Origin of the sequence: Nonomuraea sp. NPDC049695 (genome assembly GCF_040674955.1) — a bacterium.
GTDB classification, from domain to species: Bacteria; Actinomycetota; Actinomycetes; order Streptosporangiales; family Streptosporangiaceae; genus Nonomuraea; species Nonomuraea helvata.
This window is the reverse complement of record NZ_JBFANV010000073.1, coordinates 1-55,360: the sequence shown is the minus strand read 5'-3', so window position 1 is coordinate 55,360 and position 55,360 is coordinate 1. Positions and strand designations below refer to the sequence as shown.

The 55,360-nt window shown below is 70.2% G+C and carries 46 protein-coding genes; 29 read left to right on the top strand and 17 right to left on the bottom strand.

Annotated features, from left to right (window positions below):
* Nucleotides 1–156: 156 nt before the first annotated feature.
* The 3 genes from AB0J64_RS42365 to AB0J64_RS42355 form a co-directional block, all read right to left on the bottom strand.
* On the bottom strand, nucleotides 157–792 hold the full coding sequence (locus AB0J64_RS42365; RefSeq protein ID WP_364040893.1) for a hypothetical protein: 636 nt from the start codon (nucleotides 790–792) through the stop codon (nucleotides 157–159).
* 71 nt (nucleotides 793–863) lie between these two features.
* Nucleotides 864–6,065 (bottom strand): ThuA domain-containing protein, encoded by a 5,202-nt coding sequence (locus AB0J64_RS42360; protein ID WP_364040890.1) that lies wholly within the window; start codon nucleotides 6,063–6,065, stop codon nucleotides 864–866.
* 211 nt (nucleotides 6,066–6,276) lie between these two features.
* A complete protein-coding gene (locus tag AB0J64_RS42355) occupies nucleotides 6,277–7,551 on the bottom strand; it encodes an ROK family transcriptional regulator (RefSeq protein WP_364040887.1) in 1,275 nt (424 codons plus the stop codon).
* A gap of 243 nt (nucleotides 7,552–7,794) precedes the next feature.
* Between AB0J64_RS42355 and AB0J64_RS42350 the strand changes: the two genes are divergently transcribed.
* The 9 genes from AB0J64_RS42350 (at nucleotide 7,795) to AB0J64_RS42310 (ending at nucleotide 22,073) form a co-directional block, all read left to right on the top strand.
* Complete coding sequence (locus tag AB0J64_RS42350; protein ID WP_364040884.1) at nucleotides 7,795–9,117, top strand: ROK family transcriptional regulator; 1,323 nt, start codon at nucleotides 7,795–7,797, stop codon at nucleotides 9,115–9,117.
* A gap of 384 nt (nucleotides 9,118–9,501) precedes the next feature.
* Nucleotides 9,502–11,049 carry a sugar ABC transporter ATP-binding protein gene (locus AB0J64_RS42345; RefSeq protein WP_364040881.1) on the top strand — a complete coding sequence of 516 codons (1,548 nt, stop codon included), beginning with the start codon at nucleotides 9,502–9,504 and terminating at the stop codon, nucleotides 11,047–11,049.
* Nucleotides 11,042–12,049 (top strand): ABC transporter permease, encoded by a 1,008-nt coding sequence (locus AB0J64_RS42340; protein ID WP_364040878.1) that lies wholly within the window; start codon nucleotides 11,042–11,044, stop codon nucleotides 12,047–12,049. The genes AB0J64_RS42345 and AB0J64_RS42340 overlap by 8 nt, the downstream gene beginning before the upstream one ends.
* 48 nt (nucleotides 12,050–12,097) lie before the next feature.
* Complete coding sequence (locus AB0J64_RS42335; RefSeq protein ID WP_364040875.1) at nucleotides 12,098–13,159, top strand: ABC transporter substrate-binding protein; 1,062 nt, start codon at nucleotides 12,098–12,100, stop codon at nucleotides 13,157–13,159.
* Nucleotides 13,156–14,328 carry a Gfo/Idh/MocA family oxidoreductase gene (locus AB0J64_RS42330; RefSeq protein ID WP_364040872.1) on the top strand — a complete coding sequence of 391 codons (1,173 nt, stop codon included), beginning with the start codon at nucleotides 13,156–13,158 and terminating at the stop codon, nucleotides 14,326–14,328. Before AB0J64_RS42335 ends, AB0J64_RS42330 begins: the two co-directional genes overlap by 4 nt.
* The gene (locus AB0J64_RS42325) at nucleotides 14,325–15,332 is read left to right on the top strand and encodes a sugar phosphate isomerase/epimerase family protein (RefSeq protein ID WP_364040869.1); all 1,008 of its coding nucleotides are present in this window, start codon (nucleotides 14,325–14,327) and stop codon (nucleotides 15,330–15,332) included. The genes AB0J64_RS42330 and AB0J64_RS42325 overlap by 4 nt, the downstream gene beginning before the upstream one ends.
* Before the next feature lie 528 nt (nucleotides 15,333–15,860).
* On the top strand, nucleotides 15,861–18,866 hold the full coding sequence (locus tag AB0J64_RS42320) for a glycoside hydrolase family 2 TIM barrel-domain containing protein (protein ID WP_364040866.1): 3,006 nt from the start codon (nucleotides 15,861–15,863) through the stop codon (nucleotides 18,864–18,866).
* Nucleotides 18,867–19,032: 166 nt separating this feature from the next.
* Complete coding sequence (locus AB0J64_RS42315) at nucleotides 19,033–20,925, top strand: heparinase II/III family protein (protein ID WP_364040863.1); 1,893 nt, start codon at nucleotides 19,033–19,035, stop codon at nucleotides 20,923–20,925.
* Nucleotides 20,922–22,073: a substrate-binding domain-containing protein gene (locus AB0J64_RS42310; protein WP_364040860.1), complete on the top strand. Its 1,152-nt coding sequence runs from the start codon at nucleotides 20,922–20,924 to the stop codon at nucleotides 22,071–22,073. The genes AB0J64_RS42315 and AB0J64_RS42310 overlap by 4 nt, the downstream gene beginning before the upstream one ends.
* Nucleotides 22,074–22,138: 65 nt before the next feature.
* Here AB0J64_RS42310 and AB0J64_RS42305 read toward each other — a convergent pair whose 3' ends face one another.
* Nucleotides 22,139–24,112 (bottom strand): DUF2264 domain-containing protein, encoded by a 1,974-nt coding sequence (locus tag AB0J64_RS42305; RefSeq protein ID WP_364040857.1) that lies wholly within the window; start codon nucleotides 24,110–24,112, stop codon nucleotides 22,139–22,141.
* Between the two features lie 203 nt (nucleotides 24,113–24,315).
* On the opposite strand from AB0J64_RS42305, the gene AB0J64_RS42300 reads away from it, so the two are divergent.
* From AB0J64_RS42300 to AB0J64_RS42280, 5 genes are read left to right on the top strand one after another with little or no spacing between them, the layout of a single operon-like run.
* Nucleotides 24,316–25,329, top strand: a complete 1,014-nt coding sequence (locus AB0J64_RS42300) for a hydroxyacid dehydrogenase (protein ID WP_364040854.1) — start codon at nucleotides 24,316–24,318, stop codon at nucleotides 25,327–25,329.
* 37 nt (nucleotides 25,330–25,366) lie between these two features.
* Nucleotides 25,367–26,671 (top strand): sugar ABC transporter substrate-binding protein, encoded by a 1,305-nt coding sequence (locus AB0J64_RS42295; RefSeq protein WP_364040851.1) that lies wholly within the window; start codon nucleotides 25,367–25,369, stop codon nucleotides 26,669–26,671.
* A 55-nt stretch (nucleotides 26,672–26,726) separates the two neighbouring features.
* Nucleotides 26,727–27,647: a sugar ABC transporter permease gene (locus AB0J64_RS42290; protein ID WP_364040848.1), complete on the top strand. Its 921-nt coding sequence runs from the start codon at nucleotides 26,727–26,729 to the stop codon at nucleotides 27,645–27,647.
* Nucleotides 27,647–28,543, top strand: a complete 897-nt coding sequence (locus AB0J64_RS42285) for a carbohydrate ABC transporter permease (protein ID WP_364040845.1) — start codon at nucleotides 27,647–27,649, stop codon at nucleotides 28,541–28,543. Before AB0J64_RS42290 ends, AB0J64_RS42285 begins: the two co-directional genes overlap by 1 nt.
* Entirely contained in the window at nucleotides 28,540–29,232 is a 693-nt protein-coding gene (locus AB0J64_RS42280) for a hypothetical protein (protein ID WP_364040842.1), read from the top strand. The genes AB0J64_RS42285 and AB0J64_RS42280 overlap by 4 nt, the downstream gene beginning before the upstream one ends.
* Nucleotides 29,233–29,242: 10 nt before the next feature.
* On the opposite strand, the gene AB0J64_RS42275 is transcribed toward AB0J64_RS42280, so the two are convergent.
* A complete protein-coding gene (locus AB0J64_RS42275; protein WP_364040839.1) occupies nucleotides 29,243–32,410 on the bottom strand; it encodes a BTAD domain-containing putative transcriptional regulator in 3,168 nt (1,055 codons plus the stop codon).
* A gap of 100 nt (nucleotides 32,411–32,510) precedes the next feature.
* Here AB0J64_RS42275 and AB0J64_RS42270 point away from each other — a divergent pair, with 100 nt between their 5' ends.
* Nucleotides 32,511–33,608, top strand: a complete 1,098-nt coding sequence (locus tag AB0J64_RS42270) for a ThiF family adenylyltransferase (protein WP_364040836.1) — start codon at nucleotides 32,511–32,513, stop codon at nucleotides 33,606–33,608.
* Nucleotides 33,609–33,772: 164 nt separating this feature from the next.
* Entirely contained in the window at nucleotides 33,773–34,117 is a 345-nt protein-coding gene (locus AB0J64_RS42265) for a VOC family protein (protein WP_364040833.1), read from the top strand.
* A gap of 201 nt (nucleotides 34,118–34,318) precedes the next feature.
* Here AB0J64_RS42265 and AB0J64_RS42260 read toward each other — a convergent pair whose 3' ends face one another.
* From AB0J64_RS42260 to AB0J64_RS42250, 3 genes are all read right to left on the bottom strand, one after another.
* Nucleotides 34,319–35,218 (bottom strand): M23 family metallopeptidase, encoded by a 900-nt coding sequence (locus AB0J64_RS42260; protein ID WP_364040896.1) that lies wholly within the window; start codon nucleotides 35,216–35,218, stop codon nucleotides 34,319–34,321.
* A gap of 292 nt (nucleotides 35,219–35,510) precedes the next feature.
* Entirely contained in the window at nucleotides 35,511–36,632 is a 1,122-nt protein-coding gene (locus AB0J64_RS42255; protein ID WP_364040830.1) for a hypothetical protein, read from the bottom strand.
* A gap of 28 nt (nucleotides 36,633–36,660) precedes the next feature.
* Nucleotides 36,661–37,092 carry a hypothetical protein gene (locus AB0J64_RS42250; protein ID WP_364040827.1) on the bottom strand — a complete coding sequence of 144 codons (432 nt, stop codon included), beginning with the start codon at nucleotides 37,090–37,092 and terminating at the stop codon, nucleotides 36,661–36,663.
* A 132-nt stretch (nucleotides 37,093–37,224) separates the two neighbouring features.
* Here AB0J64_RS42250 and AB0J64_RS42245 point away from each other — a divergent pair, with 132 nt between their 5' ends.
* Both AB0J64_RS42245 and AB0J64_RS42240 read left to right on the top strand, forming a co-directional pair.
* Entirely contained in the window at nucleotides 37,225–37,902 is a 678-nt protein-coding gene (locus AB0J64_RS42245) for an SDR family NAD(P)-dependent oxidoreductase (RefSeq protein ID WP_364040824.1), read from the top strand.
* A 114-nt stretch (nucleotides 37,903–38,016) separates the two neighbouring features.
* Nucleotides 38,017–39,219: a family 16 glycosylhydrolase gene (locus AB0J64_RS42240; protein ID WP_364040821.1), complete on the top strand. Its 1,203-nt coding sequence runs from the start codon at nucleotides 38,017–38,019 to the stop codon at nucleotides 39,217–39,219.
* A 303-nt stretch (nucleotides 39,220–39,522) separates the two neighbouring features.
* On the opposite strand, the gene AB0J64_RS42235 is transcribed toward AB0J64_RS42240, so the two are convergent.
* Both AB0J64_RS42235 and AB0J64_RS42230 read right to left on the bottom strand, forming a co-directional pair.
* Complete coding sequence (locus AB0J64_RS42235) at nucleotides 39,523–40,392, bottom strand: hypothetical protein (protein ID WP_364040818.1); 870 nt, start codon at nucleotides 40,390–40,392, stop codon at nucleotides 39,523–39,525.
* A gap of 308 nt (nucleotides 40,393–40,700) precedes the next feature.
* Nucleotides 40,701–41,645, bottom strand: coding sequence for a pyridoxal-phosphate dependent enzyme (locus AB0J64_RS42230; protein WP_364040815.1), 945 nt, complete (start codon nucleotides 41,643–41,645; stop codon nucleotides 40,701–40,703).
* Between the two features lie 25 nt (nucleotides 41,646–41,670).
* Between AB0J64_RS42230 and AB0J64_RS42225 the strand changes: the two genes are divergently transcribed.
* Nucleotides 41,671–42,336, top strand: a complete 666-nt coding sequence (locus AB0J64_RS42225; protein WP_364040812.1) for a GntR family transcriptional regulator — start codon at nucleotides 41,671–41,673, stop codon at nucleotides 42,334–42,336.
* A 91-nt stretch (nucleotides 42,337–42,427) separates the two neighbouring features.
* Nucleotides 42,428–42,859: a protein-tyrosine phosphatase family protein gene (locus AB0J64_RS42220; protein ID WP_364040809.1), complete on the top strand. Its 432-nt coding sequence runs from the start codon at nucleotides 42,428–42,430 to the stop codon at nucleotides 42,857–42,859.
* Between the two features lie 10 nt (nucleotides 42,860–42,869).
* Here AB0J64_RS42220 and AB0J64_RS42215 read toward each other — a convergent pair whose 3' ends face one another.
* From AB0J64_RS42215 to AB0J64_RS42205, 3 genes are all read right to left on the bottom strand, one after another.
* Entirely contained in the window at nucleotides 42,870–44,207 is a 1,338-nt protein-coding gene (locus AB0J64_RS42215; RefSeq protein WP_364040806.1) for a hypothetical protein, read from the bottom strand.
* A gap of 83 nt (nucleotides 44,208–44,290) precedes the next feature.
* The gene (locus tag AB0J64_RS42210; RefSeq protein WP_364040803.1) at nucleotides 44,291–44,686 is read right to left on the bottom strand and encodes a hypothetical protein; all 396 of its coding nucleotides are present in this window, start codon (nucleotides 44,684–44,686) and stop codon (nucleotides 44,291–44,293) included.
* 2 nt (nucleotides 44,687–44,688) lie between these two features.
* A complete protein-coding gene (locus AB0J64_RS42205; protein ID WP_344999481.1) occupies nucleotides 44,689–45,075 on the bottom strand; it encodes a hypothetical protein in 387 nt (128 codons plus the stop codon).
* A gap of 83 nt (nucleotides 45,076–45,158) precedes the next feature.
* Between AB0J64_RS42205 and AB0J64_RS42200 the strand changes: the two genes are divergently transcribed.
* The 3 genes from AB0J64_RS42200 to AB0J64_RS42190 all read left to right on the top strand — a co-directional run bounded on the left by AB0J64_RS42200 (nucleotide 45,159) and on the right by AB0J64_RS42190 (nucleotide 47,794).
* The gene (locus AB0J64_RS42200; protein WP_364040799.1) at nucleotides 45,159–45,959 is read left to right on the top strand and encodes an alpha/beta hydrolase; all 801 of its coding nucleotides are present in this window, start codon (nucleotides 45,159–45,161) and stop codon (nucleotides 45,957–45,959) included.
* A 63-nt stretch (nucleotides 45,960–46,022) separates the two neighbouring features.
* The gene (locus tag AB0J64_RS42195; RefSeq protein WP_364040796.1) at nucleotides 46,023–47,165 is read left to right on the top strand and encodes a histidine kinase; all 1,143 of its coding nucleotides are present in this window, start codon (nucleotides 46,023–46,025) and stop codon (nucleotides 47,163–47,165) included.
* Entirely contained in the window at nucleotides 47,156–47,794 is a 639-nt protein-coding gene (locus AB0J64_RS42190; RefSeq protein WP_344999475.1) for a response regulator transcription factor, read from the top strand. Before AB0J64_RS42195 ends, AB0J64_RS42190 begins: the two co-directional genes overlap by 10 nt.
* Here AB0J64_RS42190 and AB0J64_RS42185 read toward each other — a convergent pair.
* Nucleotides 47,787–48,218, bottom strand: coding sequence for a VOC family protein (locus AB0J64_RS42185; protein ID WP_364040791.1), 432 nt, complete (start codon nucleotides 48,216–48,218; stop codon nucleotides 47,787–47,789). The two genes, AB0J64_RS42190 and AB0J64_RS42185, sit on opposite strands and share 8 nt — an antisense overlap.
* Before the next feature lie 30 nt (nucleotides 48,219–48,248).
* Here AB0J64_RS42185 and AB0J64_RS42180 point away from each other — a divergent pair, with 30 nt between their 5' ends.
* The 5 genes from AB0J64_RS42180 (at nucleotide 48,249) to AB0J64_RS42160 (ending at nucleotide 51,449) form a co-directional block, all read left to right on the top strand.
* Nucleotides 48,249–49,043, top strand: a complete 795-nt coding sequence (locus AB0J64_RS42180) for an MBL fold metallo-hydrolase (RefSeq protein WP_364040788.1) — start codon at nucleotides 48,249–48,251, stop codon at nucleotides 49,041–49,043.
* Between the two features lie 35 nt (nucleotides 49,044–49,078).
* Nucleotides 49,079–49,651, top strand: coding sequence for a PadR family transcriptional regulator (locus tag AB0J64_RS42175; protein ID WP_364040785.1), 573 nt, complete (start codon nucleotides 49,079–49,081; stop codon nucleotides 49,649–49,651).
* Nucleotides 49,652–49,763: 112 nt separating this feature from the next.
* Nucleotides 49,764–50,147 (top strand): SgcJ/EcaC family oxidoreductase, encoded by a 384-nt coding sequence (locus tag AB0J64_RS42170; protein ID WP_364040782.1) that lies wholly within the window; start codon nucleotides 49,764–49,766, stop codon nucleotides 50,145–50,147.
* Complete coding sequence (locus AB0J64_RS42165; protein ID WP_364040779.1) at nucleotides 50,144–50,479, top strand: hypothetical protein; 336 nt, start codon at nucleotides 50,144–50,146, stop codon at nucleotides 50,477–50,479. The genes AB0J64_RS42170 and AB0J64_RS42165 overlap by 4 nt, the downstream gene beginning before the upstream one ends.
* A gap of 10 nt (nucleotides 50,480–50,489) precedes the next feature.
* A complete protein-coding gene (locus AB0J64_RS42160) occupies nucleotides 50,490–51,449 on the top strand; it encodes a GNAT family N-acetyltransferase (protein ID WP_364040776.1) in 960 nt (319 codons plus the stop codon).
* Between the two features lie 115 nt (nucleotides 51,450–51,564).
* On the opposite strand, the gene AB0J64_RS42155 is transcribed toward AB0J64_RS42160, so the two are convergent.
* Complete coding sequence (locus AB0J64_RS42155; RefSeq protein WP_364040774.1) at nucleotides 51,565–52,884, bottom strand: ATP-binding protein; 1,320 nt, start codon at nucleotides 52,882–52,884, stop codon at nucleotides 51,565–51,567.
* Nucleotides 52,881–53,552 (bottom strand): response regulator transcription factor, encoded by a 672-nt coding sequence (locus AB0J64_RS42150; protein ID WP_364040772.1) that lies wholly within the window; start codon nucleotides 53,550–53,552, stop codon nucleotides 52,881–52,883. Before AB0J64_RS42150 ends, AB0J64_RS42155 begins: the two co-directional genes overlap by 4 nt.
* Before the next feature lie 123 nt (nucleotides 53,553–53,675).
* Between AB0J64_RS42150 and AB0J64_RS42145 the strand changes: the two genes are divergently transcribed.
* Nucleotides 53,676–54,185 carry a hypothetical protein gene (locus tag AB0J64_RS42145; RefSeq protein WP_364040770.1) on the top strand — a complete coding sequence of 170 codons (510 nt, stop codon included), beginning with the start codon at nucleotides 53,676–53,678 and terminating at the stop codon, nucleotides 54,183–54,185.
* Here the strand turns inward: AB0J64_RS42145 and AB0J64_RS42140 are convergent.
* Complete coding sequence (locus tag AB0J64_RS42140; protein WP_364040767.1) at nucleotides 54,175–55,251, bottom strand: hypothetical protein; 1,077 nt, start codon at nucleotides 55,249–55,251, stop codon at nucleotides 54,175–54,177. The two genes, AB0J64_RS42145 and AB0J64_RS42140, sit on opposite strands and share 11 nt — an antisense overlap.
* Between the last annotated feature and the right edge of the window lie 109 nt (nucleotides 55,252–55,360).

Here is a 55,360-nt window from a genome sequence, read left to right as displayed (position 1 = left end):
CTCGGGGGGTTGGGGGGGGGGGGGGGGGCGGGGGCCACGGTTATGGTTTTTTGTAATCTTTGGGTTTCCCTTTTCTGTGGGTGGGGCCCCGGCCCCGGGCCGGGGCGCCCCCCGCCCCGCCACGCCCGCAGCGGGCGATGGCGTCCTGCCTCCGGTTCAGGACTGGTTGAACAGGGAAAGCGTCAGAGTCGAGTGGTAATCGCCGGCGGCGACGTCGGCGGGAGTGCGCAGCGCGAGGTCGGCGTTGACCTGCCAGGTGCCGATCTCGTCGGCGGAGTTCGCCGTCGACACCAGCAGCTCCTGCCCCTGCAGGCCGACGGTGGGCGCTCCCGAGCCGTCGGAGATGACGCTGGAGACGGGCTCACCGGCCGCCACCGCCCCGGAGGAGGAGTCGCTCAGCAGGCGCGGCCGCCAGCCCAGGTACTGCGGGCCGATGGGCGGCGCCGAACCGCTCGTCGCGGTGAACTCGCCGGCCTGGCCGACGACCGCCCAGAAGTCACCGGCGGGGATGTCCTCGGGCCGGCGGGTGTCGGTCACCGTGACAGTCGGCAGGGAGCCGACGAACTGGCGGGCGGCGGCGTTGGAGCCGTTCTCCTGCAGGGCCACTCCGCCGTTGTCGGCGACGGTCATGGACACCTGACCGGGAGTGGTTTTCGGCTCGATCGTCACCGACACCTCGATGCCGTTGTCGGGGTCGTCGTCCGCCACCGCGGGACCGGCCATGCCGACGCCGGCGAGCGCGACACCGAGCATCGCCGCGGCGAGTATCTGGGTGGTCCTGTTCATTTTCATGTGTTCGCTCCATTGAGGGGGTGCGGCCGGCCGGCTGCTCGGCCGGCCGGCCCCGGTTCTGCTGCCGGCGGTCAGCGGCAACTGATCGCCGGGTAGGCGGCGTCGTACGACGAGGTGACCTGCTTGCCGCCGATCGTCGCGGTCCCCTTCACGGTCACCGTGCCCGCGTCGATCTGCCCGGCCCGGCTGTTGAAGGATTGGTACGCCTGCTTGCTCGGGGCCACGTCGGCCACGGTCTTCGAACCGAATGGGGTGGTCAGGCTCACCGTCGCCGGCGCGTCCGAGCCGTTGACGGCCGTGACCGCCACGTACGCCGAGGTGCCGATGCAGCGGGACGAGGCGGAGACCGTCAGCTTGACCTGCGGCGCGGGTGCCGAGATCCTCAGCGTCAGCGTCCTGGCCTCTTCGACGTTGCCGGCCTTGTCGGCCGAGCGGTACTTCAGCTCGTGCTGCCCGTCACCGGTCACAGTGACCGGTCCGGTGTAGGCGGTCCAGTCGCCGCCGTCGAGCTGGTACTCGGTCTTGCCGACCCCGCTGCCGCCGTCCTCGTCAGTGGCCTTCAGCGTGACCGACACCGGACCGGTGAACGTACCGCCGGCCGGTTGCTCCGGATCGGTCGTCGCCGTCGTCACGGGCGCGGTCCTGTCCTCGTGCGAGCCTGCCTTGACCAGGTGGAAGTGGTCGAACGTGACCGTCTTCGACGCCGACTGGCTGGTGCCGATGGTGTACACGCCGACCTTCGCACCGGTGGCCACCGCGGCGTTCTCCACCGTCGCGGAGAGATCCGTCCAGGTCTGGCCGTCGGAGGAGTAGGAGCCGGTGTAGGTGGTGCCCGCCTTCCTCAGCCGCAGCCACCACACGCCGCTGGTGAGGTTGTTCACCTGCGGCTGCGGGTTCTGCACGGTGCCGCCGACCTCGCTGCGCAGTTCGATGCTTCGCGCCACCGTCGAGCCTGCGGAGTTGGTGGTGAGGAAGTCGAGCTTCACGTAGTCGTCGTCGCCGGTGTACACCATCAGGCCGCCCTGCTGGTACTGCTCGTTGAGCGCCGAGGCGTCCAGCTTGGTCTCCAGCGTCCAGTCGCCGCTCGGCGCCGGCTGCAGGATGAAGTTCTTCGGGCCGCTGTTGCCGGTCCCGTAGATGTCACCGGTCGTGGTGTCGAGCTCCAGCCGGCCGTTGCCGACGCGCGCCGCCGTGGCGTCGGGGCGCACGACCGCGTTCCAGCGGCAGGCGTCGAGCGCGGTGCCGTCGAACTCGTCGTCCGGGTCCGGCGCCGTCGCCTTGTCGTCCGGCGTGATGTGGAACCAGTCGAAGGACGCGTCCACCACCGGATGGTTGGCCCCGGCCAGCGAGATCAGGCCGATCTTGGGGTTGGCGATCCCGGCGAGCGGCTTGGTCTGCGGCATCGCGGTGAACGTGGTGCCGTCCGAGGAGTAGTGGGCGGTGATGTTGGTGCCGTCGCTGACGAACCGCACGTACACCGTGTCGGGGTAGGAGTCCCCGAGGTTGGCCGAGTTGCTCTGCGACACCTCGTTCGGGCTGCCGTTCTCCTCCCGGATGAACTGGAAGATACGGCTGGCGTGGTCGGAACCCGAGGTCGACCGCGCCTCGAGCACCATCTTGGCGTAGTTGTCGTCGTCGCCGTAGATGAGCAGGCCCGCCTGCTGGTACGCGTCACGCGCGTCCAGCGTGAGCTTGGCGGTGGCGGTCCACGCACCCGCCGGCGCCGGCTGCACGACGATGTTCGGCGTGTTGCCGCCCGTGCTGTAGATGTCGGTGGTCGAGGTCGGGATCACGAGCTTGCCGTCCGCGACCTTGAGGTCCTGGTTCTCCCGGATGACCGACCAGCGGTCACGGTCGAGCCCGCTGCCCAGGAAGTCGTCGGAACGGCCGGTGAAGCAGACCGTGGCCGCCGCGTCCACCTTGACCGGGACCCGGGCGGTGGCCGACGCGCCCTTGTCGTCGGTCACGGTCACCGTGGCCGTGTAGCTGCCCGGCGCGGTGTAGGTGTAGCTCGCCTCGGCCGTGGTGGGCTCCGGCGCGCCGGTCACCCCGAAGTTCCACTTGTAGGTGACCGGGTCGCCTTCGGGGTCGGTGGCCGTCGCCTTGAAGTCGACCTTCAGCGGGGCGACGCCCGTCGCCGGGGTCGCCGTCGCGGTCACGGCCGGATGCTCGTTGTCCGTGGCTCCCTTGCCGACGAAGTCGACCCAGTTGAAGTTGGCCAGGTAGGCGTCGTCGGCCGCGCTCGCCGGCTTGCGCACGACGAAGTACAGCGGTCCGCTCTCGGTCGGTGGGCTGGTCAGGTCGAGTGTGACGTCGGTGAAGGTCTGCCAGCCGCCGGTGGGCGGCACGTCGACCGAGCCGACCAGGGCGCCGGTCTCGGGGTTGCCCGCCCGGACCTGCACGGTTCCGCCGGTTCCGCCCGAGGAGGCCCGGAACCGGATCGCGGTGACGTTCGACAGGTTCACCGGGTCGAACGACCACCAGTCGCCGTCCTGGACGAACGCGATGTGCTGGTTGCCGCCCTGGGTGTCGGTCGTGGCCTCCGCCTGGACGCCCGCGGCGTCGGTCCCCTTGCCGCCGGCCACCCGGCCGGTCCGCGCGAAGTGCTCGGCCTGCTTGCGCTTGGGCTCCAGGATGATCTGGCCCCGCCCGGTCAGCGGTCCGGCGCCATTGGCGCCGCCGTCGGTGTAGCTGGCCTCGATGGCGTAGAAGAGGTTGTCGTACTCGCCGTGGCCCGCCTGCTGGGTCTGCAGGGTGCCCTCACAGCCCTTGAGCTGGTCGAGCGGGTGGCCGTGGCTGTCGTGGCCGAGGATCGCCTGGATCTTGACCTTCTCGCAGTCGATCGTGCCGTCCTCGGCGTCGGTGACGGTGACCTTGAACTTCACCTGGTCGCCGAACTCGAAGAAGGCGCCGTTCGGCGGAACGTCCACCTTGACGGTGGGACGGGTGTTGCCCGCGCTGATCGACACGCTGGCGGTGGCGGTCTTGCCGTCGGGGGTCTTGACGGTCAGGACCACGCTGTAGTCGCCCCCCTTCTCGTAGGTGAAGGTGGGGTTGGGGTCGGTGGAGTCGGTGTCACCGTCACCGTCGAGGTCCCAGGCGTAGGTGAGCGTCTTGCCCTCCGGGTCCCGGCTGCCCTCGCTGGAGAACTTGACCGTCAGCGGCAGGGGCCCGTCGGTCTTGTCCGCCGTGGCACGGGCGATCGGCGGGCGGGTGCCCTTGGTGTACTCAATGCGGTAGATGCCGGAGTCGGCGTTGTCGCCGCCGAAGCCGGAGCCCCACTCGATCATGTACAGCGCGCCGTCGGGGCCGAACTTCATGTCCATCGGCTTCTTGAACGACAGGGAGCCGAGGATCGGGTTCATCTCGACGACCTTGCTACCGTTCTCGTCGAGCTGGAACGACCACACCTTGTCGTTGTTCCACTCACCGAAAATGGCCTTGCCGTCCCAGTACGCCGGCCACTTCACGTCCGACTGCAGGTTCGGGTCGGAGCGGTAGACCGGGCCGCCCATCGGCGCGCCACCGCTCAGCTCCGGGAAGTTCTGCGGATCGGCCGCGTAGTGGTACCAGATCGTCGCCGGGATCACCGGCGGCAGGCTGGTCAGGCCGTCGTTGTTCGGCGAGTCGTTGACCGGCGCGGCACAGTTGAACGGCGACCCCGACTGCTTGGTGGCGAAGTTGTAGTCGACGTACGGGGTGTTGTTGCCGATGCAGTACGGCCAGCCGAAATTGCCCGGCTTCGTGATGAGGTTCCACTCGACCGTGTTCTGCGGACCCCGGGTGGAACTCGCCGCGTTGGCGTCGGGACCGTACTCACCGAGCATGATGTTGCCCGTCTTCGGGTCGAGACCCATGCGGAACGGGTTGCGCAGGCCCATGCCGTAGATCTCCGGCTTGGTCTTCGCCGTGCCGGGCGCGAACAGGTTGCCGGACGGGATGGTGTAGGTGCCGTCGGCCTCGGGGTGGATCCGCAGCAGCTTGCCGCTCAGGCTGTTGGTGTTGCCCGCGGTGCGCTGGGAGTCCCAGTTGGCGCGGCCGGACTGTTCGTCGAGCGGCGCGTAGCCGTCGGAGGCGAACGGGTTGGTGTTGTCGCCCGTGCCCAGCCACAGATTGCCGGTCTTGGGGTCCATCACCATGCCGCCGCCGTGGTGGCAGCATTCGGCCCGCTGCACCGGTACGTCGAGGATCTTCTTCTCGCTCGTCAGGTCCACGGTGTCACCGGTGACGGTGAACCTGCTCAGCCGGTCGACGTTCGTCCCGGTAGGCGAGTAGTAGAGATAAACCCAGTGGTTGGAGTCGAAGCCGGGATCGAGCGTCAGCCCGAGCAGGCCGCTCTCGTTGGCGGTGAAGACGTTAAGCTTCGCCGCCGTCACCGTGCCGCCGGCCGGCTTGATGATCTTCACCTCGCCGAGCCGGTCGATGTAGAAGACCCGGCCGTCCTTGGCGACGTCCAGCATCATCGGGTTCGACGTGTTGTCGTCGAGCGTGACCTTCTCGAAGCTGCTGCTCTGCGAGGCCGAGCAGTCGGCCTTGACCGCGCCGGCGGCGGTCTGGATGCCGCCGAGAAGCAGCTTCAGGAAGTTGGGCTCGCTGTAGTTCTCCTTGAGATGGCCGAGCCCGGTGTACCACGAACGGCCGCCGTCGAAGTCCTGACACCACGTGTTCGGGTGGTCGGCGCCCATCGTGGCGCCGGTGTAGGACTTCTCGTCCATCGACGTCAGCACGTGGACCGTGCTCCGCGGGTTCGCCTGGTAGTCGTACCATTCGTCGGTACGGGTCCAGGTCGTCGGCAGGTCCTTGGTCGCCGGGTGCGCTGGGTCCTCGACCTTGACCGTGGCCTGCTGGATCGCCGGGTGCTGCTTGAAGTACGCCCCGACCAGCTTGCCGTACCAGGCCCAGTTGTACCCGCTGTCGGCGGCGGCGTGGACGCCCACGAAGCCGCCGCCGCCCTGGATGTAGCGCTGAAAGGCGTCCTTCTGCTCCTGCGTGCCCAGCGGGTCACCGGTCGTGGACATGAAGACCACGGCCTGGTACCGCGCCAGGTTCTGGTCCGTGAACAGGGCGCTGTCCTCGGTCGTGTCGACCGCGAAGTTGTTCTCCTGGCCGAGCTTCTGCACGGCCGCGATGCCCTCGGGGATCGAGTCGTGCCGGAAGCCGGTCGTCTTGGAGAAGACGAGCACTTTGAAAGCGGGCTCCGCGGCCGTGGCGGCCTTGGCGCTCACCGGCGCCGCGAGGAGCGTGAGGAAAGGGGCGACGAGGGCTAAGGCCATCGTGGCAGCGGTTCGACGTCTCGGGCGTCGTCCGCTTTCTGGCAGGACCGCGTTGAGCAGCCTGCCCCATATTCGAGGACGTGGTGACATGGAAACCCTTCCTGACCGGGGGACGTCAGGCAAGGCGCGCGCCGCCGCGCTTGTTGCCACTTGGTGGTAGCGGATGTTGCGGTTGCTGGAGGGTGCCGTCTCCAGGTCTGTGGGGCCGTCGCTAAGGTGCCGGCCTGGGCAGTGAATCCAAGATCGTCGGATCGTCGATGATGTGGTTGACCACCATGCTCGCGGCGCCCCGGGAGGCGGCGCCGAAGCCGAGTGTGGAGGCGACGAATCGGCACTGGGCGGCGGGATCGGCCACCACGAGTCGGCGCAGCTGATCTTGCGCGTGCGGCAGCAGCCACTCGGCCAGGGAGGCGAAGTAGCCGCCAATGACGATCACTCGCGGGTTGAACAGGTTGGCCAGGATCGAGCCGCCGAGCCCGAGCCACTCGCCTACCTGCGCCACCGCCGTCATCATCCGCCGGTCGCCCGAGGCCAGCCCTCTGGCGATCTCGGCCACCCGTTCGTCGGGGTCGGGCACCGGCATGCCGGGCAGCCCGTACGCCTGTTCGGGCATGGCCGCGCGTACGAGCGCGGCCAGGCCGACCTTGGTCTCCCAGCAGCCGATGCGGCCACAGCCGCATCGGTCGCCGTTGGGGTCGACCCGCAGATGTCCGACCTCGCCAGAGAATCCGTCCGCTCCGCGCAGAAGTTCGCCGCCTGAGATGATGCCGCCGCCCACGCCCACCTCTCCGGTGAGATAGACCAGGTGAGGCGTGCCGGCGGCGACGCCGGAGGTGTATTCGGCCAGGGCGGCGAGGTTCGCGTCGTTGTCCACCCGCACCGGCACTCTCCGCCGGCCGAGTATGGAGCTCAGCTGCTCGGCCAGAGGCAGGTTGCGCCAGTGGAGGTTCGGCGCGAGTGTCACGACGCCGCGGGTCACGTCCACGAGTCCCGGGACGGCCACCACGATGCCGGAGGGGACAGCTCCGGCCCGCCGCATCGCCTCCACGGCTTCCTTGGCCACGAGCCCGAGCCGGCGCACGGCGCTGTCCGGGTCGCTGCCCATCGCGTCGTGAACCAGCCGGCGCTCGACCAGGCTCCGGCCGCTGAGATCGGTGCCGTGGACCGCGATGTAGTCGACGTTGATCTCCATGCCCAGGGCGCCGACGTGCGCGCCGTGCAGTGCCACCGCCCGTCTGGGACGGCCGATCGCTCCCACGTGCTCGACGCCGACCTCCCGCACCAGCCGCCGTTCCAGGAGCTCGGCCATGAGGTTGGAGACGGTGGCCCGGTGCAGCCCGGTCGCCTGCGCGATCTCGGCACGGGACAGGGATGTGTGGTCGCGCAACTCGCGCAGCACCAGCGAGAGATTCGCCCGGCGCAGCGTGGCGGGACCCGTCGGCGCGGCGCCGCCCGGGGCGCGGGAGCGGGACGGTCTGTACGCCACCCGCACCACCTGCCCGTTTGTTTGTCTCCGCGATCAATTAATCAGGGTTGTAACACGGCGATGTCGGAGCACGCACCCCTCACATTCGTAACGAGTTGGCATCGCTCATCTCCGTGCACTTCAGCCCCGTTTCTCGCTTCAGTTATCGGAACGTTATGCAAGTTACGAACGATTTAATACTTGTGCCCGCAGGAAGTCGTGCCTTTAATTCGGCTAGCCATCTGAACTAATCGAGGAGGGGGCGTGGACCACATCCGGGCCGACGGCCACGCGACCGACTCGATGAGTCGCGGCGGGTCCGCGGGAGCTCCCGCGGACCAGGCCACCGTGCGCCGTTCCAACCTCGCTCTCGTGCTGCGTCACGTCAGCGCGTGCGGCCCGTGCACCAGATCGGCCGTCGCAGCCGCGACCGGGCTGAACAAGGCGACCGTCACCAGCCTGGTCAGCGAGTTGCAGGCGCGCGGACTGGTCAAGGAGATGGGGCCGCAGCACGCCGGCTCCGTCGGCCGCCCGGGTGTCGCGCTCACCCTGGACGGCTCCCGGGTCGGCGCCCTCGGCATGGAAGTCAACGTCGACTACATCGCCGCGATCGCCACCGACCTGGCCGGCAGGGTGATCATCGACCGGCGCATCGGCTTCGACGCCATGGGCTCCGGCCCGGAACGCTCGCTGGACGAGCTGGCCCGCATGGCCGAGAGGACCGTCGCCGACCTCGACCGGCTCGGGATCATGCCGGCCGGGATCATCGTGGCCGTCCCCGGCCTGATCGACACCACCACCGGCACCGTCGTCGTCGCCCCGAACCTCGGCTGGCGCGGGGTGGCGGTCGCGGAGCGGCTGTCCCGCGCGAACATCGCCGCGGACATCCCCGTCGCGGTGGAGAACGACGCCAACCTCGCCGCCCTCGCCGAGTACACCTCGGGCGTCGCGGCGGGCACCTCCGACCTGGTCTACCTCACAGGCGAGGTGGGCATCGGCGGCGGCGTCATCGCCGGCGGCCGGCTGCTGGGCGGAGCGGACGGATTCGCGGGGGAGGTCGGCCACGTCATGATCGATCCCTCCGGCGAGTCGTGCCGCTGCGGCCGGGTCGGCTGCTGGGAGACCAAAGTCGGGCTGGCCGCGCTGGTCCGCATGGCCACACCTGACCGCGCGTACGGTACCGGCCCGCAGGTCGTCCGCGACCCGGAAGAGCGGCTGGCCGAGATCGAGCAGCGGCGGGCCGAAGGAGATCCCCGCGTCGACGCCGCCGCCGCGGAGGTGGGCCGGTGGCTCGGAACCGGGGCGGCCATGCTGGTCAACCTCTTCAACCCACGGGTGATCGTGCTGGGCGGGTACTTCGCGCGACTCGCAGACCTGCTCATCCCCGCGGCGCACCAGACGTTGGCACGCGTGGGCATGAGCGACGCCGTCGAGCGCTGCCGGTTCGTCGCCTCCGACCTCGGCTTCGGCGCCGCCTCACGCGGAGCGGCCGGAGTCGTCGCCGAACGAGCACTGTCCGACCCCACAAGCATCTCGATCCGAACGTCTCCAACCATCGGGGTTGTCGAGGGACCCCCGATGGCCTGATCGCCACAGTCAGCCGACCCGCGTGTCCGCCACGCGGTCCCGATCTACCGCCCGCTACCTGAACCTCCCGTCCGCCTGACCGTCCTGTTCCGCACCGCCTCGGCATATCCCGCCCATCCCGCGTGCCGCGGCCATGAGGCATGCGGTCAGGCGGACGGGAACCCCCGTACCCCTTTTCCCCGTGCCCTGTCCCACCCAGAACGTCCCGCCCGCCTGATCGGTCATCCGGAGCCGCACCGGCACCGTTGACGCCGACCTCGGTGCCGTCGCGGCGGTGCCAACCGGCGCCGTCAGGCGGGCGGGGCCATCAGGCGGGCACCCACGCCGTAATCGAGGGAGGCCCTTGTGCCGCGGTCGCCATCCGACTCGTCATCGCTGCTCGTGATGCGAGGAATCGTCAAGCAGTTCCCGGGCGTGCGCGCCTTGGACGGTGTGAACCTCGAGGTCAGAGCCGGAGAGGTGCACTGCCTGCTCGGCCAGAACGGCGCCGGGAAGTCCACGCTCATCAAGATCCTGTCCGGTGCCCACGAACCCGACGAGGGCGAGGTGCTGCTCGACGGCTCGCCCGTACGGCTGGCGCCTCCGACCGCGGCGATGGGCCACGGGATCGCCACCATCTACCAGGAGCTCGACCTGGTGGCCGGATTGAGCGTGACGGAGAACATCTTCCTCGGCCACGAGCCGGCGACCTTCGGCTTCTCCCGCCGGGCCGAGGGCGACCGGGCGGCGGCCAAGCTGCTCGAGCGGCTGGGGCACGGCGAGATCCGCCCCCGCATCGAGGTGGGCTCGCTGTCGCCGGCGCACAAGCAGATCGTCAGCATGGCCAGGGCGCTGTCGCACTCGGCCCGGCTGATCATCATGGACGAGCCGTCGGCCGCGCTGGACCACGACGAGGTCGGCAACCTGTTCCGGGTGATCCGTGACCTCACCTCCCAGGGCGTGGCGGTGGTCTACATCTCCCACCGGCTGGAGGAGATCCGCGAGATCGGCGACCGGGTCACCGTGCTGAAGGACGGCCGCACGGTCGCGGTGGGGCTGGCAGCCAAGGACACCCCGACCTCGAAGATCGTGGCGCTGATGACCGGGCGCAACGTCGAGTACGTCTTCCCGCCCCGGACGGGCAGGGGAGTCCATGAGGGGCGGCGCGAGGTGCTGCGGGTGGAGAACCTGACGCTGCCCGGCCGGTTCGCGGACGTGTCGTTCAGCATCAGGGCCGGGGAGATCGTCGGCCTGGCCGGCCTGGTCGGCTCCGGTCGCAGCGAGATCATCGAGGCGATCTACGGCGCGCGGCGGGCCCGCGGCCGGGTCGTGCTCGACGGGCGGACGGTGCGGCCGGGCAGCACGACCCGCGCGGTGCGGATGGGCATGGGCCTGGCCCCCGAGGAGCGCAAGGCGCAGGCGTTGCTGCTGGACCACCCCGTCGCGCAGAACATCACGCTCGCGAGCCTGAGCCGCTACACCAGGCCGCGGTGGCTGGGCTGGCTCGACCGCCGGGCCGAGTTCGCCGAGGCAGAACGGCTGTCACAGGCGCTGGACATCCGCCCGCCCGATCCGCGCCGCCCGATCAGGACCTTGTCGGGCGGCAACCAGCAGAAGGCGGTGCTGGGACGCTGGCTGGCCGAGGACCGCAAGCTGCTGCTGCTGGACGAGCCCACACGGGGTGTGGACGTCGGCGCCCGGGCCGAGCTGTACGCGCTGGTGCGCAAGCTCGCCGGCGACGGCATCGGCGTGCTGCTGGTGTCCAGCGAGGTGCCCGAGGTGCTGGGCCTGGCCGACCGGGTGCTGGTCATCCGCGAGGGCCGGATCGTCCATGAGGCGCCCGCCGAGGACCTGGACGAGCACCGGGTGCTCGACCTGGTGATGGTCTCCGCAGGCCAGAGGCCCGGATCCGATGCGGCGAATCCCCCCACCGAAGGAGCATCGCATGACTGAGGTTGATCAGGCCGCGCCGACAGGTCCGCGATGGAAAGCGGGACCGGGCGGGCAGTTCGGCCGGCTGGGTGAGGTCCGGCATCTGGGGCTGGTCGCGGCGTTGGTACTGCTGGCGATCGTGGGATTGGTGACGAAGCCGGAGAACTTCGCCACCTCCTCCAACGTGGTGAGCATCCTGGCGCTGGCCTCGACCATCGGGGTGATCACTGTTGGCATGACGTTCGTGATCATCGGTGGTGGCATCGATCTGTCGGTGGGCGCGCTGATGGCGTTGGCGTCGGTGTGGGCGACCACGCTGGCGACCCAGTCCTACGGGCCGGTCGTGATGATCGTGTGTGCGGTGCTGGTGGGCACCGGCGCGGGAGTGCTGAACGGCATCTTGATCTCCTACGGCCGGATGGTGCCGTTCATCGCGACGCTGGCGATGATGGTGGCCGCACGCGGTCTGGCGCAGCGGATGTCCAACCAGCGCACACAGCTCGTGCAGCAGGACAACTCGATGATCGTGAGCCTGTCGACCACACGGGTGCTCGGGCTGCCGCTGCTGGTGTACGTGTTCGCGCTGGTGGTGCTGCTCGGCTGGCTGGTGCTCAACCGCACGACGTTCGGCCGGCGCACTTACGCGGTGGGCGGCAACCCCGAGGCCGCCCGCCTGGCCGGCATCGACGTGCGCAAGCACACGCTGCTGTTGTACGCACTGTCGGGGTTGTGCTGCGGGATCGCCGCGGTGCTGATCATGGCCAGGACCACGACCGGTTCGTCCACACACGGCGACCTGTACGAGCTGGACGCGATCGCCGCAGTGATCATCGGCGGGACGCTGCTGAGCGGCGGCCGGGGCACGATCATCGGATCGATCCTCGGTCTGCTGATCTTCACTGTGATCACCAACCTGTTCATCCTGAACGGCCTGAACACCGCCGACCAGCTCATCGCCAAGGGCGCGATCATCGTCGCCGCCGTGCTGCTGCAGCGGCGAAGCCTCAGAACACACACCTGACACCAGGGCCGGATCGCAAGCCCTCCGGCTTCAGCAAGGAGAGAAGACATGGATAAGAACGTCGCCCGGCGCGGCTTCCTCTTCAGCGGCGCCGCCCTCGGCGCGGGCGCCCTCATCAGCGCCTGCACCAGCAACGAGCCGGTCGCCACCCAGCAGGCGAGCGCGCCCGCCGCCGCTCCCGCGGCCAAGGAAGGCAACGACGCCCCTGGCGAGAAGGTCGTCATCGGCTTCTCGGCCCCGGCCGCCGACCACGGCTGGATCGCCGCCATCAGCAAGAACGCGGCGGACGCGGCCAAGCAGTACACCGACGTCGAATTCAAGCCGGTCGAGCCGACCAACGACATCAACCAGCAGATCTCGGCGGTGGAGTCGCTGATCCAGGCCAAGGTCAACGTGCTGGTGATCCTGCCGAACGACGGCCAGCAGCTCAACCAGGTCGCCCGGCAGGCCATGGACGCGGGCATCCCTGTGGTCAACGTGGACCGCGTCTTCCCGGACAAGCTGTCGTACCGGGCCTGGATCGGAGGGGACAACTACGGCATGGGTGTGGCCGCCGGACACCACATCGGCAAGACGCTGAAGGACAAGGGCATCTCCAACCCGGTCATCCTGGAGATCCAGGGCATCGCCACGCTGCCGCTGACCCAGGACCGCAGCAAGGGCTTCGCCGACGCGCTGAAGACGTACGGCTTCAAGGTGACCGCCCAACAGGACGCCAAGTTCACGGTGGAGTCCGGAACGCAGGTGGCCGCCAACCTGCTCCAGGCGCACAAGAAGATCGACGCGATCTGGAACCACGACGACGACCAGGGCATCGGCGTGCTGGCGGCGATCAAGGAGGCCGGTCGCAACGAGTTCTTCATGGTCGGCGGGGCGGGCTCGGCCAACGCGATGCGTGACATCCAGGCCGACAGCGGCGTGCTGAAGGCCACCGTCACCTATCCCCCCACCATGGCCGCCTCGGCGATCAAGATCGCCCGGCTGATCGCCCAGGGCAAGGGCATGAGCGACCTGCTGGAGCAGCAGGTGCCGCAGTCGATCACACTGGCTTCTGAGACCATCACCAAGGAGAACGCCGCCCAGTACCTGCCTCTCGGGTTCGAGTCATGAGGCCCGTCATCGGGATCGGCATGGTCGGCTACGCGTTCATGGGCCGTACCCACTCCCAGGCGTGGCGCAGCGTGGACGCGTTCTTCGACCTGCCGTTCAGGCCCTCGATGGTGGCGGTGGCCGGCAGATCCGCCGAGGCGACCGCGCAGGCCGCCGAGAAGCTGGGGTGGGCCGGCGCGGAGACCGACTGGAAGCGCCTGCTCGACCGCGACGACGTGCAGATCGTCGACATCTGCACGCCCGGCGACTCGCACGCCGAGATCGCCGTCGCGGCGCTGGCGGCAGGCAAGCACGTGATCTGCGAGAAGCCGCTCGCCAACACCGTGGCCGAGGCCGAGGCCATGGCCGTGGCGGCGAAGGAGGCGGCGGCGCGCGGCGTGCGCAGCATGGTCTCCTTCAACTACCGCCGCGTGCCCGCCGTCGCGCTGGCCAGGCGGTTCGTCGAAGAGGGCATGCTCGGCGAGATCCGGCACGTACGGGCGCAGTATCTGCAGGACTGGATCGTCGACCCGGAATTCCCCCTGGTCTGGCGGCTCCAGAAGGACAAGGCCGGCTCCGGAGCCCTCGGCGACATCGGCGCCCACATCATCGACGTCGCCGAGTTCATCACCGGCGAGTGGCTGACCGGGGTGGCGGCGCTGACCGAGACCTTCGTCAAGGAGCGTCCTTTGGCGGCCAGTTCGGCCGGGCTCTCGGCCGGCGGCGGAACCGGGAGGGGCGCGGTCACCGTGGACGACGCGGCGCTGTTCATCGGCCGGCTCAGCGGCGGCGGGCTGGCCTCCTTCGAGGCCACCCGCTTCGCGACCGGGCGCAAGAACGCGCTGCGCATCGAGATCAACGGCGCCCTCGGCAGCCTGGCCTACGACTTCGAGTCGATGAACGACCTGTGGTTCCACGACCACACCATCGACAGCGCAGAGCACGGATTCCGGCGGGTGCTGGTCACCGAGCCGGACCACCCGTACGCAGGGGCGTGGTGGCCGCCGGGTCACGGCCTCGGGTACGAGCACGCCTTCGTCCATGAGACGAAGGACTTCCTGGAGGCGATCGCCGCCGGCACCGACCCCACGCCGTCCTTCGAGGACGGCCTGCGGGTGCAGCGGGTGCTGGCGGCCGTCGAGCAGAGCGCGGCTGAGGACAGCCGCTTCATCACTGTGGAGGGTTCATGACGAGGCCGGTCACGTTGTTCACGGGGCAGTGGGCGGATCTGCCGTTCGAGGAGGTCTGCCGGCTGGCGTCGGAGTGGGGCTACGACGGCCTGGAGATCGCCTGCTGGGGCGACCACTTCGAGGTCGACAAGGCTCTCGCGGACGACTCCTACATCGAACGCAAGAAGGAGACCCTGGCCAAGTACAACCTCGGGGTGTGGACGATCTCCAACCACCTGGTCGGCCAGGCAGTCTGCGACCACCCCATCGACGAGCGCCACAAGGGCATCGTTCCCGCCCGCATCTGGGGTGATGGCGAACCCGAAGGCGTACGGCGGCGCGCCGCCGAAGAGATCAAGAACACCGCCCGCGCGGCGGCCGCGCTCGGCGTCACGACCGTCGTCGGCTTCACCGGCTCGTCGATCTGGCACACGCTGGCGATGTTCCCGCCGGTGCCCCCATCGATGATCGAGGCGGGCTACGCCGACTTCGCCGACCGGTGGAACCCGATCCTCGACGTCTTCGACGAAGTCGGGGTGCGCTTCGCCCATGAGGTGCACCCGAGCGAGATCGCCTACGACTACCACACCACGGTCCGGACGCTGGAGGCCATCGGGCACCGGCCTGCCTTCGGGCTGAACTGGGACCCCTCGCACATGGTGTGGCAGGACCTGGACCCGGCGAACTTCATCCTCGACTTCGCCGACCGGATCTACCACGTGGACTGCAAGGATGCCCGGGTGGCCACCCGCGACGGCCGGCGCGGCCGCCTGTCCTCCCACCTGGCCTGGGCCGACCCCCGGCGAGGCTGGGACTTCGTGTCCACCGGCCGGGGCGACGTGCCGTGGGAGGCGTGCTTCCGCGCGCTCAACCACATCGGCTACGACGGCCCCATCTCCATCGAGTGGGAGGACGCGGGCATGGACCGGCTGCACGGCGCGCCGGAATCCCTTGCCTACATCCGTTCCCTCAATGCCATCACCCCACCGGCCGCGGCGTTCGACGCCGCCTTCTCCTCTGAGTGACACATCACGCCGGGGCGGCGGCCGCAGGTGGCCGCCGCCCCGGCGTCGCACCGCCGAGACTCCACCGAAACGGCTCAGCTCCTCGGCGGTGCTGCGCTCTCGCGGATCGTCGCTCAGGGCCCGGGGGATGGACAACCCCAGCTCGCGAGCGGCCTGGTAGACGCCGAGCGCTTGCAGGTCGAGACGCCAGAGCGTCCGTTGAGCACTTTCGACACGGTGGGGATCGAGCCGGCCACCGGCTCGCCCGATCGGTTGCCCGTCACGTTCACCCTTGCTCATCCGCGGGGTCCTACTCAAGGAAACTAGTGAGCAAGGCCGCCCAAAACTTTCGGGTCGCGAGCCTGCCGGCCGAAGTCCGTCTCCACCGACAAGCCGGCTTTTCACCCAGGGGGCCGACGCAGGCGAGCGTAGACGGTCGGCTCGTGCAGCCGGGATATGGCTGTTATCGCAGGTGCAGCACGCCTTTCCGCAAGACACGTTCGATAGTACGGTTTCGCGAGAAACTTTCGCACTGCGCTCGGGAGAAGCATGCCTCCTCGCTACTTCGAAGACTTCTCACCTGGCTACGGCGGGCTGGCACCGCGCGCCGTTCTCGTTTCAGACGCCCCGCGGCTCGACCTGAACGGTGACTGGGCGTTCCGTTTCTCTCAGACGGGCCTCGACGAGCCGGACGGCTTCGAGCTGCCCACCTACGACGACAAGGAATGGGATCGGCTCCCCGTTCCCTCGCACTGGCAGCTCCATGGGTACGGCAAGCCCGCATACCTGAACATCCCTTACCCGATTCCGCTGGATCCCCCGTTCGTTCCGGACGAGAACCAGACCGGTGACTACCGCCGGGTCTTCGACCTGCCCGGGTCGTGGGAGGGAATCCCTGCCGTGATGCGCTTCGAGGGCGTGGACTCGTGCGCGCGGGTCTGGCTCAACGGGCTGGAACTGGGTGTGAGCCGGGGCAGCCGCCTGCCGGTGGAGTTCGATGCATCCGAGGCGCTGCGTCCCGGATGTAACGTCCTGACGGCCAGGGTTCACCAGTACTCCTCGGGCACCTACCTGGAGGACCAGGACACCTGGCGGTTGTCCGGCATCTTCCGCGACGTCGCACTGCTGGCCCGGCCCGTCGGCGGGATCCGGGACGTGTTCGTGCACGCCGACTATGACGCCTCGAGCGGCGGCGGGCAGGTCCGATTCGAGGTGGAAGCGGGGGCATCCGTTCAGGTCAGCATCCCTCTGCTCGGGGTGAGTGCCGCCTCCGCCGGGGAGACCTTGACGTTCGACCAGGTGCGGCCGTGGAGCGCGGAGGAACCGTTTCTGTACGAGGCCGTCCTCGCCACCCCGGCCGAACAGGTGCGCGTACGATTCGGCTTCCGCACCGTCGCCATCAACGACTCCGGCGTGCTGACCGTGAACGGACGGCGAGTGGTGCTGCGCGGCGTCAACCGGCACGAGTTCGACCCCGATCGCGGGCGCGTGATGAGCTTGGAGCTCATGCGCCGCGACGTGGAACTGATGAAGCAGCACAACATCAACGCCGTCCGCACCTCGCACTACCCGCCCCACCCCGCCTTCCTGGACCTCTGCGACGAGCTCGGCCTCTGGGTCATGCTGGAATGCGACCTGGAGACCCACGGCTTCGAACAGACGCGTCCCGAGCCCTGGCAGCGGAACCCCTCGGACGATCCGCAGTGGCGTGACGCCTATCTCGATCGCATCCAGCGAACCGTGGAACGCGACAAGAACCACCCCAGCGTCATCGCCTGGTCGCTCGGCAACGAGGCGGGCGACGGGCAGAACCTCGCGGCGATGGCCGCGTGGATCCACCAGCGAGACCCGTCCCGGCCGGTCCACTACGAAGGCGACCGGCTGGCCCGCTACGTCGACATCTACGGCGAGATGTACCGCACCCCGGCCGTCGTCCGCCGCATCGGTCAGGGACGGCTACGGCCAGGGGAGATGTTCTATCCGCCCCGCGACGGCGCGGGCGACCCGGCGGACGAACCCCGCAACAGCAAGCCCTTCGTCTACACCGAGTTCGCGCACGCGATGGGCAACGGCCCCGGTGGCCTGGCGGAATACATGCGGCTGTGCGAACAGCACCCGCGCGTCCAAGGCGGGTTCGTGTGGGAGTGGATGGACCAGGGCCTGCGCTCCACCGACGCCCTTGGCCGTGAGTTCTTCGCTTACGGCGGCGACTTCGGGGAGGACCTGCATGACGGGAACTTCATCTGCGACGGCCTCATGTTCCCGGACCGGACGCCGTCACCGGGCATGCTGGAGTACCAGAAGGTCAACGAGCCCGTCGTCATCGAGCCGGGCAGCCCCGGACACATCTCGGTCCGCAACCGCTACGCCTTCCTGGACCTGTCCCACCTGCGGTTCACCTGGTCGCTTTCCCGGGAAGGGATCCCGATCGCCGGCGGGCCGCTCGCGTTGCCGCACGTCGCCGCCGGGGAGCGCATTGAGATCCCCATCCCCGAGGCGTACGAGGAAGGCGAACGATGGTTGACCGTGCAGGCTGAGCTGGCGAACCCCACCGCGTGGGCGCCCGAGGGCCATGTGGTGGCATGGGGCCAGATTCCGCCTGCCGGGACCGGTGCCCGCGCTGCCCTGACCGATAGGCGGGTACCCGCCGAGACGGCCGGCGAGCACATCGTCCTCGGCCCGGCCCGTTTCGACCGGCGTACGGGGACGCTGGTCATCCTCGGCGACCACCGTTGTGACGGCCCGCAGCTGGCACTGTGGCGCGCGCCCACGGACAACGACGCCGCATGGGCGCAGGGCGACGCCCGCTACTGGAAGGGGCGCGGCCTGGACCGGCTGCGCCACCGCACCGTGTCCGTCGATCCGGGCGATACGGGCCTGGCCGTCGTGGTGCGCAGCTCGGCTGCCAACTCCGACTGCGGCTACCTCAGCACGTACCGCTGGGACACCGACGGGCAGCGCCTGCGGGTGCGGGTGCACACCGAGCCGTTCGGCCACTGGCCCGAACGGGCGGATGTCTTCGCCGAGGCGATGGTGGACCCCGACCTGCCGGACGAGGAGCGCACGGAGCTCCTGCGCCGGGACAAGGCCCCCTCCGTGGCGCGAATCGGCCTCGTCTGGCAGCTTCCCCAGGAATGGTCGCAGATCCAGTGGTTCGGCGCGGGACCCGGCGAAGCGTACCCCGACTCGCGGCAGGCGGCGCGGATCGGCCGCTTCCACGCCACGGTCGACGACCTGCAGACCCCGTACGTCCGCCCGCAGGACAACGGCACTCGCGCTGACGTGCGGTGGGCCGAGATCACCGACCCGGCGGGCGCGGGAATCCGCATCGAGGGCGAGCCTGCGTTCAGCCTTGCCGCCCGGCGCTGGAGCGACCGGCACCTCGCGGCGGCCCGGCACCAGACCGACCTGGTCCCCGAGCCGCTGATCTACCTGTACACCGACCATGTCGTACACGGCGTCGGATCCGGGGCGGTCGGTCCTGGCGTCCTTCCCCAGTACCGGCTCGACGTCAGGGCCGCAGACTTCGCCTTCATCCTGTCGACGACGTCCTGAACGAAGAGCCACCGCCCCGCGCCTGCGCGGGGCGGTGGTCCGCTGCAAGCTGTGCGCCCTCGACGGCGAACTCCTGAGGGCGTGGCAATGCTTCGATCACGAAGACTCCTTATTGACTCAACTTCGATCACCTTTGATCGGTACTATGAGTCCAGCAAGGAGGACTATGACGAACACAGCGATCGGCTCGGCGGTCAGAACGGCAGGGCCGCTGCTCACCGCCTGGGGCGCCGCGGCGTCGCCGGCAGGCCTGGCCGGCTTGTTGGTGTCGCCCGACCTGGCGCTGCCGGTGCCCGTCGCCGGGGCTGATGTCTGGGAGCGCGCCGCCGATCGCCTCGCCGCCGTCCGCGAGCAGGCGGAGGCGGAGCGGGACACGCCGTGGCCGCGACCGTTGGCGTCACGGTACGCGCGGTTCTTCCGCGACGGGAACCGCACGGAGTACGAGAGCCAGGTGCGAGAGCGCCAGGCCCGGCTCACCCGGGCAGTGCTCATGGCGGCGGTGAGCGGGCAGGACGCGTGGCTGGACGAGGCCGCCGACGGCATCGTCCTGCTGTGCGAGCAGAGCTCGTGGTGCTGGCCCGCGCACGAGGAGACCTGCCGGCCCCGTGGGACGGTGCTGCCCGACGTGACCTCGCCCTGCCTCGACCTGGGCGCCGCCGACGTGGCCGCACAGCTGGCCTGGGCGGATCACGTTCTGGGCGCGTGGCTGGACAGGCGCTTCCCCGGACTGCGGGAACGGGTGCGCCAGGAGACGCGCGTGCGGGTGCTCGACCCGTTCGTCCAGCGCGACGACTGGCATTGGCTGGGCCTCGACGGGGACGTGCACAACTGGTGTCCGTGGATCTGCGGCAACGTGCTCGTCGCCGCGCTGCGCCTTACGGAGCCGGGCGACCTGCGGGCTCTCCAGGTCTCCCTGGCGGTGGCGGGCGTCGATCGCTATCTCGCGGCCCTGCCGGACGACGGTTCCGTCGATGAGGGCTACGAGTACTGGTGGAACGGGGCGTGCCGCGCGCTCGAGGCGCTCGACGTCCTGGAGCACGCGACCTCGGGGGCACTGGACGCCGCGGTGGTCCCGGTGGTGCGCGAGACGGTCCGTTTCCCGCACCGCATGCATCTGGGCGGGCCCTGGTACCTCAACCTCGCCGACTCGCGGGCCCGCCCTCCCGGTGACCTGCCGTGGCATGTGCCGTACCGGTGGGCCAGGAGGCTCGGCGAGCACGACGCGGCACGGCATGCGGCCTCCCAGCGCCCGGCCACCGTTCCCGACGAGCTCGGGCGGGCGCTGCGGCAGCTCGCCGACACCGGACGGCAGGACGCCGCGCCGCCCCTGATCGCCGGCGTCTGGCTGCCGGGGACGCAGGTCGGCCTCGCCAGGACGACCGGTGGGACGGCGCACGGACTCGCGCTCGCGGTCAAGGGCGGGCACAACGGGGAGCACCACAACCACAACGATGTGGGCTCCGTCGTCGTCGCGCTGGACGGCGTGCCCGTGCTCGCCGACCCGGGCAGGCCGACGTACACGGCGCAGACCTTCGGTCCCGAGCGCTACTCGATCTGGACGATGCAGAGCGACTGGCACAACGTTCCCGAGGTGCGCGGCACGCCGCAGGGGCCGGGCGAGCGGTACGCGGCCAGGCACGCCGAGGTGGTGGACGGGCCTGACCGTTTCGAGGTACGGCTGGATCTGGCGGCCGCCTACCCGGTGCCCGAGCTGGAACGGTGGTGGCGCAGGGCCGCCCTCGACCGGGCAGGGGCGCGCGTGACGATCGAGGACGCCTGGAGCTTCACCGGCGACGGCGGCGCGAGCGTCCTGCACTTCGTGCTGGCCGGGCAGGTCGAGCAGCCGGCTCCTGGGCGGGTCGTGGTCCGGCCGCCGGACGGCGCACGGGCCGCGGTCGTCAGCTGGGACCCTGACGGCGCGACAGCCGCGCTGACCGTCCGTACGCTGGATGATCCCATGCTCACCGAGGTGTGGGGCGAGCGCCTGACCCGGCTGGAGCTGCGGCTGCCCGGCACGGCGCGCGGCGCGTTCGAAGTGCGGGTGGAGGTGGGGAAATGACGGTGTCAGACTCGCCGGGCCAGCTGCCGGACGAGCGCCGCGCCCAGATGGTGGAGCTGCTCCGCCGCCGCGGCGTCGTCCGCGTCCACGAGCTGGCGGCCGAGCTGGACGTCTCGGCCATCACCATCCGCCGCGACATCGCGTTGCTGTCCTCGCAGGGTGTCATCCGCCGGGTCCGCGGTGGCGCCGCGCTGCACGGCCGGCCGCTCGCCCAGACCCTCCCGAGCGTCGAGACGGAGGCGCGGACAGGGGAGGAGCCGCCGCCCCAGCCCGCATCCGCGGAGGAACGGCAGGTCACGATCGGGATGGTCGTGCCGTCGCTGACCTACTACTACCCTGACGTGATCAAGGGCGTCCGTGAGGCCGCGGCGGAGTACGGCGCGCGCATCGTGCTGCGCGGCGGCGGCTACCAGGCCGCCGACGAGCGCCGCCAGCTGTCCCGGATGCTGGAGACGGCGGGCGTGGACGGACTGCTGGTGACGCCGACCACCACGGGCGAGGAGGGAGAGGCGCTGGTGCGCTGGCTGCAGGACGCCGACGTGCCCGTGGTTCTCATCGAGCGGGCGGCCACCGTGGGCCCCTACCACGAGGCGATGGAGTCGGTGGTCAGCGACCACGCCTTCGGAGCCGCCATGGCCGTGCGGCATCTCGTCGCGCTCGGCCACCAGCGCGTCGGGCTGGTCACCACCCAGCAGAGCCCGACTGCCCCGCACGTGCGGCGCGGCTGGCGTCAGGCGTGCGAGGAGCTCGCACTCCGGCTCGACGGCACCCCGGACCTGAGCACGGTCGATCAGCTGCATCCCGAATGGCCGGCCACGCTCGATCGGGTTCTCGACGAGTGCCTCGCCTCGGGGACGACGGCGCTGCTCGTCCACTCGGACCCGGAGGCGATCAGCCTGGTCGAACGCTGCCAGGAACGCGGCCTCCAGGTGCCCCGCGACCTCGCCGTGGTGGCCTACGACGACGAGGTGGCCGAGCTGTGCGACCCGCCGCTGACCGCGGTCCGCCCGCCCAAGACGGCCATCGGGCAGGCGGCTTTCGCCCTGCTCGCGGCCCGTCTGGCGGACGAGGATCCGCAGCGCCCCGCCCACCGCGTCGTCATCGAGCCGCGCCTGATCGTCCGGGCGTCCTCGTCGAGCCGCGCCTGATCGGGCCGGCCTTGATCGGGCCGGGCTTGATGATCAGGCCCGGCCGGTCACGCTCGACGGTGTGATCAGGCCCGGCTAATCGTGCCGAGGTCGTCCTCCGTCCCGTCCGGCCAGGTCACGCGGGCGGCCGCCGCGCCGTACCAGGAGACGGAGGGCGGGCTGCCCGGTTCCTGCCCGCCGAGGTGGACCGCCACCTCGTACCAGGCGCCCGGCAGGGCGGGCGCGCTGGTCGCGCACCACGGGACGAGCGTCCACGGGCCCAGCGGCGAGGAGTCCGCGGCGGAGATCACGCCGGACAGGTCCAGCCCCGCTCCGGCGACGACGCTCGAGTACGCGGTGCCGTTCGACACGCTCGGCTCCTGTCCGCGGGCGGCTTCCGCGGCCGCCACGGGCCAGCCGCCGATGCGCAGCGCGCCTGGGGCGGGGCGCGGTCCGGCAGCACCGCCTGGCGAATCCGGGGCGGAAAGCGGTAGGCCGTCGGTCCGCACCAGGCGCAGCTCCCAGGCGCCCCGCACGGCCGAGACCACCTCGATCCACGGCCCCAGACGCACCGTCCCCGGCAGGCCGTAACCGTGGTCCTGGCCGTCGGTCTCGACGTCCACCCAGTGGGCCTGCCAGCGCGAGGCCCCCACCAGCGTCCCGGACGGAAGGCGGTCGAGCCGCAGCGTCTCGAACCCCGTCCGGTGGCTCGGCCGCCCGCCCGCGTCGAGGATGGTCACCGACTGGTCCAGCGGCTCGGCGGCGTGCTCCCCGGCCAGCACGGGAGAGGTCGCGGTCGAGTATCCCAGCCGCGCGTACAGGGGTGAGTCGGTACGGTTCGTCCCTGGAGTGGAGTGGTCAGTGCCGTGGTTGACCACGCGCACGACGCCGTCGGCGCGAGTGCCGCTGACCAGCCAGCCCGGCGCGGGCACCGCGAGATGGAAGTCGCCCGTCTCGACCGGCAGCGGCTCCTCGACGGCCGTCCACACCGGGTGGTCGGCGGGCAGGGAGAGCCCGAAGAAGCCCTTCGCCGCCCAGTACGGCGAGCCGGGCCCCGAATACGACTGGGCGATCGGCCGCCAGGCCCCGTGCCACCCGAGCGTCAGGACGCCGTCCTCGTCCGGAGCCCCGCGCTCGGTGAAATGGCGGACGATTCCCGAGGCGGCGCGGCGCAGCAGCCCCGGGCCCGGTGTCGCCGTGCCCGAGCGCGCGCCCACCCAGAACTGCGTGGCCGCGGCGAACCGGTAGGTGAGGCTGCGCCCCTGGATCAGGGGCGACCCGTCGGCGCCGACGAGGTGCACCGCGTCGTTGAGGTAGCGTTCGAGCCGCTCCAGGTACACCGGCCGCCGCGAGTCCGCCGCCGGGTCGCCCGCGGCCATCTCGCTCCACATCAGCGGGTAGAACTGCAACGCCCATCCCGAGTAGTGGTCATAGGAGCGCTCCGCGCCGTCGGCGTACCAGCCGTTCCGGCGGGCGAAGCCGTCGAGGAGCGCGAGCCCGTCCTCGATGTCCTTGCGCTCGTAGGGGCCGCCGACCGAGGCGAGGAACTGCTCGACGACGATCTGGAACCAGATCCAGTTGATCGGCGGATAGTCGGAGCCGACCGCGGGCGCGAGATAGTCGACGACCCGCTCCCGCACACCGGCGTCGAGCCGGTCCCACAGCCACGGCCGCGTCAGGTGGAGCACCAGGGCGATGGACGCGGCCTCGACCTTGGCCTGGCCGTGCTCGTCCAGCCGCACCCAGCGCTCCGGCGAGCGGGGATCGGTCCCGGCGGCGAGCCCCTCGGCGTACCACTCCATCAGCCCCAGCGGATCGCGCCCGCCCTCGCCCGCCACCCTGAACCCGGCGGCCAGGAACGTGCGCGCGAAGCCCTCCAGCCCGTCGACGTCGGGCCCGTACCCGCCCGGCGGGCCGGGGAACGAGACACGCGCGTGCGTTTCCGAGGCGTAACGCCGCGCCGACAGCAGCAGGTGATCGGCGAGGGTCGCCCAGTGGTCCCGCGTCCATCCCGTGTACGGAGACAACCGCAGGTCGTCGAAGTCCCTGAGCGAGCGCATCAGCCCTCCTGATCGGAAATGTGTGCCCCGGAGTCAACGCGAACGCTTCCTCCCACGTCAAGGGCGCTTGGCGACCACCGTACATTATCGATCAATATCGATCAGATTACGTGATCAACTAGCGGTAACAGAGTATTGACGTGATTGGAATGATCAGACATGATCGGCGGCACTGGTAAGCGCTTGCCGCCGAAAGGACCCAGGTGAGAGACGTACGACCGCAGGCCCTGCTGGTCATGGATCCTTCGAAGTTCGCCGTGCAGTTCCAGGAGCCGCAGCTGCGCCGGTTGCAGGACCTCGTCGAGCTCGCCGATCCGATCATGACCGGCGACCTGGACGCGGCGCACGTGCGGCGGCGGCTGCGCGAGGTCGAGGTACTGGTGACCTCGTGGGGCTGCCCCCCGCTGACGGCCGAGCGGCTCGCCGACGCGCCTCGGTTGCGGGCGATCTTCCACTGCGCCGGCACGGTGCGCACGTTCGTCACCGACGAGGTCTTTCGCCGGGGCATCCTCGTCACCAACGCCGCCGACGAGAACGCGATCCCGGTGGCCGAGTTCACCCTCGCCGCGATCATCTTCGCGGGCAAGAAGGCGCCGTTCCTCGCCCAGGACGCGCGCCGCCACCGCGATGACTGGTCCTACCTGTCACACCGGGGGGAGCTGACGAACCGCGGGCGCACGATCGGCGTCGTCGGCTTCTCCCGCACGGGGCGCCGGGTCGTCGAACGGCTGCGCAGCCTGGAGGCGGACGTCCTGATCGCCGACCCCTACGCCGATCCTGCCGAGGTGAGCGCGGCGGGCGGCCACCTGGTCGGGCTGGACGAGCTGCTGCGGCGCTGCGACATACTCACGCTGCACGTCCCGGCGCTGCCGTCCACCCGCCATCTCATCGGGGCGCGGGAACTGGCCCTGCTGCGCGACGGGGCGACCGTGATCAACACCGCGCGCGGTGCCGTGGTGGACACCGCCGCCCTGGAACGCGAGTGCGTCATGGGACGGCTCGACGCGATCCTCGACGTCACCGAGCCGGAGCCGCTGCCGGCCACCTCGCCACTGTACGACCTGCCCAACGTCATGATCACCCCCCACGTCGCCGGGTCTCTGGGATCGGAGACCCGGCGGATGAGTGAGAGCGCGCTCGACGAGCTCGAACGCTACCTGTCGGGCGAGCCGCCCCGCGCGGCCGTGACAGCCGACGACTTCTTGGTAAGCGCCTGAGCCCTGAGACCGGCTCAACGGAAAGGAGACCGGATCAATGATCCTTTCGTACGCGTCGGGAAGAGCCCGAGAGCGCCGTCATCTGATCAAGAGCATCGCCGTCGCGGCCGCGCTCACCCTCGCGGCCACCGCCTGCGGCTCCGGCGGCCAGGCGAGCGGCAGCGGGGACGGAGGCAACACGCTGACCGTCTCGGTCTGGAACATGGCCAAGACCCCCGAGTTCAAGGCGCTGTTCGACGCCTTCCAGGCGGCGAACCCCGGCGTCAAGATCCAGCCGGTGGACATCCTCGCCGACGACTACGCCGACAAGGTCACCACCATGCTCGCCGGCGGTGACTCGACCGACGTGATCACGATGAAGAACGTCACGGACTACTCGCGTTACTCCAGCCGCGGCCAGCTCACCGACATCACCGACCTGGTGAAGTCGGGCGACACCTCGAAGCTGGCCGGGCTCGACGCCTACAACGTCAAGAACGCGTACTTCGCGATCCCGTACCGGCAGGACTTCTGGCTCCTCTACTACAACAAGGCGTACTTCGACAAGGCGGGCGTCAAGATGCCCGAGAGCCTCACCTGGGACGAGTACGCCAAGCTCGCCCAGCAGCTCACCAAGGAGGAGGGCGGCAAGAAGGTCTACGGCACCTACCACCACACCTGGCGGTCGGTGGTGCAGGCCATCTCGGCGGCGCAGACCGGCGGCGACCAGCTGGGCGGCGACTACGGCTTCTTTACCGATCAGTACAACCTGGCGCTCGGGCTGCAGAAGTCCGGCGCCACCCTCGACTTCGGCACCGCCACCGCTCAGAAGTCGGACTACAAGACGATGTTCGAGACGGGCGCGACGGCCATGCTGCCCATGGGCACCTGGTACATCGCCTCGATCCTGGCGCAGAAGGAGAAGGGCGCCACCGACGTCGACTGGGCGCTGGCCCCGATGCCGCAGCGGCCTGGCGCCACAGGGGTGACGACGTTCGGCTCGCCGACCGCCTTCGCCGTCAACAAGCGCGCCAAGAACGCCGACCTCGCCAAGAAGTTCGTGCAGTTCGCCGCGGGCAAGGCGGGTGCCGACGCGATCGCCAAGATCGGCGTGGTGCCCGCGCTGCAGAGCCCGGAGATCACCAGTGCCTACTTCGGGATCAAGGGCATGCCGACGGACGAGTTGTCGAAGAAGGCGTTCCAGCCGGACAAGGTCGTCCTCGAGATGCCGGTCAGCGAGCACACCTCCGACGTCGACACGATCCTCAAGGAGGAGCACGAGCTGATCATGGTCGGCGACAAGACGGTGGCCGACGGCATCAAGTCGATGAACGAGCGCGTCAAGAACGAAGTCCTGAACTAGGGAACGGCGGCGGCCGCGGAGACCTCCGGGGCCGCCGCTTCCCTGGAGGAATCCCATGACTCACGTCATCACGCAACCGGCCCCGTCATCAGCAGGGCCCCGCTCCAAGCGCGCCTGGCGCCCCATCCTCGTCGGGTGGAGCTTCATCCTGCCGAACTTCGTCGGTTTCGCACTGTTCACGCTCATCCCGATGCTCGCGGCGTTCGCGCTGGCGTTCCTGGACTGGGACTCCTACAGCACGCCCGAGTGGGTCGGGCTGAAGAACTTCCAGCGCCTGCTCTCCGACGAGAACTTCCACGTCGCGCTCCGCAACACGCTGTTCTACGCCGCCGGCCACATCCCGCTGACGCTGATCGTCGCGCTCGGCCTGGCGATCGCGCTCAACAGGAAGATCCGCGGCGTGCAGTTCTTCCGCACCGCGGCGTTCTTCCCGTACATCACCTCGCTGGTCGCCGTCGCCGTCGTGTGGAACATGCTGTTCAACCCGACGGTGGGACCCATCAACCAGGCACTCGAAGCGATCGGCATCGCCCACCCGCCCCGGTGGGTGGCCAGCACCGACTGGGCGATGCCCGCGGTGATCGTCACCAGCGTGTGGCGGGACATGGGGTACTACATGGTGCTCTACCTGGCCGGCCTGCAGACGATCCCGAACGAGTACTACGAGGCCGCCCGGGTGGACGGGGCGAACGCCTGGCAGCGCTTCTGGGGCGTCACCCTGCCGTGCCTGCGGCCGACGACGTTCTTCGTCCTCGTCATGCTGACGATCCAGAGTTTCAAGGTCCTCGACCTCATCGTCGTCATGACCGACGGCGGCCCCGGGCGCAGCACGCTGGTCCTGGCCCAGCTCGTCTACCGGGAGGGCATCACCGAGGGGCACTTCGGCTACTCCTCGGCGATCGCTCTGGTGCTCTTCGTCATCGTGCTCACCGTGACCGTCGTCCAGTTCCGCCTCAACGAACGGAGGAGCGCCTGATGGCCACGCTGCATGATGCTCCACCGGCCACCGCCGGTCCGCCCCGCGACGTGCCCGCGGGCGCGGGCCGCCAGGGGCGCGGCCTCGTCCGCAAGGTGCTGGCCTACACCGTGCTCGTCGTCGTGGCGGCGCTGGTGCTGGTGCCGTTCGCGTGGATGCTCTCGTCCTCGCTGAAGCGCGACAACGAGGTCTTCACCATCCCCATCGAGTGGATCCCGCGCGAGTTCCGCTGGTCGAACTTCGTCGAGATCTGGGAACGCATCCCGCTGCTGACCTACCTGGGCAACTCGGCGTTCCTGTCCGTCACCATCACGCTGCTGCAGCTGCTCACCGGGAGTTTCGCGGCCTACGGGTTCTCCAAAGTGCGCTTCCCCGGGCGCGACGCGCTGTTCCTGGCCTACATCGGCACCATCGCCGTGCCGTGGCAGGCGTACATGGTGCCGCAGTACATCATGATGCAGCGCGCGGAGCTGACGAACACCTACTGGTCGATCATCCTGCTGCAGGCCTTCGGGGCCTTCGGCGTGTTCCTCATGCGCCAGTACTACATGTCGATCCCGGACGAGCTCTGCGAGGCCGCGCGGATCGACGGGCTGAGCGAGTACGGCATCTATCGGCGGATCATGCTCCCGCTGTCCAAGCCGGCGCTCGCCAGCCTGGCCCTGCTGACCTTCGTCAACACCTGGAACGACTACATGGGGCCGTTCATCTACCTGACCAGCAACGAGCTGTGGACCGTGCAGCTCGGCCTGCGCTCGTTCATCGGGCAGTACGACGCCGAGTACGCCATGATGATGACCGGCGCGGCGCTGTCGATCCTGCCGATCCTGGCCATCTTCCTGTTCGGGCAGCGGTACTTCATCCGCGGCATCGCGACCAGCGGGCTCAAGGGATGAGGGCCCTGCTCAGGCCCGCGCGGCAGGAGACCTACGAGAAGGTCTTCCGCGCCGTGCACACCGGGCTCGTGACCAACGTCCTGCTGGCCGTCGCGTGCGCCCCGCTCCTCGCGGCGCTCGCGATCGTCAGGGACCCGCTGGCGTCGTGGCCGTTCTTCGCCGTGCTGTCGTCTCTGTGCGCGCCCGCGCTGACCGGGGCGTTCCGGTGCTTCGCCGAGCTGGGCGAGGGCTCCGCGGCCGTGTTCCGTCCGTTCTGGGACGGCTACCGCCGGGCCGCCGGGCGATCGCTGATCGTCTGGGCGGTCGGCGCCGCCGCCGTGAGCGTGCTGGCCGTGGACGCCGTCGCCGTCTCGCGCACCGCATGGGGTCCCGCGCTCGCGCCGTTCTTCGCGACCGCGGCGGCGCTGGTCGTGGCGGCGGTCGTCGCCACCCTGGCGCTGCTCGCGGAGCAGCGGGACGGTTCCGTACGGCTGCGTGACCTCGTCCGGCCCTGCCTCTACCTGGTGGCGCGGCGCTGGTACCTGGCCGCGGCCAACGTCGTCGTGCTGGGGCTGGCCGTGGCGGTCATCCTGCTCAAGCCGGTGATCGGGGTGCTCCTCCTGTGCTCGCCCCTGCTCTACCTGGTGTGGGCCACGACCCGGTTCGTCCTCGCGCCGGTCCTGCCGTCCGGCACGGCCGCCCGTACCTGACGCCGTGCCGTCACTCGAGGAGCGGCGCGGTCAGGAGCGCCTCCGGCGTCCCGATGGCGGTGAACAGCTCGTGAGCCTGCCGCCAGCTCCTTCGCGCGCTCTGCGGATCGCCGGCCAGTTGCCGGGCGTGGCCCAGGATCAGCAGCGCGCGAGCCTGTTCCAGGCGCTGCCCTGATCGGGCGGCCAGGTTCGCCGCCTGCTGGGCGGCCCGGACGCTCACGCCGCCCGAGCCCTCCGCCAGGTGGACCGCCGCCAGCAGGGCATGGAGCCGCGGCACGTCCAGCGGGCTGTGCTTCTCGCTCAAGGACAGGGAATGGCCGGCAAGCTCGTGCGCCTTGCCGAAGTTCCGTACGAGATATTCGGCGCGGGCGAGGCCGAGCAGGACCTGGCCGGTGCTCATGCCGGACTCCTCGGCGAACAGGCGGGCGGTGCCGAGATGTCCGAAGGCGCTGTCCACCCGGCCGAGCCGCAGGTGCGCTTCCGCGAGGCCGAGCAGGGAGGCCAGCTGGGAGTCGTGGTTCTCGACCGCCGCGGCGATGTCGAGAGCGGTGGTGAAAGCGGAGATCGCCTGCTCGTGACGGCCCGCGTCGCAGTGCACCATGCCGGCCGTCTCATGGGCGACGCCCTCCGCGTAGCGCAGGCCCGCCGCACGCGACACGGCCAGCGCCTCCTCCAGGGCCTCCATCGCCTCCGCGAACCTCGCCTGCTGCTGGCGGACCAGGCCGAGGTTGACCAGGGTCAGCGCCTGAATGTGCCGGTCGCCCGACTCGCGGGCAAGGGGGAGAACGGCGTGCAGGCACTCCTCGGCCTGCTCCAGCCGCGCGAGCAGGATGTAGGCGGAGGCCAGGTTGCCGAGCCCCCGCACCTCCCCGTGCGCGTTGCCCGACGCGCGATGCAGCGCCACCGCCCGCCGGTAGTGCGGGATCGCGCGGTCCGGCTGTCCCAGCCGTTTGAGCGTCACCCCGCAGGCCAGCAGCGCCATCGCCTCGCCCTGCTCCCAGCCGGCCTGGCGGCTCAGGGTCAGCGCACGCTCGCTCTCCCACAAGGCCGACTTCAGATCGGCCATGCGCCATCGCGTCGTGCCGAGGACCAGGTGCATCGCGGCCTGCCCCCGGAGGTCCTGCTCCTGCTGAGCGGCCTCCAGCCCGATCCCGGCGACCCGCAGCCGCTCCCCGAGCGCCGCCTGGTGATGGAGCAGCTCCTGAGCGGCCTCGACCAGCAGCCAGGCGTACTGCCGCGGACCGTGCGTGGCCGCGTGGGACACGGCGGCGGCCAGGTTCTGCCATTCGCCGTCGAACCAGGCGGCGGCCTCGGCCGGGTCGCCGAACGACCGGCCCTCGCCACGGGGCACCTGCGGGGTCTGGAAGCCGCACGCCTCGGTGGCCGCGACGAGGAGGTGCAGGTAGTGGTCGAGCAGGCGCCGCACGGCGGCCGCGCGCTCGGCGGGCGCGTCGAGCTCGCGGCTGCGCTGTCCGGCGTACTCCAGGACGAGATCGTGAGCGGCGAACCGGCCGGGGCCGGACTCCTCGACCAGGTGGATCCGCGCCACCGTGCCCAGCAGCTCTTCCGCCCTGGCCTCGCTCGTTCCCGCCAGCGCGGCCGCCGCGGCGACGGAGACGCCGGTGCCGGGCACCAGCCCGAGGAGCCGGAACATCCGCTGGGCGTCCGCGGGAAGCGCCTCGTTCGACGCGTCGAGCGCCGCCCGGAGGGCCACGTTCTCGTCGCCGTCCACGCGCAGCCCTGTCATGCGGCCCCGCGCCGTCAGCCGGTGGACGCAGTCACCCACCGTCCGATGGCCGTACTCCCCGATCCAGGAGCCGGCGATGGAGAGCGCGAGCGGGAGCCGGCCGCACAGCCGTACGAGCTCGGCCGCGGCGTCCGGATCGCGGCGTGCCCTGGCCGGCCCCACCGCCTCGTCGAGCAGGCGCAGCGCCTCGTCATCGTCGAGCACGTCGAGAGCGACGCGCTCGACGCCGTCCACGGCCACCAGCCCGCTGAGGCGGTCGCGGCTGGTGATGACGATCCGGCAGCCGGGCGGAGCGGCCAGCAGCTCGCGGACCTGCCGCGGATCCGCGACGTCGTCCAGGACGACGAGCACCCGCCGGTCCGCGAGGTGCGTCCGGTAGAGCGCTATCTGCGCGTCCACGTCGACCGGGATGTCCGCGGGCGTCAGCCCGAGTCCCTGCAGGAGCAGCGTCAGCGCTTCGGGCAGGGATCTCGGGCCTGCCGGGCCGAAACCGCGCATGTCGATGAAGAGCTGCCCGTCGGGAAAGCGCCCGGCGGCGCGGTGCGCCCAATGGACCACCAGCGCCGTCTTGCCCACCCCGGCGGGGCCGACGACGGCCACCCGATGGGACGCGTCGAGTCGTCGCAGCGCCTCCGCACGGCCGACGAAACGGGTCAGACCGTGCGGCACCTGATGCGGCGTCTGGACCTTCCGCGGGCGGACCTCGTCCTTCAGCAACCGCTGATGGAGGTCGCGGAGCTCGCGGCCCGGCTCGACGCCCAGCTCGCGGACGAGCCGGCTGTGGAGATCGCGGTACACCGCCAGCGCCTCGGGCAGCCGGTCGCCGAGGTGGAGCGCCCGCATGAGCAGCCTGTGCGGTCGCTCGCGCAACGGCTGCTCCGAGACCAGCCTGCGCAGCTCGGCGACGACGTCCTCGCCGTGGCCCTGCTCCAGCAGGAGCTCGGCCCGCCGCTCGGCCGCTTCGACCCGCAGCTCCGCGAGCCTGCTCCGCTCGGTCTGGGCGGCGAGACCCGTCAGGTCGGGGAAGGGCTCGCCCCGCCACATCGCCAGCGCCCTGTCGTAGCTCGGCAGAGCCTCCGCGCCGGCGCGGCGCGCACCCTCGACCAGGGCGGTGAACTCCGCGAGGTCCAGCTCGCCCGGACCGACCCTGGCCAGGTAACCGGGGCTGCGGGTGAGGATGACCGACGGTCCCAGGGGGCCCAGAGCGCGCCGTACCTCGGCGACCAGCGCGCGGATCCGCGGCCCGGAGGACGGCGGGAGGCGCTCGCCCCACAGCCACGTGGCCAGGCGCTCCACGGGCACGACGCGCCCGGGTTCGAGCAGCAGCGTCGCCAGCAGCGTCCGCTGCCTGCCGGTCAGGTGCACCGCCTGGCCGTCGACCGAGACCTCCATGGGACCAAGAAGGAGATACCGGATATCGGACGCAGGCACGCTTTCGACCGTAGCACCAAGATCCATGCAGCATCCATGCGAGAGCCGTGCGGGCCGGTGCGAAGGTGTTCGTCGACGGCACGCGAGCGAGGAACCATCGATGAGACCACAGCTCAAAGGACTCTCCTGGGAACGGGCAGGCGACCGGCTGCGCCTGGTCTACGATCCACGCGACCAGTTCCTCCTGGCCGACCCCGACGGCTCGGTGGAGAAACTGCTGACCCTCCTCGACGAGGGCGGCCGGACAGTCGAGGAGCTCGCCGACGTCCTGGCGGCCGACGTGGCCGACGTGCGGGCCGCGGTCGAGGCGCTGGACGCCCACGGGCTGGTCGAGGACGGCGATCGCCTCGGCGGGCTCGACCCGGACGAAGCCGAGAGGCACTTCAGCAACCTGGCCTTCTTCGAGTCGTTCGCCACGCTCGACCGCAGCCGTGAGGACCTGCGGCGGCGGCTGCGCGCATCACACGTGCTGGTGCTCGGCACCGGCGGCCTGAACTCCACCGTCATCCCGCACCTGGCCGGCCTCGGCGTCGGCAGGCTGACCCTCCTCGACCGCGATCAGGTGGACCCGCGGAACTTCGCCAGGCAGTACCTGTACCGCTGGGACGACCTCGGCGCGCGGAAGGTGACCCGCGCCGCCGAGTGGGTGCGGGCGTTCGACCCCGCCATCGAGGTGGACACCATCGACACCTCGATCGACGGGCCCGACGGGCTCGCCGAGCTCGTCGGCCGGACCCGGCCCGACGTGGTGGCCGCCGGCATCGACCAGCCGGGCGACGTGGACCTGTGGGTCAACCAGGCCTGCGTACGACACGGCGTGCCCTTCGTCCGCGGCGGATTCCTCGTCACCACCGGAGCGGTGTGGTCCGTCGATCCGGGCATCAGCGCCTGCCGCGCGTGCATACCCGCGGATCCCGTCGATGTCACGGCGTACACCGATCCGGACGAGAAGACCCTCAACGCGATCTCCGCGATGCGCCTGCACCTGAGCCGGCCGCAGCACAACCGGGGCATCGGCCCGGTCGTCGGCCTGCTCGGCTCCTATGCCGCCTTCGAAGTGCTCCGCTACCTGACCCGTTTCGAGCCACCGGCACACGCCGGTCGGCCACTCGTCCTCGATTTCGCCAACGGCTGCCTGGCGAATCACCCCGACGAGTGGCAGCGCAATCCAGCCTGCGCGGTATGCGGGGGGAGGTGACCATGGTGAAGATCGAGATCGTGCGAGTCGAGAGCACCCGTCTGACGGGCAACGTGTGCATGGGCACCTGAGAAACCGGCAGGTGGGGCCCGGGGGGGCGGGGGCCCCCCCCCGGGGGGCCCCCCCCCCCCCACGCCGCCCCCGATCGGTCGTACGGTAGTGGAGTGAACGCACGTCAGAGCCAGCTCGTCATCGACTGCGCAGCCCCAGCCCGGCTGGCCGCGTTCTGGGCCGCCGTCCTGGGCGGGACAGCAGTGGATCGTGATCCCGGGTGGTCTTCGGCCGATTTCCCGACAGGGCTACGGCTGGCTTTTCAGAAGGTCCCGGAGCCCAAGTCGGGCAAGAATCGCTTGCACCTGGATGTCGCCGTGGATGACATCGAGGCGGCGGTACGGCTCGCCTGCGAGCTCGGCGCCGAGACAACGGACGGGCTGCGGCGCGACGCGGTCGGCGCGTTCCAGGTGATGGCCGATCCGGAAGGCAACGAGTTCTGCTTCGTCTCCCCCTGAATCAAGCCACCCGGCCATCGCCCGCTGTGGCCGCCCGGCCAGCCGTACGGCACGCAACGGCCACGACAGCGCGCCACGGTAGGGAAGGACGAGACGAACATATCGCCATTGTTCGTCGGCACCCACAGATGTGCCCGGCCGTTGAAGGAGACGCGAAAGCGCTCCTCAACGGCCGAGCACGGCCGAGCATCGAATGATCCACTAACTGCAGTGTTCGAACCCGCTGGTGTACGAGCTGCTGCCGACCGAGCCGCCCCACTTGACGCACTGCCCGGCGGCGTCACGCTTGACAGGCCCCGCGTAGTAGTCGTAGCTGCCCGAGTCGGTCGTCCTGCTCTCCCCTTCCGGCTCGAGGAAGGCCGACACCGGCGACGCCGAGCCGAGGCTCGTGGTCTTCAGCGTCACGACGCAGTTGTAGCCGTTGCCGGAGTTGTAGAGCAGGTAGGCGCGGCCACCGGTGAGGGCGGCCGAGTCGATGACCGAGTAGCCGCTGCCGCAGACGCCCTCAGGGGTGTAGGGGTTGCCGCTGCAGGCGTTGGTGCTCTTGATGGCCGTCTTCTGGCCCAAGGACACGGTCACGCCCTCCACGGTCGGGCTGGTGTCGACCGTACCGGCGGAGTTCCGCTGTTCGTAGTGGAGGTGCGGGGCGTTCGAGCCGCCCGTCGAGCCGACCGTTCCGATCGCGGTGCCCTGGCTGACGGTCATCGAGCCGCCGGCCGCCTTCACCATGGTCGCGAGGTGGGCGTAGCGGGTCCTGGTGCCGTCGCTGTGCCGGATCTCAATCCACTTGCCGTAGCTCGTGTTGCCCAAGTCGTAGAAGTACGCGGTGCCCGCGGCGGTGGCACGTACGGTCTCGCCGTCGATGTCATCGCCCCCGTAGTCCTGCCAGTCGATGGCGCCCGACGGGCTGTGGTCGGGGAGCCAGTTGTTGGCATAGAACGTCTTGCCGCAGTTGAAGGGGCTCTTGTGAGACACAGCCAGGACGCCGGCATCCTGCGCTGAGGCCGCCTGGGGGATCAGCGCCGCCGCGAAGGTGACCAGCAGGGCAGTGATCGTGGTTCGGAGGGTCTTAGGCCAGGTCGGCCTGCCGATTGTGGGCATGCTCACCTCTCTGAAGGTGCGTATGGGGGGATACGCGTTCCTCGATGTCGATGAGCTCGTGGCGAGGCGGCATCGTGATCAGTGTCGGTGGGAGGGGAGGGCCGTCGTCAGGAGCGTTTCGACATCTCGCCGCCCAAGAGATTGGACGGGTCGATCATGAACATAGCCCTGAAGGTTCTCTTCATCAATCTCTATGAATGTGAAATTTTGTGGCTTTCGTGCGCGGCGCCCATCCCCCGGCGGCACGCTCACGAGCGTCTGGCGACCCTCGCGAGCGTGCCGGGTTCACCCGCTATTGAGCGGCGCCCACCTCGACGCTCTGGCTCAGCGCGTCCTGGAAATTCTGGTCGCCTGCGAAGCGCGCCCGCCAATGGCCCGCCGCCGGCTCGGAGACGGAGCCGGAGAAGGCGAGGTGGCCCGACACCGCGACCTCAGCCGCCTGCCGTACCGCTGTGAAGTCGGCGAAGGAGGAGGGGTGGGCGACGGTGAACGCGACGGTGGTGGTCACGTTCGCCTTGAAGGGATCCTCGCTGTAGTACGCGACGTTGATGGTCCCTGTGGTGTACGGCACGAACTTCAGGCTGTAGCGGCCTTCGGCGTCGGTGGTGACGGACCTCGGTGCGTCGTTGGTGTTCTCGACCCAGACGTTGAGCGTGGTGTCGGCGAGCGGCCGCCATCCTGCGAGCGAGCGCCACCTGGCCAGGCCGGAGACGGTGAGCGGGTCTCCGGCGTTGATGCGGGCAGGGTCGACGTGGACCTGCACCTGGGTGGCCGACTCCGTGGCCTTGACGATCAGTTTGTCGGACGTGCCGCTCAGGTACCAAAGGTGGTCGTTGCTGTAGGGGTAGGTCGCGGTGAACTCAGCGCCCATCTTGAGGGTGAGCGAGTGCCGGAACCTGCCCTTGGCGTCGGTCGTGAGGTCGGCGTGGTCGAAGCCGGCGTACCCGCCCTGCTTGTCGAGGTAGTTGATGCTCAACGAGATGGGGAAGCCTTGCCCGAGCGGTTTCCGCACGCCGCTTCCGGGCCGGATCCCATAGGCGCGGCCCCTGACGGTGACGTTGCGGTGGGCGTAGTCGATGGTGGTGCGGCTGGGAATGAGCGGGTCGAAGACGGTCCGCACCATGTAGCTGAGCCGGCCGGTGCGTTCGGCGGTGATGTGGGCGCCTTGGGCGTCGGTGGCCTCCACGTCGATGCGGTAGGAGCCGAGCTCGGTGAGCTGGACACGGGACCGGGTGGTCCAGATACCGCTGGTAGGGGTGCCCGAGGTGAGGGCGAAGTCGTCGACGGTGGCCAGCTTCTCGCCGGCGGCGGAGACGACATGGGCCTTCAGCGTGGCGATCGGCTGCTCGGAGGTGGTGGACGGCGATGATGCGTCGCATGGACCCCTGCTGATGATGTTGCAGCTTTCCGGCATTGCCGGCAAGAGAAAGGGCGGCGGCATATCAGAACGTTTTCCACAGCGCCTCGGCGGCCATGGCGACCAGCATCACCCCCACCGATACGACGCCGACCACCAGGAATGGAGCGTGTTTGGCGTCCGTGCTCCGGAACATCGCATATTCCTGCACGAATCTGGAGCAGACCGTGGCGCAGCCGACAGCGGCCGTCACGGCCACGCCGGCAGTGCTCGTCCCCCCGAGCATGTCGGCGAACACGAAGAAATAGAGAAGCTCGAAGACGGCCAGCGTGACCGCCGTCACCGGGCCCCATTCGCGCCACACCGTCCTGCGCTCCGCGCCGGCCGGATGCGCCATACGCGGCCGCTGCCGTCCGGTCAGGCGCCGCCGTATTTCCGGAGCCACGGAATCGAATCTGCCCGCCTGTCGCCGGGCGCTTTTCCGCAGCCGTCGCTCGATGGCTCTGCTCGTGCCCATAATCACCTTTCCCCCGGGGCTCGTGCTAACCAGGAAACGAATTCGCTGATAGCCGAGTTCCGCTGTGGACGCGGCGAATTCGCTTCCGGGTCGGTGCGTGAAATGATCAGGTGCCGAGGGAGGGGAGTCGTCATGGGAAATGTGCTGGTGACCGGAGCGACCGGCGGGATCGGGGTGGCGCTGGTCGGCGCGCTGGTGGAGGCCGGGCATGACGTGACCGCCGTGGGGCGGGGTGTCGGGCGGCTGGACGTGAGAGGGATCGAGGCGGATCTCGCCGAGCCAGGAACGCTGGCCTCCGCCGTGGAGAAGCTGGAGGAGGCGGGCCGATTGGCGGATGTGCAGGCGCTGGTGCACTGCGCGGGGATCTCCCCGGTCGCGGCGGTCGCCGACGCCGACCCGGAGACGTGGCGGCGGACGCTGGCGGTGAACGTGGGTTCCGCCGCCGAGCTGGTACGGCTGACTCTCCCCGCGTTACGGCGTTCCCGCGGCCATGTGATCTTTGTCAACGCCGCGCCCGGGATGAGCGGAGTGCCCCGCTGGTCGGCGTTCGTCGCCAGCAAAGCGGCGCTGCGGGAGCTGGCCGATTCGCTGCGCGAGGAGGAGGCGGTCTTCGGGGTGCGCGTCACCACGGTCTATCCCGGCGCGACCGCGACCGAGCTGTTGGGCGAGGTCAGGAGCGCTTTCGGCCGGCCGCACGATCCCGAGAAGTGCATCCGGCCGGAAACGCTCGCCGAGATGATCTGCTGGGTGCTGAGCGCACCCACCGACGCCTACCCTTGCGAGCTGTCCGTCCTGCCGTCCCCGGGCTGAGCCCGCCCGGTCATGGGGCTGACCACCTCAAGAGAGCGCTCTCTTGACACCGGTGCTGATGCTGCCGCAAGGTTTCGGTAAAACTGCATCCGTGGATCCGATGAGGTGACACGCATGGTCCGCACCCCCCGTTCCAGACCCTTGCCCGCCATCGGTGCCGCTCTCGTCGCGTTGATCGCGCTGCTCGTCCCCATGACGGGCGCCGCGAACGCCGCCCCCGCCCCCGGTCCGCTCGTCTGGTCCGACGAGTTCAACGGATCCGCCGGCGCCGCCGTCGACCAGTCGAAATGGCGCTTCGACATCGGCGGCAGCGGCTGGGGCAACAATGAGCAGCAGTACTACACCAACAGCACCCGCAACGCCGCCATGGACGGTGCCGGCAACCTGGTGATCACCGCGCGCCGGGAGAACCCGTCCAACTACCAGTGCCACTACGGCACCTGCCAGTACACCTCCGCCCGCCTGCTCACCGCGGCCACCTTCACCCGGGCGTACGGGCGGTTCGAGGCACGCATGAAGCTGCCGCGCGGCCAGGGCATCTGGCCGGCCTTCTGGATGCTCGGCGACGACATCGGGTCGGTCCAGTGGCCCAACAGCGGCGAGATCGACATCATGGAGAACATCGGCCGCGAGCCCAGCACCGTCCACGGCACCATCCACGGCCCCGGTTACTCCGGCTCCGGAGGCATCGGCGCCCCGTACTCGATCAACGGCGCGTTCGCCGACGCGTTCCACACCTTCGCCGTGGACTGGTCCCCGAACCTCATCATCTGGTACGTCGACGGCGTCGAGTACCAGCGCCGGACGCCGGGCGACCTCGGCGGCAACCGCTGGGTCTTCGACCACCCGTTCTTCATGATCATGAACGTGGCGGTCGGCGGGTACTGGCCCGGCTACCCCGACGCCTCCACCACCTTCCCGCAGGCCCTGACCGTCGACTACGTGCGCGTCTACGCCCCGCCCACCGGCGGCTCGGGCGGCGGCCAGATCACCGGCATCGGCGGCAAGTGCGTGGACGTGGCCGGTGCGGGCACCGCCAACGGCACAGCCATCCAGCTCTGGGACTGCAACGGCAGCGCCGCCCAGAGCTGGACGTGGAACGGCGACGGCTCGGTGCGCGCGCTCGGCAAGTGCATGGACGTCACCGGCGGCTCCACGGCCAACGGCGCGCAGGTGCAGTTGTACGACTGCAACGGCACGGGCGCCCAGAAATGGACCTACGACTCAGGCGCCGGCCAGATGGTCAACCCCCAGGCCGGCAAGTGCCTTGACGCGACCGGCGTCAGCTCGGCCAACGGCACGCGGCTGCAGATCTGAGACTGCGCGGGCAGCGCCAACCAGCGATGGACGCGCGCCTGACACTCCGCCGTTCACCGCCAAGCTGAAGGGCTCCTTCCGGTGGGAAGGAGCCCTTCAAGCCGCGGCGGCGGCCGGCGCGGTGCGAGCGCGGGGCGGCGCAGGTGTGGACGCGGTGGAGGCAGCACGCGACCCGAGCACTGCGAGGGAGAGGAACAGTGATTCGGGTCATCGCACCGCCTGGTGACGTGCCCGGCGGAGCCGTCCCAGGGATCAGACGGGGTGGCCGGACTCGGCACCGCGGCCCCGGCGGGGCGCCGCTTCCTAGCCCTTGCTCCAGATCGCCGCGATGGTGTCGCCGTTGGTGTCCAGGACCTCGGGCTTGTATCCCAGCGCCTTCATCTCGGTCGCCTTGAGCGTGTACGTCACGCGGGACAGCTTCAGGTATTCCTTCAGGCCGGTCGCGCTGCCCTTGCTCCACACGGTGGTGTAGAGGTTGCCGGGCTCGATGGACATGAGAACGGGCTGCAGGCCCTGCTTCGTCTTGGCCAGCAGCTCCTGGCCGCGCTGCTCGACGGTCTGGCCGGTGGTCACCTGGACGGCGCCCGCGACGCCCCCGACGGCCCAGACGGCCGCGTAGAGGGGCTTCTCGGCCGTGCCGTACACGTCCAGCGAGGCCAGGGTGTAACCGGCGGCGGCGAGCTTGGTGTTGAGGGTGACGAAGGCGTCCTTGGTCAGGTCGAGCTTCGACTGGACCTTCTCGGTGGCCTTCTCGAAGACCGCGGCGAAGACCGCGCCCGGTCCCGAACCGGTGCCGGAAATGAGCGTCGGCACGTAGCCGAGCTTCAGCTGGTCAGTGATGCGCTGCTGCAGGCTGGTCGCCGACAGGCCCTGCAGGACGTTCACCTTGCGGGTGGTGTCCTTGACCCAGACGGACGTGTACTGCGGGTTGGCCGCGTTGGTCACGCTCAACACCTCGGGCACGTAGCCGGTGCTCAGCAACGACTTGACCTTCGTCAGCCAATCGGTGGCGCCGAGAGCCGGAAGGGAGAGCCAGTCCAGCGGGCTGTTCTGGACGGTCTGAGTGGTGGTCGTGGTGCGCTGATCGGCGATCGCTGGGGACGCGAGAGCCAGCATGGGAGCGGCGGCCGCCGCCACTGCAGTCGTGAGGGCGACGATCCTCGGGGTCCGCATGATCCTCCTAGGTAAGGGTTGTCCCAATCCCGGACGAGGAGCGACCATAACAAAGAATGAGGGAGAGTTCACCAGCAGTCACCATAATTACCACAAATCACGTCAGAAAGCTGGAGGCCCAGGAGTCAACTTCAGCCCCAAAGCGAGTCATCATCACGTTTGCCCAGGTCTGGTCTCGCGAGGCCGGACCGCGTGCCACTGCCGGGGGTTGACCAAGATCATCAAGCGGTCCCCACGGTCAGATGCCAAGCCCGCGATCGCGCCCGGCCAACTCACCCCCAAATCGTCCGAAAACCTCGCATTTCGGCCTACGAAGTGAGCTTCGCCCGCAGGTCGTCAGAGAGATTGCCGCCCGTGATGATCGTGGCAAGGGGCGCGTCGGCGAACTCGTGCTGGAGCGCCGCCGCGATGCCCACCGCGCCCGAAGGCTCGACGAGCAGCCCCAGCGTGTCGCGTACGACGACGAGCGCCTCGCGGATCGCCTCCTCCGACACCAGGACGACGTCGTCCACGTACTCCCGCATCCAGTCGACGGCCACCGGCACCGGCACCCGGACGGCGATGCCGTCGGCCGCTGTCGCCGCCTGCGGGGACGACACCGGCCTGCCCTCGCGCCAGCTGTGCGCCATCGCCGGGGCTCCGGCCGCGCACACCCCCACGATCCGGGTGTGCGGCGAGCGTGCCTTCATCCAGCACCCGATGCCACTGATCAGCGCCCCGTTACCGACGGGGACGAGCATCGTGCCGACATCCATGGGCGCCAGCTCCACGGCGATGGTGCCGGCGCCTTCGGCGATGCGCGGCTCGTGGCCGTCCTCGACGAACAGACACTCGGGATGCCGCTCGACGTACGCGCGCGCCTCGGCCTTGGCCTCGTCGAAATCGGCCCCGGTCAGCTCGACCCGCGCCCCCAGCTCCCGCATCGCGGCCACCTTCGCCTGGTTGGCGCTGGTCGCCGCGAAGACCGTCACCGCTGTCCCGCGCGCCCTGGCCGCATAGGCGACGGCCTGGCCGAAGTTGCCCGCCGACGCGCACACCACCTGCCGGTCGGCGGGCACGCCCCGCATGAAGTGGTCGGCACCACGGCCCTTGAACGAGCCGATCGGGTTGAGCGTCTCCACCTTGATCAGCGTGTCGCGCCCCAGCCGTCGGGAGAGCCCGGTGTGCACGAATTGGGGAGTGTGGAGGAAGGCGGGATCGATGAGCTCGCTGGCCCACTCGATGCTCTCGAGCGACAGGCGGGGGGTCGGCATGCGATCATCGTATACGATGAGCGGGATGAGATCTCCAGACCTCGCGCCGCAGGCGATCCAGCGCAACGAGCCGTTGCGCGAAGCGGTGTATGCCCGGATCGTCGACTCCCTCCTGTCCGGGCACTACCCGCCGGGGGCGTCGATCACGGAGGCCGCGCTGAGCCGCGCGCTGCAGGTGTCCCGCACCCCGATCCGCGAGGCCCTGCTCAGGCTGGAGTCGGAGGGGGTGCTGTCGTCGGCCCTGGCCAGGGGCTTCACCGTCCGGTCGCTGGACCGCCGGGAGGTCGCCGAGCTCTACCCCATCCTGGGCGCGCTCGAAGGGCTCGCCCTCCGCACCGCGCACGCGCCGGACGCGGCGGCGATGGCCACCCTGCACCGCACGCTCGACGAGTTGGAGGGCTGCGACGACGCGGTGCGACGCTGGCGGCTCGACACCCTCTGGCACGGCACACTCGTGGCCGCGTCGGGCAGCCGGCACCTCATGTCGCTCACCACCCGGCTCCGCGTCAACCTCTCCCGCTACGAGCTGGCCTACATGCGTGAGACCCGCTCCCGCGATCGGGCCGACCAGCAGCACCGCGAGCTGCTCGCCGCGGTCATCGCCCGCGACTTCCCCCGCGCGGCGGATGTGGTCGAAGAGCATTGGCGCCAGGGCATGGAGGTCGTCCTCGCCTGGCTCGACCAGGAGTAGTCGCCCGGCTCGTTCATCGTATACACATACGCCGATCAGCCGAGAGCTGAAGAACGAAGCCCGGCCTGACGGCGGCGACTACGCTTCCGTCATGATCACGACCTGGGAGCCCACAGCGTCAGACGTGCTGCGACTGCCCTCGGGCAGGCTCGTCCGGGGCCGTGGCCTGAGACATCCGCTTCCGGAGGGCCCGCGCCCGCAGTTCGCTCTCTACCTGCTCGGCCGCCGCCCCCCGTCCGTCGACTGGGAGCACCGGTGGGTGCGCTGGCCCGACTTCTGGCTGCCGTCCGACCGGGAGGCGACCGCCGAGGCGTTGCGTGAGGCATGGGCGCGCGCCGAGTCCGAGCGTGTCGAGGTCGCCTGCGGCGGCGGTCGCGGACGCACCGGCACGGCGCTGGCCTGCCTGGCCGTGCTCGACGGGGTGCCCAACGACCAGGCCGTCGCCTACGTACGCGAGCACTACTCGGCACACGCCGTCGAGACCCCCTGGCAGCGCCGCTTCGTCGCCCGCTTCCAGGGATAGCGGCACCGGCTCAGCCCACGTTGAGCGGCTCTCGCGCGGCCTCGGCCTGCTCCCGGGGGGACGACGAGCGGGCGCCGAGGGTCAGCCCCACGGTCAGGCAGATCAGCGGGATCGCCGGGATCACGTACCGCACGTCATAGGCGGCAAGGAACGGCGGGGAGACGACCAGCGCGAGCGCCGCCACGCCGGGCAGCAGCGCGTCCCACCGGCGCCGCACCAGCGCCGCCGCCAAGGCGCCGACCAGGGCCAGCATGAGCAGCGGGAACGGCACATAACCGAACCGCTGGTACGCGCGCAGCCACCCCGCGAACGGCTCGACCACCCGGGTGGCGGCCGGCCCGGCCTCGTACGACTCCGCCACCCCCCGCACCGACCCGCTCAGCGGCCGCTCCGCGGCGGGCAGCTTGTACGGCGTCTTCTCGTCCACGGCCGTACGCTCCCAGCGCAGCAGCTGCGTGAGATCGGTCGCGACCGCCCCGAGATACTCGACCGGCTGCGCGAGGATGGCCTGCCTGGCGAACTCCCCGGCGAGCTGGTTGCGATTGCCCGTCCCCGGCACCTTGAGCAGCGGCGAGAAGCTCTCCCACAGCCAGTGCGGCGGGTACGGGCGCTGCGCCACCGGCATGTCCGGGCAGAGCACGGCCAGCCGCTCCGGCGGCTTGATCACCGAGCAGTCGGCGAAGCTCATGGTCCTGGACCACAGGAAGTTCCCGTCCGCCTCGGTCAGCGCGAACTTCCCCTTCTCCACCTTCATCCAGGTGGCGTACGCGCCCAAGGGGATCGCGCCGGCCACCAGCAGCGCCACGAGCGGGCGCCAGCCGTACCTCCTGATCAGCAGGTACGCGGCCGTCAGGATCAGCAGCGGCAGGCCGACGGTCCTGGTGATCCCGGCCAGGCCGAGCAGCACGCCGCCGACGGCGGCCGTGGCAGGGGTGACGCGCCGGACGATGAGCAGGATCGCGACCGTGACCAGCACGATGAAGACGGCGTCCGCCATGATCATGTGCTCGAGCAGGATGAGGAACTCGTCATACAGCAGCGGGGTGACCAGCAGGGCGGCGCCCCAGCCCGGCAGGCCGCGCCGCCTCAGCAGGGCGTACACCGCCACCGCGAGCCCGAGCATGAGCAGGTGCTGCAGGACGGTCACCAGCGTGAGGCTGTGCGCGGGGCGGAGCAGCGCGAGGAGCAGCGAGTATCCGGAGGGCCTGGTCGTGCCGGGCGTCAGGTCCTCGCGCAGGAAGGCGAACGAGTCGCCGTAGAAGAGGATCGACGGCGGGAACCCGAGCACGGCGAGCAGTCGCAGCCCGACCGCGGGCAGCATGGCGATGACCAGGGCGCGATGAGCCAAGGTGGATCTGCTTCCTCGTGTGTCCGAGGCCCCCACAATAGTGGGTGTTCCGGACACTGACCGGCCGAGAGTTTCCGTGCCGGTCAGTTCTGCTCGGGGAGCGGATCCACGGGGATCGCCGGATCGAGGATGCGCAGGATGTCCGGGCGGTCGGTCAGGATCGGCCAGCGGGTGGCCCGCGCGCATAAAATCACGTGGCCGGCGGTGATGTCGGGCGACCCGTCGAGGATCTCCGCGATGTCGGGCACCTTTCCGGCGCTGAGTTCGTCGACCCGCACGGCCGGGCTGCTGATCAGATCGAAGAGCTCGGCTTTTGTCGCGAGCGGGACGATCGAATAGACGAGCGTCAGCGCGGTGGCCGGAATGCACAGCCCGCCGCCCCGGTAAAGGCAGAGCGCCGCGATGCTGCGGGAATGGTTCGTCTTGGCGACCGCTATGTCGACGAGCGCCCCCACATCGAGAACCCGCCCAGGAAGCATGGTCAATCCTCTTGATTCCGATGCAGGCCGAGCCCGAGCATCACTTCATCCGAAATCCGGTCCACCTGCAGTGCGTCGGCCGCCCGGTCCAGGTCTTCACACTGCAGGTTCCAGCGCTGGATCAGGATGGTCGCATGTGTCATGTTGGCGACTTCACGCTCCACGGCGGCGCGAATCACGTCGGAAATCATACGGCCATCGGAGCGCGCTTTCTGATGAACCGCATCAAGTGTCGCCTTGTCTAAATTTACGATGATTGATGTTGTTTCATCTGATTGGTCCCCCCGGGAAAGCCGAGGAGCCGACATTGGCCACGACGGCGGGGCGGGGGTGTCGGGGGCTTTGTCGTTGTCCGCGGAATTCCGCCGTGATGGAATGGGCATCGCCATACGCACGACGGTAGTCCTGTAACGCCGCCGCCGATAGTCACCCAGCGAGATCGGATGGTCATAAGGGCCTCCTGAGGAGTCATATGCACCGCGTCACGGCGAAAGACGGCACGTCCATCGCATACGAACGCCTCGGCGACGGCCCGGCGATCATCCTGGTCGGCGGCGCCACGGTCGACCGCTCCGGGAACGCGCAGCTCGCGCAGGAGCTGTCGGGCAGGTTCACCGTCTACAACTACGACCGGCGCGGCCGGGGCGACAGCGGCGACACGCTCCCGTACGCGGTCGAACGCGAGATCGAGGACATCGCCGCGCTCATCGCCGAGGCGGGCGGGGCCGCGCACCTGTTCGGGGCCTCGTCGGGCGGCGCGCTGGCGCTCGAGGCCGCGGCCGCCGGGCTCCCGATCGCCAAGCTGGCCGTGTACGAGGTGCCGTACAACCTGGCCCCCGACGGGCGGGAGCGCTGGCGCGAATACGTCGGGCGGCTCCACGCGCTGCTGGCCGAGGGTCGCAGGGGAGAGGCGTTCGCCCTGTTCATGGCGACGGCGGGCGCCACGGAGGAGATGGTGGAGCAGGCCCGCAACTCCCCGGCGTGGCCGGGGCTCGAGGCCGTCGCGCACACCCTCGCGTACGACGCCGCCTGCCTGGGCGACGGCCGGCCACCCGCCGACCGTCTGGTGGTGATCGCCTGCCCGACGCTGGTGGCCACCGGCGGGGCCAGCGCGGATTCGTACGTGGGCGGGGGAGGTGACTTCTTCGACCGGGCCGCGGACGCGATCGCCGCGTTCGTCCCCGGCGCCGTACGCGAGATCATCGAGGGCCAGACGCACATGGTCGACCCGAAGGCGCTGGCCCCGGTGCTCGCCCGCTTCCTCAGACGATGATCGCCCGTACGAGGTAGACCCAGCACTACTGCCCCTCCCCTCCCCGGTGGATACGGTCGGAAGGTGCTCAATCGGACCGCGCTGGAGGCGCTCACGCGGCGGCCGCTGCCCTTCCTGGGCTCGGCCTGGCCCTGGCGTTCCGCGGCGTACCTGCTGGCCAGCGCCGTTCCAGGCGTGGCCGTCGGGGTCGCGGTGTTCGCCACGATCCCGCTGGGCTGGTTCGTGGCGCCGGTCGTGCTGATGCTGAGCCTCCCCCTTGTCGCCTGGTTCGAGCGGCGGAGGCTGCGGCTCGTGGACGGCGTACCGCTGCCCGAGGTGCCGGACAGGCGTCGACGGGAGGCGGCGCTGGCCGTCCTCACGGTGCTCGCGCTGTGGTGGATCGACCTGATCATGCTGGCGTTCACGGTCGGCGGGCCGGTGATCCTGATCCTCTCGCCGGTCGTGCAGCCGCTCGCCGACTCGGTCGCCTTCGTGGTCTCCGTGGGAGGTGTGCTGCTGCTGCCCGTCGCCGCGTACACGATCACCGCCTGGGGCGGCGCGAGAGGGGCGATGGTACGGGCGATGCTCGCGCCGCAGGCCTCCGAGCTGAGCGAGGTGCTGCGGTCACGGGCGAGGCTGGTGGACGCGTTCGAGATGGAGCGCCGCAGGATCGAGCGGGACCTGCACGACGGCGCGCAGCAGCGGCTGGTCTCCCTGTCGATGACGCTCGGCCTGGCCAGGCTGGACCTGCCGGACGGCTCTCCCACGGGCCGGCTGATCGAGCGCGCCCACGACGAGGCCAAGCAGGCGCTGGCCGAACTGCGCGAGCTGATCAGGGGCGTGCACTCGCAGGTGCTCACCGACCGCGGGCTGGGCGCGGCGGTCCGCGACGTGGCGGGGCGCTCGCCCGTACCCGTGGATGTGGCCGTCGAGCTCGACGGCCGGTTGCCCGCGCCGGTGGAGGTCACCGCGTACTACGTGGTCAGCGAGGCGCTGGCGAACCTCGCCAAGCACAGCCGGGCCACCAGCGGCGCCGTCACGGCGCGGGTGGAGCGCGGCACGCTGGTCGTCGAGGTGCGCGACGACGGCGCGGGCGGCGCCGACCCGGCCAAGGGGACGGGGCTGACCGGGCTGGCCGACCGGCTGGCCGTGGTGGGCGGGAGACTGTCCCTGTCCAGCCCGGTCGGAGGGCCGACGTTGATACGAGTGGAGATCCCGTGCGGGTAGTGATCGCGGAGGACGCCGTACTGCTGCGGGAGGGCCTGGTCGGCCTGCTCGAACGGTTCGGCCACACCGTGGCCGCCTCGGTCGGCGACGCGCCCGCCCTGCTCGCCGCCGTCGCCGAGCACCGCCCCGACGCCGTGGTGACCGACGTGCGGATGCCGCCCGGCTTCTCCGACGAGGGGCTGCGGGCCGCGCTGGAGCTGCGCGAACGCCACCCGGAGCTGGCCGTGCTGGTGCTCAGCCAGTACGTCGAGCAGACGTACGCGGCCGAGCTGCTGGAGTCGGGCGCCGGCGCCGGCATCGGCTACCTGCTGAAAGACCGCATAGGTGATGTGCGCGAGTTCGTGGAGGCGCTCGACCGGGTGGCCGCCGGCGGCACGGTCGTGGACCCGGAGGTGGTCCGCCAGCTCCTGAGGCGGCGGCGCGACCCGCTGGCCAGGCTCACCCCGCGCGAGCAGCAGGTGCTCGGCCTGATCGCCGAGGGGCGGACGAACGCGTCGATCGCCAAGGAGCTGTTCGTCACCGAGGCGGCCGTGGCCAAGCACATCGCGAACATCTTCGCCAAGCTCGACCTGCCGCCCGAGTCCGACGGGCACAGGAGGGTGCTGGCGGTGCTGGCCTACCTCAGGTGATGCAGAGCTCGTTGCCCTCCGGGTCGGCGATGGTCACCCACCAGTTGGGCCCCTGGCGGCCGCGGTGCAGCACGGTCGCGCCCTTGGCGGTGAGCCGCTCGACCACGGGGTCGATGTTGTCGGCGCCCACCCGGATGTCGAGGTGCACGCGGTTCTTGACCGTCTTGGGCTCGGGCACGAGCTGGAACAGCACGCGCGGCGCGCGCTCGAGGCCGTCGGGATGCCTGATGGCCGTGCCGGACCTCCAGACCAGCGCGCCGTTGTGGCGGGTCGTGTCGTCGTCGGTGGCATAGCCCTTCTCGATCATCCCGCGGATGAACGCCTCGTCCTGGGGCTCCACCTTCCATCCGAGTGCGTCGGCCCACCAGTCCGCCAGCCGGTGAGGGTCGCTCGTGTCGATCACGACCTGGAAGTCATATGCCATGACCCAATCCTAAAAGTAGGGTTCCTTGGCATGAACGAGCAGTGGCTTGAGGTCGGTGACCGGGTCTATGTCCGGCGCCACCAGTCGTACGACATGAACGTGGGTCTGGTCGTGGGCGACGGGCACTGCCTGGTGCTCGACACGCGTGCCTCGCACAGGGAGGCGGCGGACCTGATCGAGGCGGTCAGGAGGATCACCGGCAGCCCGTGGACGGTCGTGAACAGCCACTCCCATTTCGACCACTTCTTTGGCAACGCGCTCTTCGGCCCCGCCGAGATCTGGGGTCACGTCAGGTGCGCCGAGGAGATCGAGCAGTACGGCGTGCAGCAACGCACCATGATGATCGAGGCGAAGCCCGAGCGGCGTGAGGAGTTCGAGGAGGTCGCGATCGTCCCGCCGGACCACACGTTCACGGCCGCGGCCAGCCTCGACATCGGCGGTCGCATTGTGCACCTGCGGCATTTCGGGCTCGGGCACAGCAGCAACGACATCGTCGTGCACGTTCCCGACGCGGGTGTGGTGTTCGCCGGTGACCTGGTGGAGGAGGGGGCGCCGCCGGCGTTCAGCGACTCGTACCCGCTCGACTGGCCGGCCACCATGGCGGCGATGCTGGACGAGCTGCCCGAGCAGGTGATCGTGCCGGGGCACGGCGCGGTGGTGGACCGGGCGTTCGCGCAGGCGCAGCACGAGGAGCTCGTCCTCGTGGCCGAGCTCGCCAGGCGGGCCCACGTGGAGGGTCTGCGCGACCTGATCAAGCTCTTCCCCTATTCGGAGGACGTGACCAGGGAGGCGATCGACAGGGCCTTCCTGCAGCTCGACGCCTAAGCTATATTGCAAAGTGCAATATAGAAGGAGGCATCATGGCGCAACGCCAGAGCTTGGTCGGCCTGACCGTGCTGGCCCTGCTCACTGTGCGCCCGAGCCACCCGTACGAGCTGCACCGGTTCATCATCGACACGCACAAGGACTACATCACCGGCCTGCCGCGCAGCCTCTACCACGCGGTCGAGCGGCTGGCCAAGGACGAGCTGATCGTGCCCGCCAAGACCGACCGCGAGGGCCGCAGGCCGGAGCGCACGGTCTACGAGATCACCGACGAGGGCCGTGAAGAGCTGGCCACCCGGCTCCGTCAGCTCCTGGAGAAGCCCGACCCCGACCGGCGCGGCTTCGTCGCGGCCGTCTCGCTCATCGGCTGCCTGCCGCTGACGGAGGCCAAGCGGGCGCTGCGCGGCCGGACGGCCTCGATCGAGGGCCTCCTCGCCGGGATGGAGGCTCACAGGAGGGCCATCGCCGACAGCGGCCTGCCCGAGATCCTCATGCTGGAGGTGGAGTGCGAGCAGGCGCTCTACACCGCCGAGCTCGATTGGGTCAGGAGGCTGATCGACCGGCTCGACAGAGGCGAGCTCGACTGGGAGACCACAGCCGAGCTGTGAAAGAGGCCGCCGGAGTGCGCCAACACCCCGGCGGCCGGACATCCGAACAAGGCGCCTGCCCTGCCCGAACTCGCATTCACAGGATAGGCGCCGCGACACAGGGAGCTGTGCCATGTCCACAGAGAAAGAGATCTTTCGCCTGCTCGCGCGCATCGCGGAGACCTGGAACGCCGGGGACTCCGAGGGCTACGCCGGGCTCTTCACCGAGGACGCCGACTACATCACGTTCTTCGGCCAGCACCTGAAGGGCAGGCAGGCCATCGAGGAGGCGCACCGCGGGCTGTTCCAGCTCGACATCAAGCTGGCGGGTGGAGGCCCGGAGCCGCTGATCAAGCCGCTCACCGACGACGTCGCCCTCGTGATCGTGGGCGGCACCTCGTCCGTGAACGGCGAGCCCGACCCAGGCCGCGAGTCCGCCATCACGCTGACCGCGCTGCGCACCCCTGAGGGTTGGCGTTTCGCCTCCTTCCACAACACCCGGGTGCGCAAGCCATGAGCAGGCGGCTCATCACCGAGGTCGCCGGAGTGATCGCCGCCCCGGTCGAGGAAGTGTGGCCGGTGCTCGTCCAGCGCGTCCCGAGCACGGAGCAGGGCGAGCACAGCCTGGCCTACCAGGGCGGCTGGTGGTACCGCGGAGAATGGTCGGTCACCCCCGACCCCGAGGGCACGCGCCTGGTCCACCGCGTCTACGACGTGGCGGGCAACCACTGGGCCGTCGCCCTGGGCAACCGGCTCTTCATCGGGTTCCGCGAGCGCACGCGCCGGGGGTTCGCCGAGGGTCTGGCCCACATCGGACAGCAGTTGGGGTGCGCCACCAGGCTCGCCTAAGCTGCCGACCATGGAATGGGGACCCCTGACCCGGGAGGACGCCCGGCCCCTGGCCGAGCTCTGGGCCGCCATGGAGGCCGAAGACAGGATGGGCATGCTGTACGGCGTCGACGACGTCGCGGAGCACCTCTCCAGCGAGCTGATCGACCTGGCCGAGGGCACGCTCGCGGCCAGGGACGGCGATCGGATCGCGGCCTTCGGCTCTCTCCCGGTCAGGCAGTCCGCCGACGGCGTTCACCTGATGCACATCACGGGCGGCGTGCACCCGTCCTACCGCAGGCAAGGGCTCGGCAGGCGCGTCATCGACTGGTGCGTCCAGACGGCGCCGGAGGTGAGCGAGAAGGCTTACCCCGGCGTCCCTCTGGAGCTCCAGCTCGACGTCTACGACGGTCAGCCAGGTCTCACCGCGCTGGTGGAGCAGGCCGGGTTCGCCCCCGTGCGCACGTTCGCCCGCATGGAACGGAGCCTGGCGGGCGACCTGCCCGCGCCCGGGTCGCCGGACGGCGTGTCCATCGCCACCTGGTCGCCCGAGCTGGACGACGGCGCCCGCCACGTGCGCAACGAGGCGTTCCGCGACCATTGGGGCAGCGTGCAGCACACCCCCGAGAGCTGGCGCGCTCTCATCAGCGGCTCCAGGAACTTCCGCCCCGAGTCGTCGTTCGTGGCGCTGGCCGACGGTCGCGCGGTGGGCGTGCTGATCACCCACTTCTTCGAGGCGCGGGCCGCGCGGCGCGGCGAGCGCCAGGCGTGGATCCAGATCATCGCCACATTGAGGGAGTGGCGCGGCAAGGGCGTGGCGAGCGCGCTGATCGGGCACGCCCTTGCCACGTTCAGGGATCAGGGGTACGAGAGCACCGGGCTCGGCGTCGACGCTCACAATCCCACGGGAGCCGTCCGGGTGTACTCCCGCGCGGGCTTCGAGATCGCCAAGCGCAGCACGACCTACGCCCTGCGGATCAAGCGAGCCTGATCGTCCCCTTGCTGACGCTCGCCACCGCGCAGCCCTGGTGGGTGCAGATGGCGCTGCGGCGTGTGAGCATGGTTGCTCCTTCAACCATCCACACGTCTCCGGATTATCAGCTGGTTCATGCGGTTTTCAGGGGAAATTTCGCGACGAATCCGGAATCTGCGTACTCCAGCGTGCCCTCGTGCAGCAGGGCGATGTCCCGCGCGATCGGCAGCCCGAGCCCGGCACCGCCGGCGTCCCTGGCCCGCGCCTCGTCGAGCCTGGTGAAGCGGGCGAACACCGCCTCCCGCTGCTCCGGCGGGATCCCGGGCCCGTCGTCCTGCACCTCCAGCACGGCCTGTCCCTCCACCGCACGTACGCGGACCCGGACGGTGGAGGCGGCGTGCCGTACCGCGTTGTCGGCCAGGTTCGTCACCAGGCGGTCGAGGTGGGCACGCGAGCCGTTCATCACGACGTCCGGCTCGATGTCCAGCTCCACCCGCACGTCGGGGCGGCGCCGGGCCCGGAGGGACTCCTCGGCGGCCACCTGGCCCAGGTCCAGCTCGGCCGTGCGCAGCGGCTCGCCGGCGTCCAGCTTGGCCAGGATGAGCAGGTCGGCGGCCAGGGACTGCAGGCGTTCGACGTCGGCCAGCGCCTCCCGGGTGAGCTCACTGGGCGCGGCCAGCTCCAGGCGGGCGCGCAGGGTGGCGATGGGGCTGCGCAGCTCGTGCGCCGCGTCCGCGACGAAGCGCTTGTGCGTCTCCACCGCCGTCTCCAGGCGGTCGAGGGTGCCGTTCACGGTCGTGGCCAGCGCGGCGATCTCGTCCTTCGAGCCGGGCACGGGCACGCGCTGGTGCAGGTCGCGGGCGGTGATGTCGGCCACCTTGGCCCTGATGGCGGCCACGGGGGCGAGCGCGCGGCCCACTGAGATCCACGTCATCCCGGCCACCACGAGCAGCACGGCGGGCACGCCGGGCAGCAGCGCGCCGTACAGCGTCCGCAGCGCCTCCTCGGCGCCGTCCAGGGAGACCCGCGACCAGACCGTGGCGGGACCGGCCGCGGTGCTCACCTTGAGTCCGGCGACGGCGTACTTCCGCGGCTCCGCCCACTCGGCGGTCGAGGCCGCCTTGTCGTCGGTCAGCAGCACGTCGGGGTCGGCGAACTTGGCCGTCGTGCCGTCGCTCAGCCGGATCACGCCACCCTTGCTCGCGATCTGGATCGGCGGGGGCTCTCCCGCGGTGGTGGGTGCCTTGTCGGCGCGTACGATCTCCATGGCCTCCGCGTACGGCACCGCGGCCACGGCCTTCTTGGCCGCCTCGGCGTCGGCGTTGCGCTGCAGCGTGCTGCGCAGGACGGCCACCAGCGACAGGGCCGCCAGGCCCAGGGCGAGGGCGACCACGAGGGTGGCGGCGACGGTCGCCTTCAGGCGCACCGAGGAGAGCACGGCCACCAGCTTCACGCCGCCTCCAACCGGTAGCCGGCCCCGCGGACCGTCATGAGCGTCGTCCTGGCGAAGGGCACGTCGATCTTACGACGGAGGGCGCTGATGTAGACCTCGACGATGTTCGGGTCGCCGTCGTAGGAGAAGTCCCAGGCCTGGGCCAGCAGTTCGCTCTTGGAGACCACCTCGCCGGCCCGGCGCGCGAGCGCGTGCAGCACCGCGAACTCCTTCGGCGTCAGCGCGATCTCCGCCTCGCCCCTGCGGCACTTCAGCGCGGCGGGGTCGACGACCAGGTCGCCCACGGTGATCGAGACGGGCCGCTCCCGTCCGCCCCGCCGCACCAGCGCCCGTAACCTGGCCAGCAGCACCACGTACGAGAACGGCTTGGCCAGATAGTCGTCGGCCCCGTTGTCGAGCGCCTCGGCCTCGTCGTAGATGCCGTCCTTGGCCGTGAGCATCATGATCGGCGTCCAGTCGCCCGCCTCGCGCAGCCTGGAGCAGAGCGCGTACCCGTTCATCCTGGGCAGCATCACGTCCAGGACGATCACGTCGTACGTGTTCTCGGTGGCCATCCACAGGCCGTCGCGCCCGTCGTGGGCCACGTCCACCGCGAAGCCCTCGCCCGCCAGACCGCCCTTCACCAGGTCGGCCAGCCGCTCCTCGTCCTCCACCAGTAGCACTCGCACACCGATCAGGGTGCCTCAGGCCACCTAAAGCCAACCTGAAGATCATTTAGGCCCTCTTCAGGATCGTTTAAGGTACGCCGCGCCAGTCTCGAGGCGTTCGACCGATCCCAGTGAGGAGAATCCATGTTCAAGCGACGTCTCGCGGTGCTCGGCGCGGTCGCCGTACTCGCCGTCACCGGCCTGGCCGGCTCCGCCATGGCCGACGAGAGCCCGGCCGCTCCCGGCGCCAAGGTGACCTGCAAGACCGCCGACGGCAAGACCATCACCCTGCCCGAGATCGGCAGCAAGGCGATCACGCGTGACGGCGAGCCCGGCGGCTGGGCGAGGACCAAGCGCCTTCCCGAGGGCGAGACCCTTCCGCCGGACGTGGCCAAGGCCGAGGCGCTCCCGCGGGACGCGGTCAAGGCCGAGGCGCTCCCGCCGGGCGCGGTCAAGGTCGAGAAGCTCCCGGACGGCGTGAAGGTCGAGCGGCTCCCGGATGGGGAGCTCCCCGAGAGCGTGGAGGCCGTCCCTGCGCAGCCGGCGGAGCCCGGGGACTGGGGACCTGTACACGTGCAGCCGCCGGCCGGCGCGCCCAAGGACGCCATGAAGGTGAGGATCATCTGCGAGAAGGCCGACCAGATCACTCCGTAAAGGACGGGTGCGGCCCCAGCGCCCAGTACTCGTAGAGCCCGTGGCCGACGAGCCCGTCGTACTCGAAGCGCCCGACGGCGTCCACCATGCCCCACATCCTGGCGGCGTCGTCGGGCAGCCGGTACGTCACGCCCTGCACGACGGGCCCCTCGCCCTGGTACATCCCGTGCTTCCAGTCGGGCTCGAGCCCGTAGCCGGTGCCGACCATGAGGTGCACCGGCAGGAGGGGAGTGCAGCGCACGTCGAACGGCTTGCCGCCGGGCGGGGAGAAGGTGATCGTGGCCTCGACGACGTCGCGGGTGCCGGGGGCATAGACCGGGCGGTACTCCGGCCTGCCGAGGTACTCCTCCTCGCGTCCGTCGGACCAGACGCGTACGGCCTCCTCCAGCACCCTGCGGCCGCGCTCGTCCTCCTGGATGATGCAGAGGATGGCGTGGTCGTCGAACCGCATGGGCGCGTAGAGCCAGTAGAACGTGCCCGGGTTCTTGGCCTGGATGCCGGGCGGCTCGGGCTCGCCGACCGGCCTGATGCCCCAGGACCGGTCCCTGGTGCCCTGCCAGCGGTCGGGCGTGACCGGTATGTCCTCCTCGCCGATCCTGATATTTCCGGACCAGAGCCCTGTCTGCGCCAGCCGTACCGAGTCGAACATGACCCGCTCCTGCCACCGCAGGAAGTGCCGCGGCTCCAGGGTCGCCGGGATCGTGCCCTCCCAGAGGAGGTCGAAGGCCAGGCCGTGCTCGTTCGGCTCCAGGACCACCCTGAGGCGCTTGAGCCCTTCGAGCACCTCGACGCGGAACGGGCCTATAACGGTGTTCATCCGGTCGGGGCCCAGCTCGCGGGAGGCCCGTACGACGCGGTGCAGGTCCCTGTGGCGTACGCAGGCGAAGGCGTCGGTGACGCCCAGGTTGGGGTACTGGCCGAGGCCGACGATCAGCATGAGCTCGTCGGTGCCGGGGTGGCAGTTGAAGTAGTAGCGGTCGTAGAAGTTGCGATCGGAGGCGGCGACGTGCCGCATGACCTGGGCGGTCTGGTGAACGGGGTAGTCGTCCAGCGGGGAGAGGGCCATGCTCGGGTTTGTAGCAAGCGCTTGGTGGCGCGTCAACGGGGCCCCGAACAGGGAAGCGGATCATCCCCGTTCATCCCGCCGCCGAGACCGTGCTGGGCGAGACCGGATA

Excerpts from the sequence above, each read along its gene's own strand:
- AB0J64_RS42365 (WP_364040893.1), bottom strand. The coding sequence starts at position 792 with ATGAAAATGAACAGGACCACCCAGATACTCGCCGCGGCGATGCTCGGT.
- AB0J64_RS42360 (WP_364040890.1), bottom strand. The coding sequence starts at position 6,065 with ATGGCCTTAGCCCTCGTCGCCCCTTTCCTCACGCTCCTCGCGGCGCCG.
- AB0J64_RS42345 (WP_364040881.1), top strand. The coding sequence starts at position 9,502 with ATGCGAGGAATCGTCAAGCAGTTCCCGGGCGTGCGCGCCTTGGACGGT.
- AB0J64_RS42340 (WP_364040878.1), top strand. The coding sequence starts at position 11,042 with ATGACTGAGGTTGATCAGGCCGCGCCGACAGGTCCGCGATGGAAAGCG.
- AB0J64_RS42335 (WP_364040875.1), top strand. The coding sequence starts at position 12,098 with ATGGATAAGAACGTCGCCCGGCGCGGCTTCCTCTTCAGCGGCGCCGCC.
- AB0J64_RS42330 (WP_364040872.1), top strand. The coding sequence starts at position 13,156 with ATGAGGCCCGTCATCGGGATCGGCATGGTCGGCTACGCGTTCATGGGC.
- AB0J64_RS42325 (WP_364040869.1), top strand. The coding sequence starts at position 14,325 with ATGACGAGGCCGGTCACGTTGTTCACGGGGCAGTGGGCGGATCTGCCG.
- AB0J64_RS42320 (WP_364040866.1), top strand. The coding sequence starts at position 15,861 with ATGCCTCCTCGCTACTTCGAAGACTTCTCACCTGGCTACGGCGGGCTG.
- AB0J64_RS42315 (WP_364040863.1), top strand. The coding sequence starts at position 19,033 with ATGACGAACACAGCGATCGGCTCGGCGGTCAGAACGGCAGGGCCGCTG.
- AB0J64_RS42310 (WP_364040860.1), top strand. The coding sequence starts at position 20,922 with ATGACGGTGTCAGACTCGCCGGGCCAGCTGCCGGACGAGCGCCGCGCC.
- AB0J64_RS42305 (WP_364040857.1), bottom strand. The coding sequence starts at position 24,112 with ATGCGCTCGCTCAGGGACTTCGACGACCTGCGGTTGTCTCCGTACACG.
- AB0J64_RS42295 (WP_364040851.1), top strand. The coding sequence starts at position 25,367 with ATGATCCTTTCGTACGCGTCGGGAAGAGCCCGAGAGCGCCGTCATCTG.
- AB0J64_RS42290 (WP_364040848.1), top strand. The coding sequence starts at position 26,727 with ATGACTCACGTCATCACGCAACCGGCCCCGTCATCAGCAGGGCCCCGC.
- AB0J64_RS42285 (WP_364040845.1), top strand. The coding sequence starts at position 27,647 with ATGGCCACGCTGCATGATGCTCCACCGGCCACCGCCGGTCCGCCCCGC.
- AB0J64_RS42280 (WP_364040842.1), top strand. The coding sequence starts at position 28,540 with ATGAGGGCCCTGCTCAGGCCCGCGCGGCAGGAGACCTACGAGAAGGTC.
- AB0J64_RS42270 (WP_364040836.1), top strand. The coding sequence starts at position 32,511 with ATGAGACCACAGCTCAAAGGACTCTCCTGGGAACGGGCAGGCGACCGG.
- AB0J64_RS42260 (WP_364040896.1), bottom strand. The coding sequence starts at position 35,218 with ATGCCCACAATCGGCAGGCCGACCTGGCCTAAGACCCTCCGAACCACG.
- AB0J64_RS42255 (WP_364040830.1), bottom strand. The coding sequence starts at position 36,632 with ATGCCGGAAAGCTGCAACATCATCAGCAGGGGTCCATGCGACGCATCA.
- AB0J64_RS42250 (WP_364040827.1), bottom strand. The coding sequence starts at position 37,092 with ATGGGCACGAGCAGAGCCATCGAGCGACGGCTGCGGAAAAGCGCCCGG.
- AB0J64_RS42245 (WP_364040824.1), top strand. The coding sequence starts at position 37,225 with ATGGGAAATGTGCTGGTGACCGGAGCGACCGGCGGGATCGGGGTGGCG.
- AB0J64_RS42240 (WP_364040821.1), top strand. The coding sequence starts at position 38,017 with ATGGTCCGCACCCCCCGTTCCAGACCCTTGCCCGCCATCGGTGCCGCT.
- AB0J64_RS42235 (WP_364040818.1), bottom strand. The coding sequence starts at position 40,392 with ATGCGGACCCCGAGGATCGTCGCCCTCACGACTGCAGTGGCGGCGGCC.
- AB0J64_RS42230 (WP_364040815.1), bottom strand. The coding sequence starts at position 41,645 with ATGCCGACCCCCCGCCTGTCGCTCGAGAGCATCGAGTGGGCCAGCGAG.
- AB0J64_RS42225 (WP_364040812.1), top strand. The coding sequence starts at position 41,671 with ATGAGATCTCCAGACCTCGCGCCGCAGGCGATCCAGCGCAACGAGCCG.
- AB0J64_RS42220 (WP_364040809.1), top strand. The coding sequence starts at position 42,428 with ATGATCACGACCTGGGAGCCCACAGCGTCAGACGTGCTGCGACTGCCC.
- AB0J64_RS42210 (WP_364040803.1), bottom strand. The coding sequence starts at position 44,686 with ATGCTTCCTGGGCGGGTTCTCGATGTGGGGGCGCTCGTCGACATAGCG.
- AB0J64_RS42205 (WP_344999481.1), bottom strand. The coding sequence starts at position 45,075 with ATGGCGATGCCCATTCCATCACGGCGGAATTCCGCGGACAACGACAAA.
- AB0J64_RS42200 (WP_364040799.1), top strand. The coding sequence starts at position 45,159 with ATGCACCGCGTCACGGCGAAAGACGGCACGTCCATCGCATACGAACGC.
- AB0J64_RS42185 (WP_364040791.1), bottom strand. The coding sequence starts at position 48,218 with ATGGCATATGACTTCCAGGTCGTGATCGACACGAGCGACCCTCACCGG.
- AB0J64_RS42180 (WP_364040788.1), top strand. The coding sequence starts at position 48,249 with ATGAACGAGCAGTGGCTTGAGGTCGGTGACCGGGTCTATGTCCGGCGC.
- AB0J64_RS42175 (WP_364040785.1), top strand. The coding sequence starts at position 49,079 with ATGGCGCAACGCCAGAGCTTGGTCGGCCTGACCGTGCTGGCCCTGCTC.
- AB0J64_RS42170 (WP_364040782.1), top strand. The coding sequence starts at position 49,764 with ATGTCCACAGAGAAAGAGATCTTTCGCCTGCTCGCGCGCATCGCGGAG.
- AB0J64_RS42165 (WP_364040779.1), top strand. The coding sequence starts at position 50,144 with ATGAGCAGGCGGCTCATCACCGAGGTCGCCGGAGTGATCGCCGCCCCG.
- AB0J64_RS42160 (WP_364040776.1), top strand. The coding sequence starts at position 50,490 with ATGGAATGGGGACCCCTGACCCGGGAGGACGCCCGGCCCCTGGCCGAG.
- AB0J64_RS42145 (WP_364040770.1), top strand. The coding sequence starts at position 53,676 with ATGTTCAAGCGACGTCTCGCGGTGCTCGGCGCGGTCGCCGTACTCGCC.
- AB0J64_RS42140 (WP_364040767.1), bottom strand. The coding sequence starts at position 55,251 with ATGGCCCTCTCCCCGCTGGACGACTACCCCGTTCACCAGACCGCCCAG.